Raw genomic sequence first — 52829 nt, forward strand, 5'->3', positions numbered from 1 at the left:
GATTCGCTGGCGCCGGAGAGCTCGATCGCCCGTCCCGGCCCCCAGGAGCGCTGGCCGATGGGCGGGAACTTCATCGCCGCGGCAAACGCCCTCGCATCCGCAAGACTGTTCACCATCGGCGCGATCACCGCCTCGGCGCCCATGTCGAGCGCCCGGCTCGCCATGTCGAAGCGGCCCACCGGCACGCGCACGATCGCCGGCCGGCCCGAAAGCGCGATGCCGCCGATGCACCGCTGCACGCTCTCCGTCGAATGGAAGCCGTGCTGCATGTCGAGCGTCACGGCATCGAAGCCGGAACGCCCGAGCATTTCGGAGATCATCGGATCGGTGAGGCCGGACCAGGCCGATACGAGCTTCTCGCCGGCCCGCAGCCGCTCCGCCAGCGTTGGCGCCGCTGCCATGGGAGGTCCGCCTAGCGGCTCGACTCGATCTGCTCGGCAGCTTCGATGAGAAGCCGGCGCATGGCGCCGCGGATCTCTTCCTCGGGAACGGGCACGCCCGCCGCGTCGAGGTCGCCCTTCACTTTGACGAAGACGTCGTTGTCGCCCGGCTCGGCGAAATCGGAACGCACGACCTCCTTGGCATAGGCCTCGGCCTCCTCGCCGCTCTTGCCGAGCTTTTCGGCCGCCCACATGCCGAGCAGCCGGTTGCGCCGCGCCATCGCCTTGAACTTCAGTTCCTCGTCATGCGCGAACTTGTTCTCGTAGGCGTTTTCACGATCATCGAATGTGGTCATCGCCGCTTCCCATCCCTGACCTTGTCTCAGTTGGCCGATGTGTTAGCCGCACAAAGGCGGCTCTGCAATGCGCCAGGCCACGCCTTTGCCACCGCTTTGCGGGCTCGCTGATAACATCTCGTTGTGCTGGTGTCCGCTTTCAGCTAGGTTCCGCGCGACCAAGGACGGTTCGCCGTTTCGGAGCCGAAGACCCGTCCCTAACTTCTCATCATCATGATTGTCAGACTAAATCCCATGAACCGTCGCCGTCGTATTTATGAAGGCAAGGCCAAGATCCTCTACGAGGGTCCCGAGCCTGGAACCCTGGTGCAGCACTTCAAGGACGACGCGACCGCGTTCAACAAGAAGAAGCACCAGATCGTTGACGGCAAGGGGGTGCTGAACAACCGCATCTCCGAGTACATCTTCAGCAATCTCAACGACATGGGCATCCCGACCCATTTCATCCGGCGGCTCAATATGCGCGAGCAGCTGATCCGCGAGGTGGAGATCATTCCGCTCGAGGTGGTGGTTCGGAACGTTGCCGCCGGCTCCCTGTCGGAGCGGCTCGGCATCGACGAGGGCACGCCCCTGCCCCGCTCCATCATCGAGTTCTATTACAAGAACGACGAGCTCGGCGATCCGATGGTCTCCGAGGAGCACATCACCGCCTTCGGCTGGGCGAATCCCCAGGAGATGGACGACATCATGTCGCTCGCGATTCGCGTGAACGACTTCCTGTGCGGCCTCTTCCTCGGCGTCGGCATCCGCCTCGTCGACTTCAAGATGGAATGCGGCCGTCTCTACGAGAACGACATGGTTCGGATCGTCGTCGCCGACGAGATCTCCCCCGATTCCTGCCGTCTGTGGGACATGACGTCCAACGAGAAGCTCGACAAGGACCGTTTCCGCCGCGACATGGGCGGCCTCCTGGAGGCCTATCAGGAAGTCGCGCGCCGTCTCGGTCTCCTCAATTCCAACGAGCGCGTCACCGGCACGGGGCCGGTTCTCGTTCAGTAGCGCTCGCTTCCGATAGCGGAAGCATATGTTGATCAAGCGGCGTGCGGGCTCGCCCCGCCGCCGCTTTTTTGCTTCAAGGGGCCCGATTGGATCGCCGGAGCCCAACAGCCCGGCCAGCCCGCCCGGAGACAAGACATGAAAGCCCGCATCTTCGTCACCCTGAAGGAAGGCGTCCTCGATCCGCAGGGCCAGGCGATCGAAGGGGCCCTTTCCGCCCTCGGCTTTTCCGGCGTCGGGGCCGTGCGCCAGGGCAAGGTCTTCGATGTGGAGCTTGAAGAGACCGGCGAGCCCGCCGAGGCACGGCTGAAGGCGATGTGCGAGACGCTGCTCGCCAACACCGTGATCGAGGATTACCGCATCGAGATGGGCTGATGGCCGGACTGCTCCCGGAATACGTGGCGCTCCTCGAAAAGCTGCCACCCCTTCTGGAGGAGCTGACGCGCCGCGAGTTGCGCCCGATCACGGACCGCGCTTCCTTTCCCACCGAGCCGGGCGTCTATGTCATCTTCGAGGATGGCATGCCGCTCTACACCGGCCGAACGCGGAACATCCGCCAGCGGATTTCCAATCACACGGCTGGCCGTCCCGAATCCTCGGCCTTTGCCTTTCGCCTGGCGCGCGAAGCGACAGGCAGGGTCAAGGCGACCTACAAGCCCACGGGATCACGCAAGGCCTTGATGGAGACGGAGGACTTTCGTGCTGCATTCGCCGAGGCCACCATGCGTGTACGCGCGATGTCGGCGAAATGCGTGGAAGTGCCCGACATCCTCATCCAGCATCTGTTCGAGGTCTACGCGGCGACCGCGCTGAAGACGCCCTACAACGACTTCGCGACCCACTAAGCCGCCGGCGCGCCACAGCAAGGCCAGAATGGGCTGAGATGGCTTGTGCGAGCGAGAATTTCGCCGATTCGCCATAGGCCGCCATGTCCTGCCTTAAGCTCTACGAGCCGCTGAACACGCTGAAGCCGGTCGCCGAGAACGTCTGGATCGTCGACGGTCCGGAAATCTCCATGCGCTACGTCGTCGGCTCCCTGCCCTTCACCACGCGCATGACGGTGTTGAGGCTTTCCGATGGCGGCCTCGTCCTGCATTCGCCGACGCCGCTGACGGAAAAGCTCGCCGCCGACATCTCGGCCCTCGGCGAAGTGCGCACCCTGCTCGCCCCCAACAAGCTGCATTACTGGTGGATCGGCGACTGGAAGGCGCGCTTTCCCGATGCCACGGCCTATGCCGCGCCGGGCGTCGGCGAGGCGGCGAAGAAGCGCTTTACAGGCTTCGAGGCGGAGATCACCACCGCCCCGCTCGAATGGGGCCGGGAGATCGCCTGCCTGCCGCTCGTCGGCGGCTTCATGACCGAGCTGGAGCTCTTCCATCGCCCGTCGAAGACGCTCGTCCTCACCGACACGATCGAGAACTTCGAGCCCGGGCGCGTCACCTGCAGCCATATGCGCTTTCTGATGCGCGTTGGCGGCGTCACCGACCCGGACGGCTCGATGCCGCGCGACCTCCGCTTTACCTTCATCGGGCGCAAGGAAGCGGCACGCATCGCGGCGAAAGAAATGCTGGCATGGTCGCCCGAGCGGGTTCTTCTCGCCCATGGCCGATGCTATCTGAAGAACGGAGAGGCCGAGCTTGCCCGCGCCCTCCGCTGGCTCATCTGACAGACCGGATTTCGATGCACGCAGCCATCATCCAGTTCCCCGGCACCAATCGCGAAAGCGATATGGCCGCCGCCCTTCGTCTGGCCACCGGCCGCGAGCCGAAGATGGTCTGGCACGCCGAGACGAGCCTGCCTTCCGGCATCGACCTCGTGGTCCTGCCCGGCGGCTTCTCCTATGGCGACTATCTGCGCGCCGGAGCCATCGCCGCCCATTCGCCGGTGATGCGCGAGGTGGCGAAGGCCGCCGAGGCGGGCACGCTGGTGCTGGGGGTATGCAACGGCTTTCAGGCGCTGTGCGAGGCAAACCTCCTGCCGGGCGCGCTGATGCGCAACGCCTCGCTGAAATTCGTCTGCCGGGAGGTGAAGCTGGAGGTCGTCTCGGCCGACACGCCCTTCACCCGCCTCTACGGCGAGGGCGAGGTCATCCGCACGCCCGTCGCCCATGCCGACGGCAACTATTTCGCCGATCAGGCAAGCCTCGACCGCCTCGAAGGCGAGAACCAGGTGATCTTCCGCTATGCCGAGGGCACCAGCCCGAACGGCTCGCAGCGCGACATCGCCGGCATCTGCAATGCCCGCCGCAACGTTCTGGGCATGATGCCGCATCCGGAGGATTTTACCGAGGAGGCGCATGGCTGCCTGGATGGTCTGCGCCTCTTCAAGGGCCTTGCCCAGGCGCTCGAGGTGGCCGCTTGAAGCGACGCTCACTCGCCGCCGCCGCGGCCGCCGCGCTCCTCGCTGCCTGCTCTTCAGGCGCGAAGGACTATCTCAGCTATTCCGCCGGCTCCGAGCCGCATGCCGTCGCCAGCCGCATCGCCGATGCGATGCGCCAGTGCTGGTTCGCCGGCGACGCGGCCTTTTCCGGCTTCATCTACGCGCCGGAGATCAATTCCTATTCCGGCCGGCCGCGCATCCTCATCCTGAGGAAGGGCGAGCCCGGCGGCCTGCCGCAGCTCGTCGTCGGCGCCGAGGCGGACGGGCGCGGCAGCGAGGTGAAGCTGTTCGGTCCCCTCCTCGCCACGGCCTCCGGCCCGCGCATCCGCGCCGATATCGCCCGCTGGTCGGCCGGCAATACGACCTGCGGCGCTTGATTCGATTTCCGAACAAGGCGCCGCAAGCGATTCGATTGATTCCGCTTTCTCCGTTTCGCTGATCCTCTCAATGAAGAACGATCAGTCCCAGAAGGGCCGGATTCCTTCCCGGTAGGCATCGGCGCGCGAGATGCCGATATCCTTCAGCTGCGAGTCGGACAGGGCCATCAGGGCACGCCGCGTGCGCCGGCGCTCCGCCATCTTCTCGATCCGCACGAGTACCGCCTGGAGCGTGAAGCGCCCGCGCAGGCGAGCGACGGGGGAGGACAGGCTGGCGTCGGAACGTATTGTATCTATTGAACCCATGATGCGACCCTCAATTGACCCTCAATTGATCGAGAAACACAAATATTGACTCCGTCAAAAGGTGCAATATAGATAATTGTCACCATGACAAGTTGGATCCCCGATCTCTCCTCCGGCTCCGGTCCGCTCTATGTGCGGCTCGCCGACCGGATCGAGCATGACATTGACGCCGGCCGGCTATCCGCCGGCACGCGTCTTCCGCCCCAGCGCAACCTCGCCTTCGACATCGGCGTCACCATCGGCACGGTAAGCCGCGCCTATGCGCTGGCGCGCGAGCGTGGCCTCGTCTCCGGCGAGGTGGGCCGCGGCACCTACATCCTTGCCGAGCGCCAGGCGGACGCGCAGGCAAGTCCGCCGCATCTGCGGGTCTCCTCCGGCCACGCCCCGGAACCGCGGGAAGGCGTCCTGCGCTTCGACACGACCGCCGCGCCGGAAATCGGCATCGGGCCGATCGTGGAGCGGCTGACCGTGGAGATCTGCCGCGAGCATCCGCAAGAGGTCGCGACCTATATCCGCTCCCTGCCGACGCACTGGCTGGAAGCCGGACAAAGATGGCTCGCGCGCAACGGCTGGGAGCCGGAGCCCCATGACGTCGTCCCCACGCTCGGCGTCCACGCCGCCATCATGTCGGTGATCGCCGCCGTCACAGCCACGGGCGACCGCATCCTCTTCGAGCCCCTCACCTATGCCTCGGTCGCCCGCAGCACGGCCCTTTTCGGCCGCCGCCCGACCGCCGTCGCGGCCGACAGCGAAGGGCCGCTGCCGGAGGATCTGGAGCGCGTCTGCGCCCAGCAGCACCCGAAACTTCTCTTCATCATGCCGGCGCCGCAGAACCCGACGCTGGCGATGATGGGCCGCCAGCGCCGTCACGACATTGCCGAGGTCGCGCGCCGCCATCAGCTCTTCATCATCGAGGATTCGATTTACGGGGTGATGGTCGAGGACGATCTTCCCACGATCGCATCGATGGTCCCCGAACTCGTCTTCCATGTCGGCGGCCTGTCGAAGGCCGTTTCGGCGGGGCTGCGCGGCGGCTGGGTCGCCTGCCCGCCGGGCTACGCCAGCCGCATCAATACGGCCCACAAGATGCTGACGGGGGGCAAGCCGTTCCTGACGGCGGAGACGGTCGCCCGCCTCGTCAATTCCGGCGCGGCCTTCGAGCTGATGCAGCGCACGCGCGCCGATGTCGCCGCCCGCGTCTCCCTTGCCCGAAAGACCTTCGAGGGCTGCGACGTGCAGCTTCACGACGCCGTGCCCTTCCTCTGGCTGAACCTGCCGGAACCCTGGCTCTCCGGCACCTTCAAGGCCGCGGCCGCGGCCGAGAACATCGCCATCGACGAGGAGGACGAGTTCAAGCCGGCCCGTTCCGACATCGCCTTCCACGGCGTGCGCCTCGGCATCACCACCGAGCCCAGCCGGGAGCTCGTCGGGGCAGGTTTTCGCACCCTTCGCCAGCTTCTCGACCAGGGCCCGGCGGCCTACGACAGCTACAATTGAGGCGCTTCGCCGGCCCGCCGCATGCATTGGGTGCCTGCAATGGCTGCGGGCGGGGGATTTCTGCCGCGAGGCGGTATGTCCGGAGCCCTTCTTTCGCTATGACGCGGGCTGCGGCGCGTCGCGCCGGACCTGAAGGCATATCCCGGGCATTTCCATGGAACGACCGAACGAGCTTCCGATCACCCCCGAGCTTGTCGCCGCGCACGGTCTGAAGCCGGACGAATACGAGCGCATCCTGAAGCTGATCGGCCGCGAGCCGAGCCTCACGGAGCTCGGCATCTTCTCGGCCATGTGGAACGAGCACTGTTCCTACAAGAGCTCGAAGAAGTGGCTGAAGACGCTGCCGACCACGGGTCCGCAGGTCGTCTGCGGCCCGGGCGAGAATGCCGGCGTCGTCGATATCGGCGATGGCCTCGTCGCCGTCTTCAAGATGGAGAGCCACAACCACCCCTCCTACATCGAGCCCTACCAGGGCGCGGCGACGGGCGTCGGCGGCATCCTGCGCGACGTCTTCACGATGGGCGCGCGCCCGGTGGCGGCGATGAACGCGCTGCGCTTCGGCGCGCCCGAGCATGAAAAGACCCGCCACGTCGTCTCCGGCGTCGTCGCCGGCGTCGGCGGCTACGGCAATTCCTTCGGCGTGCCGACCGTCGGCGGCGAGGTGAATTTTCATCCGCGCTACAACGGCAACTGCCTCGTCAACGCCTTCGCGCTCGGCATCGCGCGCGCCGACGCGATCTTCTATTCCAAGGCCGAGGGCGTCGGCCTGCCTGTCGTCTATCTCGGCGCCAAGACGGGCCGCGACGGCGTCGGCGGCGCCACCATGGCTTCCGCGGAATTCGGCGAAGAGACGCAGTCCAAGCGCCCGACCGTCCAGGTCGGCGACCCCTTCACCGAAAAGCGCCTGCTGGAAGCCTGCCTGGAACTGATGGCGACCGGCGCCGTCGTCGCGATCCAGGATATGGGCGCGGCCGGCCTCACCTGCTCGGCGGTGGAGATGGGCGCCAGGGGCGATCTCGGCATCGCCCTCGATCTCGACCTTGTGCCGGTGCGCGAGCGCGCCATGACGGCTTACGAGATGATGCTGTCGGAAAGCCAGGAGCGCATGCTGATGGTGCTCCGCCCCGACCGGCGCGAGGCCGCCGAGGCGGTCTTCCGCAAATGGGGCCTCGATTTCGCCGAGGTGGGCGTCACCACCGACGACCTTCGCTTCCGCGTCTCGCGCCATGGCGATGAAGTGGCGAACCTGCCGATCAAGGATCTGGGCGACGAGGCGCCGGAATACGACCGGCCCTGGGTGGCGCCAGAGCCCCCCGCCCCGCTCGACATGGAAAGCGTGCCGCAGCAGATCGACCTTGCCGAGGCTCTGGTGAAGCTCATCGGCTCGCCGGACCTATGCTCCAGGCGCTGGGTCTGGGAGCAGTACGATCACCTCGTGCAGGGCAACACCGTCGTGCGCCCCGGCGGCGATGCCGCCCTCATCCGCATCGACCGCGCCTTCAACCCCGCCGGCGACAAGGCGCTCGCCCTCTCCTCCGACGTGACGCCCCGCTACGTGGAGGCCGATCCCTTCGAGGGCGGCAAGCAGGCGGTCGCCGAGTGCTGGCGCAACATCACCGCCGTCGGCGCGACCCCGCTCGCCGTCACCGACAACCTCAATTTCGGCAATCCGGAAAAGCCGGAGATCATGGGCACCTTCGTCAAGGCGCTCGAAGGCATCGGCGAAGCCTGCCGCGCCCTCGCCTTCCCGATCGTCTCCGGCAATGTCTCGCTCTACAACGAGACCTCCGGCCAGGCGATCCTGCCGACCCCGGCGATCGCCGGCATCGGCCTGATGGCCGACTGGAAGAAGGCCGCCACCATCGCCTTCAAGGCCGAAGGCGAGGCGATCCTCCTCATCGGCGGCGACCCGAAGCAATGGGGCGCCCATCTCGGCCAGTCGGTCTATCTGCGCGAAATGTTTTCCCGCGAGGAAGGCGCGCCGCCGCCGGTCGACCTGCAGCGCGAGAAGCGCCACGGCAGCTTCGTGCGCGACCTCATCGCCGAAGGCCGCGTGAGCGCCTGCCACGACCTTTCCGACGGCGGCCTAGCCATAGCGCTCGCGGAGATGGCGATGGCGGGCGGCCTCGGTGCCGACATCGCGCCGCCGCCGGGCCGCGCCGATGCCGCGCTCTTCGGCGAGGATCAGGCGCGCTACGTGGTGACGGCCACGGTGGAGGACGCCGAGACGATCCTGCTGGAAGCCAAGGCCGCGGGAATTCCCGCCGCCCCGCTCGGCACGGTGGCCGGCACCAGCCTTGATTTCGACAAATGCGGCTCCGTCTCGCTGGAGGCCCTGAAGCAGGCGCACGAAGCCTGGTTTCCCGACTATATGGGCGCCGAATAGGCTGAAATGCCTCGGCTTATCCCAGAGGGCCGATTGACCTTTCCGGGGCGATTGCCCACATTCGCGCGATGCGGCAAGGGAGCTGATGGATGGCGATGCAGGCGGGCGAGATCGAGCGGCTGATACGCGAGGCCTTTCCCGATGCCAGGATCAGCATCCGCGATCTTGCCGGCGACGGGGACCATTTTGCCGCCGAGGTCGTCTCGGAGAGCTTTCGCGGGAAATCCCGCGTGCAGCAGCATCAAATGGTCTATGAGGCCCTGAAGGGAGACATGGGCGGCAAGCTGCATGCCCTTGCCCTTCAGACGTCCATCCCGGAATGAATTCGAACGCCATGCGGCACGCCCGCATGTGAGCGGAGGACGAGCGAAATGTCAGCCATCAACGAGTGGATAGACGGCCAGGTGAAGGGCAGCGACGTGGTGCTCTTCATGAAGGGCACCCCCACCTTTCCCCAGTGCGGCTTTTCCGGCCAGACCGTGCAGATCCTCGATTACCTGGGCGTTGCCTATCAGGGCATCAACGTCCTGGATTCCGACGAACTGCGCCAGGGCATCAAGGACTACGCCAACTGGCCGACCATCCCGCAGCTCTACGTCAAGGGAGAGTTCGTCGGCGGCGCCGACATCGTCCGCGAGATGTTCCAGGCCGGCGAGCTGCAGACGCTGCTTGAGGAAAAGGGCGTCGCCAAAGCGGCCTGACGCATCGCGAATGATTCATGGCCGGCAGCTCGCGGGCTGCCGGCGCAGGGCGCCGCCGCGCTTGCCGGGCAGATCGCCTTGCGCGCTCTGGCTTGATGCCGGCCCCGCCGCGCTCTAAGACCCCTTCTCCGGTTTCTTTCCAGTCCACCGATCCCGAACGGGCGAGCCTGTTCGCGGGAGGGGTTTTCCATGTCGTCGTCTGAACCTGCCGCACGCAAGGGCTCCCTGCCCTATGTCGAATTCGTCACGCTGGCCGCCTCCATGATGGCGCTCAACGCGCTGGCGATCGACATCATCCTGCCGGCGCTCGACGACATTGCCACCGGCCTGGACATCGTCGATCAGAACAGCCGCCAGTTCGTCGTCACCGCCTTCGTCATCGGCTTCGGCATCGCGCAGCTCGCCTTCGGCCCGCTTTCCGATCGCTTCGGCCGAAAGCCCATCCTTCTCGTCGGCCTCGTCATCTATGCCGTCGGCGGCACGGCGGCCGCCCTTGCCCAGGATTTCCAGTGGCTTCTGGCCTTCCGGATGATCCAGGGAATGGGTGCGGCGGCAACCCGCGTCGTCGCCATCTCCGTGGTGCGCGACGCCTTCGGCGGGCGCCAGATGGCCTCCATCATGTCGCTCGTCATGATGGTGTTCATGGCCGTGCCCATCATCGCGCCGACGCTCGGCCAGGGCATTCTCTTCGTCGCGAGCTGGCACTGGATCTTTCTGGCGACCGCGATCTTCGCCACCATCGTTTTCATCTGGGCCGGCCTGCGCCTGCCGGAAACGCTGGCGGATGAAAATCGCCGCCCGCTCAACGCCCGCAAGGTGATCGAGGCCTTCCGCATCGTCCTGACGAACCGTCAGGCCTTCGGCTACGCCTTTGCCACGGCGCTGATCTTCGGCGGCCTCTTTTCCTTCCTGAACTCCTCGCAGCAGATCTACGAGGAGATCTTCGGGCTCGGCGCCTGGTTCCCGATCGCCTTTTCCGGCAGCGCCGTTCTCATCGGGGGTGCGGCCTTCACCAATTCGCGCCTGGTCGGCCGTTTCGGCATGCGCCGTCTCTCCCACAGCGCCCTGATCGCCTTTTGCACGCTGAGCGCCCTCATGTCGCTCGCCTCGCTCCTATCGGACGGGCCTCTGCCTTTCTGGGCTTTCTTCGCGCTCGTCTCCGCGACCTTCTGCTGCTTCGGCTTCGTCGGCACGAACTTCAACGCCCTCGCCATGGAGCCGCTCGGCCATGTCGCGGGCACGGCCTCCTCGGTGCTGGGCTTCATGCAGACTTTCGGCGGCGGCTTCTTCGGCGGCATCGTCGGCTATCTCTATAACGGCACCATCCTGCCCTTCGCCTGCGGCCTCACGATCCTGTCGGTGCTGGCGATCTCCACCGTCCTCGTGGCCGAAGGGGGCGTTCTCTTCCGCCAGCGTCACACGCGGCCGAAATCGTAGAGTTCGGGATCATGAAGATGCGAGGGGCGCACGGTGGAGAGCGCCCTGAGCATGTTCGCCTTGGTGCCGGGCCGCTCGCGCTCCCAGTCTGAGATCAGCGCCTTGACGCGCGCCCGTTCCAGCCCGTCCTGCGAGCCGCAGAGATTGCAGGGGATGATCGGGAAGGCGAGCGCCTGCGCGAGCTTCTCAAGGTCGGCCTCGGCCGAGCGGATCAGCGGGCGCAGGACATCGAGGTCGCCCGCGTCGTTCCTGAGCTTCGGCGGCATGGACGACAGCCGCCCGCCGAAGAGCATGTTCATGACGAAGGTCTCCAGCGCATCCTCGCGATGATGGCCGAGGACGATGGCAGAGCACCCCTCCTCCCGCGCGATCCGGTAGAGATGGCCGCGCCTCAGCCGTGAGCAGAGCGCGCAGAGCGTATCGCCCGGCGCCGTCTTCTCCATCACCAGACGATAGGTGTCGCGGCGCTCGATCCGGTGCGGGATCGAATGGCGCGCGAAGAATGCCGGCAGGATCTCCTGCGGAAAGCCGGGCTGCGCCTGGTCGAGATTGCAGGCAAGGAGATCGACCGGCAAAAGCCCGCGCCACTGCAGGTCGAGAAGGACGGCGAGCAGCCCGTAGGAATCCTTGCCGCCCGACAGGCAGACGAGCCAGCGCGCGCCCGGCTCCACCATGTCGTAGGCGGAAAGCGTCTCGCGCACTTCCCTTAAGAGCCGCTTCCGCAGCTTCTTGAAGGACACGCTGGAGGGCGCGCCGGCAAAGAGGGGGTGGACGCCGCTCTCGGCCGGAGCCTCCGCCGTGGGGCTCTCTTCGTCGGTCGGTGCGGCTGCAAGGTCTTCCATGGCCAAGCAATGCCCGAGAGCCGCCCTCGCCTCAAGGCCGGGCTTCGCCCACAAACGAAAAGGGCCGCCCGAAGGCGGCCCTGAAATCCGTTTTGCGGTAAGATCCGCCTACTGGCGCGAGTAGAACTCGACCACCAGGTTCGGCTCCATCTGCACCGGATAGGGAACCTCCGAAAAGGCCGGGATCCGGGTCAGCGTCGCCGTCAGCTTGTTGTGGTCGGCGTCGACATAGTCCGGCACGTCGCGCTCGGCGAGATCGGTCGCTTCCAGCACCACGGCGAGCTGCTTGGAGCGGTTGCGCACTTCCACGACGTCGCCCGGCTTGCAGCGGTAGCTGGGAATGTTGACCTTCTGGCCGTTGACGCGGACATGGCCGTGATTGACGAACTGGCGGGCGGCGAAGACCGTCGGCACGAACTTCGCGCGATAGACGATGGCGTCGAGGCGCCGCTCCAGAAGGCCGATCAGGTTCTCCGAGGTGTCGCCCTTCAGGCGCGCGGCCTCGTCATAGATCTTGCGGAACTGCTTTTCGCGGATCTCGCCGTAATAGCCCTTCAGCTTCTGCTTGGCCCGCAGCTGCACGCCGAAGTCGGAAAGCTTCTGCTTGCGGCGCTGTCCATGCTGGCCCGGGCCGTATTCGCGCTTGTTGACAGGGCTCTTCGGGCGGCCCCACACATTCTCGCCCATGCGGCGATCGAGTTTGTACTTCGAATTCTGGCGCTTGCTCATGACGCGGTTGTCCTTACCGTTTCGTGTGTCGAAACGCGCCCTCCTCTGCCGCTCCGCCTGGAGCGACTGACAGGGGTTCGGCGAAGCGCTCGCCGAAATTCCGTCCCATCGATGAAATGGTTGGAAAAACCCCACGGGTGCGGGTCCCGCGCAACGCGTGCGCCGGGGCCGCCGCTGATCTATGGGTTTTCGCCCCCCCTGTCAAATCCCTGAGATCTCAAATGCCTGAAATCGAGGCGCGGCATTCATTGCCCCGTCATCCTCCCGTCAAGCGGGTGAAAAGGAACGCGGCTCATCTCTCCCGGCCCGCTTTGGGCGACCACAGGAAAGAGGCCCCCATGAACCGCAAGATGCTTCTTGCCGCGACCGCCGCGGCAGCGCTTCTCACCCATTCCGCCAGCGCCGAGGAAAAGGTGTTTCCGGCAAAGCTCGTAAGCCATGCCGTCCTGCCGGCCGCGACCTTCATCGCCCCGCCGAAGGATGCGCCGGCCTCGCTCGCCGTCTCGGCGAAGTTCACCGGCCCCGGCAATGCCCGCGCCGAGGAGCCCGGTTCCGTTCCGGGCAAGGACGGCATCCGCGAGACCGGCCTTTCCATGCCCTTCGACGGCCAGCCGGTGCAGGGCTTTTCCGGCATCAGGAAGATGGAAGACGGCACCTTCTGGTCGCTTTCCGACAACGGCTTCGGCGCCAAGATGAACTCCGCCGACGCCGCCCTGATGATCCATCATCTTTCCTTCGACTGGGACGCCAACAAGGTGGACCGGATGGAGACCGTCTTCCTCTCCGACCCGAACAGGGTCGCGCATTTCCCGATCGTCAACGAGGGCACCGAGAGCCGCTACCTGACGGGCGCGGATTTCGACGTGGAATCGATCCAGCCGGTCGAGGACGGCTTCTGGATCGGCGAGGAATTCGGCCCCTATCTGCTGAAGTTCAACAAGGAAGGCGAGCTTGAGAAGCTGGTCGCGACGAAGATCGGCGACATGGATGTGATGTCGCCGGACAATCCCTCCCTGCAGCTGCCGCGCCTTCCGACCGGCGAGATGCCCGCCTTCAACCTCAAGCGCTCCGGCGGTTACGAGGGCATGGCGAGTTCGCCCGACAAGTCGAAGCTTTACGCGCTTCTGGAAGGCCCCGTCTTCACGGACGGCAAGCCTGAGCAGGTGGACGGCCACGATGCGCTGCGCATCCTCGAGTTCGATGCGAAGAAGGGCGAATGGACGGGGCGCTCCTGGCTCTATCCGCTGGCCGAAGGCGGCGCCGCCATCGGCGACTACAACATGATCGACGCCACGACCGGCCTCGTCATCGAGCGCGACAACGGCGAGGGCACGGCCGCTTCGGCCTGCGCGAATCCGGACGAGCCCAAGGCCGACTGCTTTCCTTCCCCCTCGAAGGTGAAGCGCATCTACAAGATCGAGCTGACCGACGAGAATGAAGGCGGGCCGGTGCGCAAGATCGGCTACATCGACCTCCTGAAGATCGCCGACACCGAAGGCAAAAAGGTCCAGGGCGGCGGCGAGGGCTTCTACGACATGCCCTTCGTCACCATCGAGAATGTCGATGTCGTCGACGACACGCACATCGTCGTCGGCAACGACAACAACCTGCCCTTCTCGGCCGGCCGGGCGCTCGACAAGGCGGACGACAACGAATTCGTCCTCCTGGAGGTCGGCGATTTCCTGAAGGCCGAATAGTCCGGTGGGGCGCGGCGCATAGGCGGCGCCGCGCCTCTCCTCTGCCTCACGGTCGTCGTTGCCGGACGCGACCCGGCATGAGGCTCTGCCGCTAGCCCTCGCCGAAGCTGAGGCCGTGCCCGGAAAACAGCCTTTCCAGCGCATCGCCCGGTTCACCGCCCGAGGTGAGAAAGGCCCTACCCCCGCCGCTCGTCGCCGCCCGGCCCTCCAGCACGGAAGCGAGCCGCCGCGCGATCGCTGGCGCCGGATCGATGAAGCTGACCGGCCAGGGCGCGAGCTCGGCGAAAACCTCCTGAAGGAACGGATAATGCGTGCAGGCGAGCACGACGATGTCCGTGCGCCTTCCCTCGATCTCGGCAAAGCACGGCGCGATCTGTTCGGCGATCAGCGCCCGGTCGATCGCCTCGCCGCGCAGATGCCGTTCGGCGAGGCGGGCAAGGTCCGGCGCGCCGACGAGGCGCACATGGACGAGGCTGGCAAAGCGCCGGATCAGCTCGCGCGTATAGTCCCGCCGCATCGTGCCCGGTGTGGCGAGGACGGCGATGACGCCCGTCTCGGTCTCCGCCGCCGCCGGCTTGATCGCCGGCACCGTGGCGACGAAGGGGATATCGAAGCGCTCGCGCAGCGCCGGCAGCACCAGCGTGGAGGCCGTGTTGCAGGCGATCACCACCGCGGCCGGCCGCACATCGGCAATGAGGCGGCCCATCAATTCCACGATATGCGCCTTCAGGGCCCCCTCCTCCCAGTCGCCATAGGGAAAGGCGGCATCGTCGGCGACGTAGAGGAGCGAGGCGGAAGGCAGCTCGGCGCGGATGGCGCGCACGACGGAGAGCCCGCCGATGCCGGAATCGAAGACGAGGACCGGCCCCGCGTCAGCCGTCATCGCCCTCGTCCGGCCGCGCCTTGCGCCCCTGGAAGGCGGAAAGGACACCGCGCAGCGCGCGGATTTCCATTGTCGTGAAGCCCGGCCGCTGCAGGATGGCGCGCAGGTTGCGGATGAGGACCGGCTTCTTTTCCGGCGTCCTGAAATACCCGGTCGGCTCCAGGGCGCTCTCCAGATGCTCCATCAGCCCGACGAGTTCGGCCTTCGGCGCCGGCGTCGTATCGTTCACCGGAATGGCGAACCGGGTCGGCAGCTCGCCCTCCGCCAGCCCCGCCTGCAGCCATTCATAGCTCATCAGGAGAGCCGACTGCGCGATGTTGAGGGAGGCGAAACGCGGATTGACCGGGAAAGTGACGATGGCGTCGGCATAGCCGATCTCCTCGTTGGTGAGCCCCCAGCGCTCGCGCCCGAAGAGGATGCCGGCTGCCTGTCCCTCGCCCTGCCGGTTGCGGATTTCCCTGACCGCCTCGCGCGGCCCGAAGACGGCTTTGGGAATTTCGCGAGAGCGCGCCGTCGTCGCCAGAACGAAATTGAGGTCGCCGACGGCCGAAGCGAGATCGGAAAAAACACGCACTGCCTCGATGACGTGATCGGCGCTCGAGGCGGCCGCGCGCGCCTTCTCGTTCGGCCATCCGTCCCGCGGCGTGACGAGGCGAAGATCGGCAAGGCCGAAATTTGCCATAGCCCTTGCAACCATTCCGATATTTTCGCCGAGCTGCGGCTCCACGAGAACGATCGCGGGACCATTCTCGGCCGTCTCCGGCGCCCCCGCCCTCGCCTCGCCGGGCGTCCCGCTGGCGCTCACGAGGCCCTCCCCTGACCGAGGAAAGTGGCACGAAACCGCGCAGAACCGCGGAACTTTGTCGCCGAGCGCGGATTGACACCGCGAAGCGCCGCCCGGCGCGAACAATACGAGGGAATCATGCGGAACATCATCTATATCATCGGCCTCATCGTCGTCGTCGTGGCAGTCCTGTCGCTTCTCGGCCTCGCCTGAGTCACGCCGCTTGCCGCCCGGTGGCGGCAGGCGAAGAACACCCCGGAATCGGAACGCACCCCATGCGCAATATCATCTATCTCGTCGGCCTGGTGGTCGTCGTCGTCGTCATTTTGAAGCTCGCCGGCATCATCTGACCTTACGGTGCCCGCGGCCCGGCGGCCGTCCGCTTCGGGCAACATGCCGCATAGCTGCTACTTGACGCCCTCTGCCGTGTTTGCGCGGCAGGGGGCGTTTGCTATACGGCCCGAGACCCAAGTTGCGGATCGGCGCCTCGCGTCCTCGCCGCAAGCCGAAATGACGAGAAAGACAGGATAGTCCATGGCGAAGATCAAGGTGGCAAACCCCGTCGTCGAGCTCGACGGCGACGAGATGACCCGCATCATCTGGCATTACATCAAAGACAAGCTGATCCACCCCTATCTCGACATCGATCTTCGCTACTACGACCTCTCGATCGAGAACCGCGACGCCACCGACGATCAGGTGACCGTCGATGCGGCCGAGGCCATCAAGGAGCACGGTGTCGGCGTCAAATGCGCCACCATCACGCCCGACGAGGCGCGTGTGGAGGAGTTCGGCCTCAAGAAGATGTGGCGCTCGCCGAACGGCACCATCCGCAACATTCTCGGCGGCGTCGTCTTCCGCGAGCCGATCATCTGCTCCAACGTCCCGCGCCTCGTGCCGGGCTGGACCAAGCCGATCGTCATCGGCCGCCACGCTTTCGGCGACCAGTACAAGGCGACGGATTTCGTCGTGCCGGGCGCCGGCAAGCTGACCATGCGCTGGGAAGCCAAGGACGGCTCCGAGGTCAAGGAATACGAGGTCTTCGATTTTCCGGGCGGCGGCGTCGCCATGGGCATGTACAACCTCGACGGCTCGATCCGCGATTTCGCCCGCGCTTCCTTCAACTACGGCCTGATGCGCGGCTATTCGGTCTACCTCTCCACCAAGAACACCATCCTCAAGGCCTATGACGGACGCTTCAAGGATCTCTTCCAGGAGATCTACGAGGCCGAGTTCCAGAAAGAGTTCGAGGCCCGCCAGATCACCTACGAGCACCGCCTGATCGACGACATGGTCGCCGCGGCGATGAAATGGTCGGGCGGCTTCATCTGGGCGGCGAAGAACTACGACGGCGACGTGCAGTCCGACACCGTCGCCCAAGGCTTCGGCTCGCTTGGCCTGATGACCTCCGTGCTGATGACGCCGGACGGCAACACGGTCGAGGCGGAGGCCGCCCACGGCACCGTGACCCGCCATTTCCGCCTGCACCAGCAGGGCCGCGAGACCTCCACCAACTCAACGGCCTCCATCTTCGCCTGGAGCCGAGGCCTCGCCCACCGCGCCAAGCTGGACGACAACAAGGAACTGAAGCACTTCGCCGAGATGCTGGAAAAGACCGTGGTCAACACGATCGAATCGGGCGCCATGACGAAGGACCTCGCCCTGCTCGTCGGCCCGGATCAGCCCTGGCTCTCCACCACGGGCTTCCTCGACAAGATCGACGCCAACCTGCAGAAGGCGATGGGCTGAGGCCCGCGGCTTTTTCGAAGATCTGCAAAGGGCGGCCCGCGGGCCGCCCTTTTTCGTGAGGCTTGCGGCTCAGCCCTTGAGGGTGCTGCGGGAAACGATCCGCCGCCCCTCCGCATCGGGCAGGAAGGCGGCCAGGAAGCCGAGCGCCGGCAGGAAGGCGCAGACGCGATAGACGAATTCGATGCTGGTGAAGTCGGCGAGCGCGCCGACCAGGGCCGCCCCGATGCCGCCGAGGCCGAAGGCAAGGCCGAAGAACATGCCCGACACCATGCCGACCCGGCCGGGCATCAGTTCCTGCGCATAGACGACGATCGCCGAAAAGGCCGAGGAAAGAATGACGCCGATCACCACGCTGAGCGCGACCGTCGCCGTGAGCCCGACATAGGGGAGCACGAGGGTGAAGGGCAGCACGCCCGCGATCGAGCCCCAGATCACCGCCTTGCGCCCGATCCGGTCGCCGACCGGCCCACCGATCAGCGTTCCCGCCGCCACCGCCCCGAGGAAGATGAAGAGATAAAGCTGGGCGCTCGCCTGCGGCAGGGCGAAGCGGTCCATCAGATAGAAGACGTAGTAGCTGGTGAAGCTCGCCATGTAGAAGAACTTGGAGAGAATCAGGCCGAAGAGGACGAAAAGCGCCAGCCGCACCTGGCGCGGGCTGAGCGCGCTCGCCGCGTCCCTCGTCCGCGAGCCGCCGGTCCGCAGGCGTCCGTGGCGCTTGTACCAGCTGCCGAGCCCCGTCAGCACGGCGATGCCGCAAAGCGCCAGGAGACCGAACCAGGCAAGGCTCGCCTGCCCGCGCGGCAGCACGAAGAAGGCGACGAGAAGCGGGCCGAGCGACGAGCCGACATTGCCGCCGACCTGGAAGATCGACTGCGCCAGGCCATGCGCGCCTCCGGAGGCGAGACGCGCCAGGCGCGAGGATTCCGGGTGGAAGATCGACGAACCGATGCCCAGCAGCGCGCTGCCGATCAACAGCTGGCCGTAGCTGGAGGCATAGGCGAGCGCCATCAGGCCGAGAAGCGAGGCCGTCATGCCGAAGGGCAGCGAGAAGGGCTGCGGACGCTTGTCGGTGTAGAGGCCGACCATCGGCTGCAGGAGCGAGGCAGTCACCTGATAGGTGAGCGTCATCAGGCCGATCTGCGAGAAGCTGAGGCCGAAGCCGGACTTGAAGATCGGGTAGGAGGCGATCGCCAGCGACTGCAGGGTATCGTTCAGGAGGTGGCAGAGGCTCGCCGCGCCGAGAACCGCAAAGGCCGTGGTCTCGTTTCCGGAGCGCTGAATGCCCATCGTCGTCATGTATCGTCCTCGCCCGCTTCGGGAGGCATCTCAAAACCCGGATCGACGGCGGCCCGCCACCGCATTAGGGTCATCGTCTTACGAGATCGGGCCAGGAACGCCGCATGGCCGCAAAACATCCGCCGCTTCTTGCATTCCAGGACGACGTGCCCCGTCCCGTCGTGGCGCGCGGCAGGGCCTATCCCGACGGCTGGGTGGTTGCCGCCCACAATCATCGCCGTGGCCAGCTCCTCTGCGGCTCCAACGGCGTCGTTCAGCTCGTCACCGCCGATGGCACCTGGATGATGCCGCCGGAGCGCGGCATGTGGATCCCGCCGGGCATCGTGCACGAGGTCACCATGCTCGGCCCGGTGAAGATGCAGAGCCTTTATTTCGCGCCGGACGCGCTCGCCGGGATGCCCGCCCACATCCATGTCGTCGCCATCTCGCCCTTGATGCGCGTGCTTCTGGAGGAGGCGATCGCCCTTCCCCACGAATACGAGCTGGAGGGACGCGACGGCGCCCTCATGCGCCTTCTGGAACACGAGGTGCAGCGCCTGCCCCCGCTGCCGCTCTCGCTGCCCTTTCCGGCCCATGCCGCGCTCGCCCGGCTCTGCCGGGCCTTCGCGCTCAGCCCGACGCCGCACAGCTCCATCGACGACTGGAGCGGTGTGCTCAACCTGTCGCGCCGCACCTTCACGCGCCTCTTCCGGCGCGAAACGGGCCTCACCTTCGTCGCCTGGCGCCAGCAGGCCTGCCTGATGGCGGCCCTGCCCCGCCTTGCCGCCGGCGAAACGGTGACGAGCGTCGCGATCGATCTCGGCTACGACAATCCCGCCGCCTTCTCGACCATGTTCCGCAAGGCGCTAGGCGTCTCTCCCCGCGACTATCTCGAGCGCGATACTTAGGCCCCTGCGGGTCGGGGTGGCACCTGTCGCTTCGTTCGCCGCGGCTTCTGTCGCCATCGGTTCCTTCGCCCATCACATCCTTCTTTGTGCCAGCGCAAAGGGCGCCCTCCTTCCGCCGGATAGGCTCGCGCGAAAGAGCAGAGGCAGGGCCGATGGCACATATCGCAACAGGAACGGGCAAGACCGCAACGGGCGGGCACGGGGATGTGGCGCTTGCCAGCGCCGCGACGGAGGGCGCACCGCGGCCGGACCGGTCGGAACCGCGCCGCAGCCGCAACGCCGGTCGGACGGACCGCGACGGGCGCGGCCGCAGGCTCGGCGTTCCGCCCATCCTCTCCTACGGCTTCCGCCCCTTCTTCTTCGCCGGGGCCACCTACGCGGCGCTCGCCATCCCGGCCTGGCTCGCCGTCTTCCTCGGCTACTTCTCGCCCTCCGGTCCCTTTGCGGGCAGCGCCTGGCACGCACACGAGATGCTCTTCGGCTATCTCGGCGCCGTCGTCGCCGGCTTCATCCTGACGGCCGTGCCGAACTGGACGGGGCGCCTGCCGCTGAGCGGCGCGCCGCTCGCCGGCCTCGTCTTCCTCTGGCTGACCGGCCGGCTCGCCGCATCCTTCCTCGCCGATCCCCTCGCGGCCGCCCTGCTCGACCTCGCCTTTCCCGCCGCGCTCGCCGCCGCCGTCTGGCGCGAGGTCATCGCCGGCAGGAACATCAAGAACGCCCCGGTCGCGGCGATGCTCTCCCTCTTCGCCCTCGCCAATCTCCTGCATCACGGCGAGGCCGCCGGCCTGGTGCCCGACGGCTATGCGATCCGTCTTGCCCTCGCCGTCGCCGCCACGCTCATCGCCCTCATCGGCGGGCGGGTCACGCCGAGCTTCACGCGCAACTTCCTCGCCAGGAAGGGAGCGCCCCTGCCCGCGCCCTTTTCGCGCCTCGACGGCCTGGCGCTCGCCGCGACCGGCCTCTCGCTCCTCGCCTGGGTCCTCTTCCCGCTCACGACGGCAACCGGCGCCGCGCTCGCACTCGCGGGCCTCCTTCTCGGTCTGCGCCTGTCGCGCTGGAGGGGCGCGAGCGTCATGCGCGAGCCGATCGTCCTCGTCCTCCATGCCGGCTATCTCTGGCTCGCCGTCTCGCTCCTCCTCCTCGGCGTCTCGGTCCTTTCCGGGGGCGCGCTACCCGAAACGGCGGCGTTGCATGCCCTGACGGCCGGCGCGGTCGGCACGATGACGCTCGCGGTGATGACGCGGGCGAGCCTCGGCCATACCGGCCGCGCCATCGTTGCCGGCACCGCGACGCGCGCGATCTACCTTCTCGTCGGCGCTGGAGCGCTTCTTCGCCTCGCCGCGCCGCTCCTGCCCGCCCTCTACCTCACCCTCGTCGTGGCAGGCGGTCTCCTCTGGGCCGGCGCCTTCGCGCTCTTTGCCCTCCGCTATGGCCCGATCCTGTTTTCGTCGCGTCTCGGTAAGGGCACGATGACGGGCCCGCCCGCCCCTTGAGACGGCGGCGCCTCTTGTCCATGATCCGGCCCGAAATCGCTGAAAGAAAAGCAAAACCGGGCGGGAGACGAAGTGCCGGGCCTCGACAGATCGCTGATTGCCGGCCTTGACGCCTTCGAGGGACTGGGACCGCGCGAGCTCGACCATATCCTCGCCGGCGCAAGGTCCGCGCGCTATGCCAGGGACGCCGCCATCTTCGAGGAAGGGGCCGAGGCGACGACCTTCTTCTTTCTTCTCGACGGGCATGTCCGCGTCGTGCGCACCACGCCGGACGGCCAGCAGGTCATCGCCCGCTACATCGATGCGGGCGAACTCTTCGGCATCGCCGCCGCCATCGGCCGGAACACCTATCCGGCCAGCGCAATTGCCGCCGTCGATTGTGTGGCGCTCGTCTGGCCGACCGGCCTTTGGGCCGATCTTTCCAGCCGCTTCCCCATCTTTGCCGGCAACGCCCACAAGACCGTCGGCAAGCGGCTTCTGGAAACCCAGTCGCGCATGATGGAACTAGCCACACAGCAGGTCGAGCAGCGCGTCGCCCATGCGCTCCTGCGCCTCGTGCGCCAGTCCGGCCGCAAGGTGGAGGAAGGCATCGAGATCGACTTTCCGATCAGCCGCCAGGACATCGCCGAGATGACCGGCACGACGCTGCATACGGTGAGCCGCCTCTTGAGCGGCTGGGAAAGCGAGGGGCTGGTGCGCAGCGGTCGCCAGAAGGTGACGGTCACCGATCCGCACGGCCTGCTTCTGGTAGCCGACGGGCACCGGCGGAAGTAGGCGGGCATGCCGCGATCGCCTCGGCAAGGTCGGCGAGAACCGCCGCCGCCTCGTGGCCGTGCGCGGCACAGGCCTCGGCGATGGTGTGAAAGCCGCCGATCGGGCAGCCGATGCACAGCATCCGCCAGCGGATCATCACGGCGAGCGCCGCCGGATGGGCGCGCATCAGCGCGTCGACGGTCGTTTCCGGATCGGGCAGCGCGAGACTGCCGGGCCCGAGACTGCCGGCACCGAGACTTCCAGAACGTTGGGACACGGGGCGCCTTCTCCAACCTGCCGGCGGCAGAAGGCCCGCCGGATCGCTCTGGAGTATGGCGTCTTCCCGCCGGCCCTTCCTTGTGCCGGCGCAAAGAGCCGGCAACGCGCCCGAAGCTCAGGCGGCGAGCTCTTCCACCCGCGAGGTGATGGCGGCAAGCGCCGCCTCGGCGCGGCTGCCATCCGGTCCGCCCGCCTGCGCCATGTCGGGCCGGCCGCCGCCGCCCTTGCCGCCGAGAACCTCCGAGCCGAGACGCACGAGGTCGATGGCGTTGAACTTTTCGGTGAGGTCGGACGTCACGCCGACCGCCAGCCCCGCCTTGCCGTCGGCAACGCCGACGATGGCGACGATACCGGAGCCGAGCGTCTGCTTGCCCTCGTCGACGAGGCCGCGCAGATCCTTGAGCGCCACGCCCTCCACCATGCGGGCCATCACCTTGAAGGCGCCGATCTCCAGGACCGGCTCCGCGCCGCCCTTGCCGCCGCCCATGGCGAGCTGCTTTTTCGCCTCGGTGAGCTCGCGCTCCAGGCGCCGCCGCTCCTCCACGAGACCTTCCACGCGCTCCACCAGCTCCTCCGGACGCACCTTCAGCCGCCCGGCAAGCTCCTTCACGCGCCTGTCCTGCTCGGCGAGATAGCGCCGCGCAGCCTCTCCGGTCAGCGCTTCCAAGCGCCGCACGCCGGCCGCGACCGCGCTCTCGCCGACCACCTTCACGAGGCCGATCTCGCCGGTGGCCCGCACATGCGTGCCGCCGCAAAGTTCGACCGAATAGTCCCGCGTCTCGCCGTCCTCGCCGGGCTCGGAGCCCATCGAAACGACGCGCACCTCGTCGCCGTACTTCTCGCCGAAGAGCGCCATCGCCCCGGCCTTGATCGCCGCGTCGCGGTCCATCAGCCGCGTCGAAACCGGCGCATCCTGCAGGATGACGGCGTTCGCCCGGTCCTCCACGAGACGCACCTCGTCCTCGCCGACGGGCTTGGGATGGGAAAAGTCGAAGCGCAGCCGGTCGGGCGCGACCAGCGAGCCCTTCTGCGCCACATGCAGGCCGAGCGTGTCGCGCAGCGCCTTGTGCAACAGATGCGTTGCCGAATGATTGGCCCGCACGCTGGTGCGGCGGCCGCTGTCGACCTCCATGCGCACGGCCACGGAGGGCGAAAGGCTCCCCTCCACCATTTCGCCGAGATGGACGAAGAGCCCGTCGGCCTTCTTCTGCGTGTCGGAAACGCGGAAAACGCCCCCATCCTCCGAGCGGATGGTGCCGGTATCGCCGACCTGGCCGCCAGATTCGCCATAGAACGGCGTCTGGTTGACGATGACCGCGCCGCTCTCGCCGGCGGAGAGCGTTTCCGCCTTCTGCCCCTCGCGCACCAGCGCCAGCACCGCCGCCTCGGCGCTTTCCGTCGTATAGCCGAGGAACTCCGTTGCTCCGTGCTCTTCCTTGAGCGCCAGATAGACCTCCTCGGTCGCCGCCTCGCCCGAGCCCGCCCAACTCGCCCGCGCCTCTTCGCGCTGGCGCTCCATCGCGTCGGTGAAGCCGGCGAGATCCACGCCGATGCCGCGCGCTTTCAGCGCGTCCTGCGTCAGGTCGAGCGGAAAGCCATAGGTGTCGTAGAGCTTGAAGGCGGTCTCGCCGTCGAGCATGTCGCCCTGGTGGAGCGAGCCCGTCGCATCCTCCAGGAGCGACAGACCGCGCGACAGCGTGCGCTGGAAGCGGCTCTCCTCAAGCCGGATCGTCTCGGTGATCAGCGCCTCGGCGCGGATGAGCTCCGGATAGGCCTGCCCCATTTCGCGGATCAGCACGGGAACAAGGCCGTAGATCACCGGCTCGCTCGCGCCGAGAAGATGCGCATGCCGCATCGCCCGGCGCATGATGCGCCGAAGCACGTAGCCGCGCCCGTCATTGGAGGGCAGCACGCCGTCGGCAATGAGGAAACTCGTCGCGCGCAGATGGTCGGCGATCACCCGGTGGCTCGCCCGGTTCTGCGGCGTCGCCTTGGCGCGCGTGGCCCCCTCCACCGCCTCGATCAGATGCCGGAAAAGGTCGATGTCGTAATTATCGTGCACGCCCTGCAGCACGGCGGCGATGCGCTCCAGCCCCATGCCGGTATCGATCGAGGGCCGCGGCAGATCGTGGCGTTCGCCGCCGGCCACCTGCTCGAACTGCATGAAGACGAGATTCCAGATCTCGATGAACCGGTCGCCGTCCTCGTTGAAGGAGCCCGGAGGCCCGCCGGGAATGTCCGCCCCGTGGTCGTAGAAGATCTCCGAGCACGGCCCGCAAGGGCCCGTATCGCCCATCTGCCAGAAATTGTCGGACGTGCCGATGCGGATCACCTTGTCTTCCGCAAGCCCGGCGATCTTGCGCCAGAGCGAGAAGGCTTCCTCGTCCTCGGCATAGACGGTGACGAGGAGCCGCTCCTTGTCGAGGCCGAACTCCTCGGTGACGAGCTTCCAGGCAAGCTCGATCGCCATCTCCTTGAAATAGTCGCCGAAGGAGAAATTGCCGAGCATCTCGAAGAAGGTGTGATGCCGCGCCGTATAGCCGACATTGTCGAGATCGTTGTGCTTGCCGCCGGCGCGCACGCATTTCTGCGAGGTGACGGCGCGCGGCGAACTCGGCTTGGCCCGGCCGGTGAAATAGTCCTTGAAGGGGACCATGCCGGCATTGGTGAACATCAGCGTCGGATCGTTGCGCGGCACGAGCGGTCCGGAGGGCCGGATGGCATGCCCGTGCCGGCCGAAATACTCCAGAAACTGGGTTCTGATGTCGTTGACGCTGACCATGTCCGATACCGAAGGGAGAAACGGGAAAAAGGCGAGCGGTATCTAGACCGCCCGCCACTTGCCTGTCTAGGCGAGAGAACCGCCGCATGCGAGCGACGGAAATCAGCCTCCCGGCAACCCCATCGCCACCGTGCCGAAAGCCTCCCGGCCCTCTGCGGCAGTCCGGACGGCGCCGCCCGGCGCGGGCCCTTCAGCCCGCGTCTCAGGCGCGCAGGCTCTCGTCCTCGTCCTCGTCTGCCTCCGGCCCGGAATCGAGGAGCTCGGCGGCGATCAGGCCGGCATTCTGCCGGATGGCGCTCTCGATGGTGGCAGCCACGTCCTTGTTCTCTTTCAGGAAGGTCTTGGCGTTCTCACGCCCCTGGCCGAGCCTCTGGCTGTCGTAGGAGAACCAGGAGCCGGATTTCTCCACGATGCCGGCCTTGACCCCGAGATCGAGAAGTTCGCCGGTCTTGGAGATGCCCTCGCCGTACATGATGTCGAACTCCACCTCCTTGAAGGGAGGGGCGAGCTTGTTCTTCACCACCTTGACCCGGGTCTGGTTGCCGGTGACCTCGTCGCGATCCTTGATGGCGCCGATGCGGCGGATATCGAGGCGAACCGAGGCGTAGAACTTCAGCGCATTGCCGCCCGTCGTCGTCTCCGGCGAGCCGAACATGACGCCGATCTTCATGCGGATCTGGTTGATGAAGATCACCATCGTATGCGAGCGCGAGATGGAGGCGGTAAGCTTCCGGAGCGCCTGGCTCATCAGCCGCGCCTGCATGCCGGGAAGCGAATCGCCCATCTCGCCTTCCAGCTCCGCGCGCGGCGTCAGCGCCGCCACCGAATCGACGACGAGAACGTCGATGGCGCCGGAGCGCACCAGCGTGTCGGCGATCTCCAGCGCCTGCTCGCCCGCATCCGGCTGGGAGATGAGAAGGTCGTCGAGATTGACGCCGAGTTTGCGCGCATAGATCGGATCGAGCGCATGCTCGGCATCGATGAAGCCGCAGATGCCGCCCTTCTTCTGCGCTTCGGCGATGGTATGGAGCGCCAGCGTCGTCTTGCCGGAAGATTCCGGCCCGTAGATTTCCACGACGCGCCCACGCGGCAGGCCACCCACGCCGAGCGCGATGTCCAGCCCGAGTGAGCCCGTCGGGATGGTGGCGATCTCGACCACCTGCCCTTCCTGGCCGAGCCGCATGATCGAGCCCTTGCCGAAAGCGCGTTCAATCTGGCTGACGGCGGCGTCCAATGCCTTGGAACGATCCATCGATTCTTTGCCTCCTTCGACGACGCGCAGTGGATTCGCCATCGGACTATCCTCCAAAGTCGAGCGGAAAACCACCCGCCCCTCTGTCCTTTGCGTACCTATTTTGTTCTTGTCCGTCAACCTTAAATATTTTCGTTTTGTTCTCCTGCCGCCGGCCCCAGCCGGCAGGTCAGCCTGAGGCCAGAGAGAAGTCTCCGACGCCCTCTTCACCCACCGCCAGAAGCCCGGTGGCGACGTCGAAATAGGCCGCGTGGAGGGCAAGCTCTCCCGCCTCTTCGCGCCCCGCCACGAACGGGAAGGTTCTGAGGTTGTCGAGCGTCTGCAGGATCGAGGCCTGCTCCAGGCGCTCGAGATATTCCTCGGCCGGAATGCTGTGGCGCGCGGCGACCCGCTCGGTCGCCGGCGCGATCAGCGACATCCACTTGCCGATGAAGTCGCCCGGCGAAAGTGGCTGCTCCTGCTCGGCGAAGGCGCGAATGCCGCCGCAGCGCGCATGGCCGAGGACGACGATGTGCTTCACTTTGAGCGCCTGGACGGCGAACTCGATGGCCGAGGAAACACCGTGCTGGGAAGACGAGGGCGAATAGGGCGGCACCAGGTTGGCGACGTTGCGCACCACGAAGAGTTCGCCCGGGCTCGCATCGAAGATCACCTCCGGCGAGACGCGCGAATCGCAGCATCCGATCACCATGATCTCCGGGCTCTGGCCAATCTCGGCGAGCTCGCGGAAGCGGCTCTGCTCGGTGGGAAGCCGGCTGTCGCGAAAGGCGCGGTAGCCTTCCAGAAGCCGCTTCGGAAACGCCATCTTCGACAATCACTTAACTCCTGTCACACGAAGCCCGGCCGCCCGGCCTCAGCTCTCCAGCGCCTTCTTCACCGCCATCGCCAGATCCTTGAGCGAGAAGGGCTTGGGAAGGAAATGGAAGTTCTCCGTGTCCGGCAGGTGGCGCGCAAAGGCGTCCTCGGCATAGCCGGAAACGAAGATGATCTTCAGCTCCGGATTGGTGCGCCGAAGCTCCTTCAGAAGCGTCGGCCCGTCCATCTCCGGCATGACGACGTCGGAGACGACGAGGTCGATCGCCTCCCCGCTCTCGGCCATGATGTCGAGCGCCTCGCGGCCCGAAGCCGCTTCGTGCACCTGATAGCCGCGGGCCTTGAGCGCCCGCGCCGCGAAGGCGCGCACCGCCTCCTCGTCCTCCACCAGCAGGATGCCGGCGCTGCCGGTCAGATCCGTCGGCTCGGCCTTGGGCTTGGCCTCGGCCTCTTCCGCCGCCTCCGGCTCGTGGCGCGGCAACAGCACGGAGAAGGTCGAGCCCTTTCCCGGCGCGCTGTCGACGTAGATGAAGCCGCCGGTCTGCTTGACGATGCCATAGACCGTGGAAAGGCCGAGCCCCGTTCCCTTGCCGATGTCCTTGGTGGAGAAGAAGGGCTCGAACATCTTCTCCATCACCTCCGGCGACATGCCGGTTCCCGTGTCGGAGATCTTGATCAGCACATATTCGCCGGGTCGGAAGCCATCCTCGCGGAAATCGGCGCTCTCCGCCTCGCTCATATTGGAGGTCTTGATGGTCAGCTTGCCGCCGTCGGGCATGGCGTCGCGCGCATTGACCGCCAGATTGACGACGACCTGCTCCAGTTGGTTGACGTCCGCCTTCACCGGCCAGAGCCCCGGCTGATGCTCCACGGCCAGCTCCACCTTCTCGCCCAGCAGCCTGTCGAGCAGGTTGGCGATTTCCGAAAGCAGTTCGTCGAGCCGGATGACGCGCGGCTGCAGCGTCTGGCGCCGCGAGAAGGCGAGAAGCTGGCGCACCAGGTTCGCGGCCCTGTTGGCGTTCTGCTTGATGTTCATGATGTCCTGGAACGCCGGATCCGAGGGCCGGTGGTTCGACAGGAGAAGGTCGGAATAGCCGATGATGGCGGTCAGCACGTTGTTGAAATCGTGCGCGATGCCGCCGGCCAGCTGGCCGACGGCCTGCATCTTCTGGCTCTGCGCGAACTGCGCCTCCAGCGCGCGCTGCTCGGTCGTCTCCAGCGCATAGACGATGGCCGCGTCCTCGCCCGGCTCGCCTTCCAGGATCGGGCTGACGAAGAAGCGGGCGCTTCTTTCCTCGTTCTCGCCGAACTGCGCGTCGACGGGCGCGATGTCGCCGCGCCGGCTGATCGCGGCGTTGACGGCAGCGTTGAGCGGGGCCCGCCCGGAAGCGTCCACGACGCTGGCGAGTTCGATGCGCCGACCGGCATCGCTGCCGCGGAAGAGCTTCAGGAAGCGCGCATTGGAGAGGTTGATCATCCCCTCCCGGTCGACGGAAGCGATCGCCATCGGCGTGTTGTTGAAGAAGCGGATGAAGCGCCGCTCGGCCGCCTGCCCCGCATCGGCCTCGCCCGCCGTCACTTCCAGGACGAGCGTGCGCGAGGCGCCGAGCCTGCCGTCGGCGGAGACCGGCACTCGGTGCAGAAGGCGCACCGGCTTGCGCGTGCCGTTGGCGCGGGCGAGATCGACTTCGAGGACTTCCGTGCCCGTCTCTCCCCGGGCGCTCGCCGCCTCCAGCAGCGAAGCGCTCTCGCTGGTCAGGAAGTCGCTGATGTTGGAGCCGCCCGGCTCGAACTCGGCCAGGTCGATGCCGAGCCATTCGGCGAGCGTGGCGTTGAGATAGCGGATGCGCCCGTCCGGCTGCATGGAAAAGAAGCCGGCCGGCGCATGGTCGAGATAGTCGATCGCGTTCTGCAGCTCCTGGAAGATGTTCTCCTGGTGCTCGCGTTCGCGCGTGATGTCGGAGATCAGCCACAGGACGAGTTCGGGTTCGGCCGGGATCGGGTTCACCTTCACCCGGTACCACCGCGCCCCCTCGCTGCGCCCGCCGACGCCGCCCGGCATGCGAATCTCCTCGGCCGCCCGGCGCCCCTTCTCGGCCGCGCTCGCCAGCCGGTAGATCGCCTCCGAAGCGTCGGGACTCTCGGCGAAGAGCCGCTCGACCGAAGGCAGGTCAACATCGCCATCGCCGGCGAGTTTCAGATAGGCGGCGTTGCCGCGCAGCGGTCCGGCGGAGCGGTTGCAGATCACTGCGCCCTCCCCGATCGCCTCGAAGATTTCTTCGGAAAGCGCCGGCGCGCGCGAGGCGGCGGCTTTCGCGCGGGCAAAGCGGATGAAGCCGCCCGCGGCGAGGAAAAGGCACATGACGCCGACGGCCGAGAGCACGCCGAGACAGATGAGCACCACCGCCTCCGCCCATTGCGGCGGCACGAAAAGATAGGAGCCGGCGGCCGCCACGAGGCCGACCGACAGGACGATGATACGGCTCATGCTGTCGCGGCGGGCGCGTGCTTCCGCCCGTCTCGTCTGCTTGTCTTCTATCGGTTCGCTGGTCACGGCCATGAATGTCGAGATTAGCCGATTCGGATCGCGGCGCGGCGAGGCGCGAAGCGATGATTGCGCACGCTGCGCAACGCCGGGCAAAAGCCCCGCGCGCTGGCCCGCGCTCTGGTTTGAATTGACCGGATATTCACGCTATTCTCACCCGCCGGCCGCGTGGGTTGAGTGTAGCGTAATATAAGGAGGCGTCCATGCGCGGTTTTCCCGGGTTGTCGGAAGGCGGCCTGTCGTTTGCGATCGTCCTGGCGCTTCTCGTCGTCCTGGCGGTCTTCGTCGGATATGTGTGGCTCTCGCGGCGTTCGCCGTCGCGGGTGCGCGCCGCATCCGGCTCGCGCAACACCCGCCTCCAGGTCATGGAAATCCATACCGTCGACCAGAAGCGACGGCTTCTATTGGTGCGGCGCGACCAGGTCGAGCATCTCGTCATGATCGGCGGGCCGACGGATATCGTGGTGGAATCGCATATCGTCCGTGGCCGGCCGGGCCAGACGCAGCCGCCTCCGCGGCGGGTCGCGCCGATGCCGGCGGCTCCCGCTGCGCCCGCCGCGGCACAGGCGCCGATGCCGGCGCGTGCCGCCGCCTCCGTCCACGCGCTGGAGCCGCGTGAGGATCGCCGGGGTTCCGCGATGCATTCGGATGGCGAGCGCAAGGCGGCGACCGACACCAGCGCCTTCGCGCCTCTGCCCGCAGGGCCCTTCCCGCTCGAGAAGTCTCCCGCCGCGCCGGCCGTTTCCGGCATGGCGACGCCGGCCGCGAACCCGGCCAACCCTCCGAGCCCTTCCGAGCCGTCGCGCTTCGGCGAGCCCCCGCGCGCGCTGAAGACGCCGCAGGCGGAGGCGCAGCCCGCCGAAGAGCCGGCCGAGAGCGACTTTGCCGAAGAAGAGCCGTCCGAAAAGACGGCGGCAACGACACGAGAGCCCCTTCGCGACGTGCTCTCATCCGAAGCGGAGCCCCCCGCAGAGGCGACCGCCGACAAGCAGATTTCGGAAAGCCCTACCGGGGAAGATCAAGCCGAGGGCGCGCCGCGCGCCGAAGCAGCCGCCGGCGAAATTGCCGGGCGAACGGACGCTCCCGCGCGCGAGGAGAGCCCGCTCGAACGGGCCTTCGCCACCCGCTTCGCCGCCGAGATGGCGCAGAGGGAGCCACCGCAGACCGAATCCCCGAAGGCCGAATCCCCGAAGGCCGAAGCGCCCCCGCCTGAGAGCCCGAAGTCAGAAACCCCGCGGACGGAAACCTCCTGGGCGAACCCAGAGCCGTCCACCCCCGAGCCCGCGAACAGGTCCGCCGACCGCATGGCCGCCGAAGGCGCCTATGCCAGCGACGGCGCCCCGGATGCGCCCGAGGGCCCGGCTTCCGCCGAGACCGAAACCCGTGAGACGGAAGGCGGCGTCGGCCGCGTCCTCTCCGGCCTTTTCCGTCCGAAGCGCGAGACCCCAGCCGCGCCGGCCGAGGCGCCGGCGCGCGAGGTGGCCATTGCGCTGGAAAACCGTCCGGCCGGTCCTGCGAGCCTCGCCGCCGCGGCCAGGAGACAGCCGGAAAATGGCCCGGCGCCGGCAGAGGCAGAGCCGGCAGACGAAGAGCCGGCCGATCCAGCCCCCGTCACCGCCGCCAGGCCCGCCACCAGCTATTTCCTCTCCGCCCGCAAGGTGACCAAAGATTCGCTGCAGGACACCTCCGATCCGATCGGCGACTTGTCCCTGGAGGACGAGATCGGCGCCGCCATCGGCCTCGGTCGCCCCGCCCCCATCCAGGGGAAGGCGCCGGGCAAGGCGCCCGAAATTGCCGCGCCCGCTCCGGTCACTTTTGCCGGCGGCGCCGATCCGAGCGCCCTTTCCGTCCCCCCTGCCCTCAACGAGGACGGCCCGAAGGCCGACAGGACGGCCGGGCCTGCCGCCCGCCCGGAACCCTCCTTCGACGCGCCCGCCCCCACCGGGGAGGAGGATCACGGCACGCAGCAGGATGAGCCGCGCAAGGCGCTCGCCAGGATCGATACGGAGGAGAGCATCATCACTTTCGAGCCGAAGCGGCGCGATGTCGGCCATGACGAGGAAGACCTCGAGGACGAGATGACCCGCCTCCTCGGCGAGCTGACGGGCGACCTGAAGCGCCGCTAGCTCCCGGCCGCCGGGAGGGCTCCGGAACGGACGAAAAAAACGCCGCCGGTTGCCCGGCGGCGTTTGTGTTTGTCCTTCGCTGCCCAGACATCGCTGCCCGGATCTTGCGGGCAGACCGGGCTCAATCGTCCCGGTAGACCCGCTCGCGGCGCTCGTGCCGCTCCTGCGCCTCCACCGAGAGCGTCGCGATCGGCCGGGCGTCGAGACGCTTCAGGCTGATCGGCTCGCCCGTCTCTTCGCAGAAGCCGTAGCTTCCGTCCTCGATCCGCCGCAGCGCGGCGTCGATCTTGGAGATCAGCTTGCGCTGTCTGTCGCGGGCTCTGAGTTCGATTGAACGATCGGTTTCGGAGGAGGCCCGGTCTGCGAGATCCGGGTGATTCTGGTTTTCGCGTTGAAGCGCCTGCAGGGTATCCCGGCTTTCCGCCAGGATCTCTTGCTTCCACGCGAGCAGCTTGTTGCGGAAGTATTCCCGCTGGCGTTCATTCATGAACGGCTCGTCTTCGCTTGGCGAATAAAGGCTCTCGGCCACCAACTCCATCGGCGTCATCCCAGTGCCGCCCTCTCTTCTGCGGTTGCCCTATACGGGCACGCGGGCCGGCGCGCAAGCGCCGGATTATGAAGCTTTTGTTGTGTGGACGCAGCGGCCTATAGGGCTAACCTAGCGTTAAGGACAAGCGGTGCATTCTATACGAATGCGTAAGAGCGTTAACGGTCGCCCCCAGCCTTCCGCAGCTTTGGCGGCCATGATCGAGGCGGAAAAGCTGATCGTCGAGGCGATCGCACGCGAACGGGCGGCGCTGCGCGCCGGCCAGAAATTTGCCGCTGCGGCCTATCACACGCAGCTGCGCACCGCCGCCGGCATTTATCTCGCCTCGCTGAAAAACGCCCGCGACAGCCTGGCGTCCGCGACGGACCCGGATCGTCTGGCGGCGGACATGGAACGGCGGCGGCGCACCTTCGCCGATCTGCTGCGCGTGGAGCTTGCCGCCCTCGCCTCCTCCAGGATTCTCTACGCCGAGAGAATGCGCATGGCGGCCGAGCGGAAAGATGCCTCCATGCCCCCGCGCCCGGCCAATTCTCCCGCCGCCTTCAGGACGCGCGCCGCCTAGGCCGCCTCCAGATCCCGGCGGCCGATGGCCTCAAGCTCGAACGGCGTCGTCTGGTAGATCTCGTTGATCCAGTTGCCGAACAGAAGATGCGCATGGCTGCGCCAACCGTTCACCGGCGGCGCGGCCGGGTCGTCCCCCCGGAAATAGTTGGCCGGAAGCGGCCCCGCGCCGTCGCGCAGGTATTCCTGCCGCAGCGTGTCGGTGTCGTATTCCAGGTGGTTGAACATGTACAAGGCGCCGCGCGCGGGGTCGTTGACGAGGCAGAGCCCCGTCTCCTCGCTTTCGACCAGCACCGTGAGGCCGCGCCCTGCGAGATCCTCGCGCCGAACCTCCGTCCATCGCGACACGGGGATGGCGAAGTCGTCCGAGAAGCCGCGCAGATAGGGCGAGGCCGGATCGAGGCTGCGGTGCCGGAACACCCCGAAGGCCTTCTGCTCGAGCGCGTGCTTGGGCACGCCGTGGAAATGATAGAGGGCAGCCTGCGCCGCCCAGCAGATCATCAGGGAGCGATGCACATGCGTCTGCGTCCAGTCGAAGATCTGCCGCAGCTCGTCCCAGTAGTCCACGGCCTCGAAGGCAAGCCTCTCCACCGGCGCGCCGGTCACGACAAAGCCGTCGAAGCGCTCGCCGCACACGTCGCTCCACGGCCGGTAGAAGGCGGCCATGTGATCGGCCGAGGCGTTGCGCGCCACATGCTCGCTCATGCGCACCAGCGTCAGCTCGATCTGCAGCGGCGTCGCGCCGAGAAGCCGCGCCAGCTGCGCTTCCGTGTGGATCTTGTTCGGCATGAGGTTGAGCAGGCCGATCCTCAGGGGCCGGATGTCCTGGCGAACGGCATCGGCCTCGCTCATCACCACGAGCCCTTCCGCTTCGAGGATGCGGCGGGCGGGCAGATGGTCTGGAATCTTGATGGGCACTTCGCGTCGGTCCTTCGTGACAGGATCGACGCGGGTGGCTTCATCCGTTTGGTTGCCGGCTGGCCACATCCTCCTTGCGGAGCGCCACCTTGCCCGGATTGGCAGGTTGGCGTTGGGCGTCGACCCAACTCGTGATGCAGGCGCCTTCATAAGGGAGAGCGGCCGGCTCGGCAATCTCCGCCGGTGGCACGAAGGGTCGCGGCGGCGCGGCCGGGGCTCGTCTGGCGCGTTTATCCCTTGGGGGAAGCTTGTGCAGCGGGGTGAAACGCCCTAGCCCGCGCTCGCCGCCTCCTCCAGCCGCCGGTCCTCGCGCTGCATGCGCCAATAGAGAAACTGGGTCGCCGCCCGCCCGAAAATGTTCCGTCCGCCGATGGTGCGGTCGATGAAGGCCGGCAGGTACGGCTCGAACAGCCGGAACGTGTCGTCGCCCGCCGCGATCGCCGCGGCGATCAGGTTGCCGCCGGCGGCCGTCTGGGCTAGCCCGTGGCCGCCGAAGGCCGTCACGCCCCAGATGCCGGCATCGCGCCGGCCCGAAAGCAGGCCGATGATCGGCATCGCCGAGCGCTGGTAGCCCATGAGGCCGCCCCAGGCGTATTCCACCGCAAAATCGCCGAGCTGCGGGTAGATGGCCAGAATGTCTTTCTTCAGCATCGCCGCGAGTTCGGCCGGCTCCTCGCGCGCCGTGGTGATGCGCCCGCCCCAGAGGAGCCGGCGTTCCTCGCCCGTCCCGACGATGCGGTAATAGTCGCTCGCCCGGCGCGTATCGCCGATGCAGCCGGCGAAGTGGATCGCCGCGTCGAGCTTGTCGCCGAGCGGCGCGGAGGTCACGACATAGGTGGCGACGGGCAGCACCGCCCGCTCGATCGGCGGATAGACGCCCGATTGCGTCGCACTGCCGGCGAGCACGACATGGCGCGCCGAAACGGAGCCGCGCCCGCTTTGCACCCGCCAGCCGGAGCCTGACTTCTCAAGGCCCGTCGCGGCGCTCGCCTCGAACACCTGCGCCCCGCTCGCGGCCGCCGCTTCCGCCAGCGCGCGCGCATAGGCGAGCGGGTCGATATGGTAAGGTTCGGGGTCGTGAAGCGCGCCGAAATAGCGCTCCGTGCGCAACGTCTCGCGCACCGCCTCGCGCGGCCAGATCTGATAGGTCACGCCGTAATCGCGCTGCATGCGTTCGGCGCGCTCGGCAAGCTCGCGGTCGGCCTTGTGGCGCACCACCTTCAGCCAGCCGCGCCCGCCGATCACCTCCGGCATGCCGAACTCGGCGAGACGCTCCTGCACGAACCTGCCGCCGGCGCGCGACAGGGCGAAGAGCTTCTGCGCCGTCGGCAGGCCGAGCTTTTCCTCCACCTTGAAGATCGACTGCGCATAGCCCGGCGAGACGAAGCCGCCATTGCGGCCCGAGGCGCCCCAGCCGACGCGGTTCGCCTCCAGGAGCGCTACGCTCCGTCCCGCCCGCGCCAGCAGAAAGGCGGCGGTGAGGCCCGCGAGCCCGCCGCCGACGACAGCGGTTTCGACTTCGCATTCCCCCGCGAGCACGGGATAGACCCTGCCCTCGCCGGTGGCGGCGTAATAGCTCGGCGCATGCGGCTCGGCGGCCATTCGAACGGTCCTTTCTGCCTTGCTCGCCGCCCCTCTAGCCCTGCCGGCGGAAGTCCGCAAATGCACCATGTGCGACCAAGCGCGTCGGAGCGGCCGGCGAGACTGCGAGTTCGCCCTTCATTCGCCGGGCCGGCCTTGTTGTGGCCGGATTGCCGTGTCGCCTTTTCGCCTATCTAATGGATGAAAGGGGAGTTCCGACCACATGGCGAGAGCCCTCAGGGAAGGCATCGACACGCTCGAGCTCACCACCAAGGTGACGCTCGCCGTCCTGGCGCTCGCCTCCGGCGTCTACACCTATCTTGGCGTGCGCGGCCTCCTCGACGGGTCGGCGGCGATCGTCTTCTTCGGCGCCATCATCTATTCGGCCGCCGTTTCCGTCGGCATCTACGCCTTCTGGTCCTACCTGATGAAGTTCATGCCGCATGTGCGCGACCGGCGCGCCCAGCGCGGCCTGCTGGCGGCGATGCTGATCGGCTCGATCATGATCGTCGCCATGTCCTCGTGGCTGAATGCGGCCGCCCTCGCCGGCTCGGCGGCGCTGGAGCAGCATCTCGCCAACACGCTGGAAGGTTACGCGCAGGATCTCGACGGCGCCCACAACAATGCGCTCGCCGCCCAGTCGCTCCTGCCCGACATCCAGATGGCGTCCGATCGCTTTGCCCGCCTTGCCGACCAGGAGCGGGAATCGGGCGCCCTCACCGGCACCTCCGGCTCCGGCACCGTCGTCCAGCTCCTCAACCAGATGTCCGGGCAGCTACGCGGCCTCGGCGAGGAAGTGGCCGCCTCGCGCGAGCGGGTGAAAAGCCTCTTCGAGCAGGGCGGCGAGCACCTCGCCAATATGCGCCGCCTCGTCTCCGCCTCCGGCCCGATCGATCCGCGCGCCGATTCCTTTGCCGAAGAGGCCGTCTCGCTGGCCGGCGTCGTCGCCTCGCTGCAGCAGACTTCCATCGCCCCGGCGGTGAAGCGCGCCGCCGAGGATCTTTCCATGAGCTTCATCGCTCCGGTCGCCGACGGGGCCGACGCCGATCTCCGCCAGCGCCAGGACCTCGTCGTCGGCAACGTCGCCGAGGCGGTGAAGGCGCAATCGGCCGCCCTTTCGGCCGCCGCCGACGACATTCTGGCGCGCGAGCCGGTGCGCCCCGCCCGCTTCGTGCCGCTCTCCACGCCCGAGGCGGTGCTCCGTTACGCACGCGACTTCCTGCCCTCATGGGCGGGCGCCATCTCCATCGATCTGATGCCGGCCGTGCTCGTCCTCATCCTCGTCGCAGTGCACGGCGCCATCCGCCACCACGAGGATCCGGACATCGACGAGAACGCCATGACGGCCGGCGACATGCTGGCGGCGATGCGGCTTTACGAGCGCATGCGCGAGGCCGATCCCGTTCGCCGGGCCGAGGTCGCAAGAGAGGCCGGCGCGGAACCGGATGCGCCGGAGACACCGGCAGAGGAGCAGCGGCCGCCCGAGCCACACCCGAATGAGCCCTTACGGAGCGAGCCGCGCAACATCACGCCGCTGACGCCGAAAGGCCCGCACGGCCATGCCGCATCCTGAGGCGGAAGCGCTGCCGGGCGACGCGGCCGACGGCTATGGGCAAAGGCCGGGCCTGACGGCACGCCTCAAGGCCCTGCCCGAAGGCTCTATTCTCCGCCTCGCCTTTTACGGCCTCATCGGCCTGACCGTCATGATGGTCGGCTTCGACCTTTATGCGATCGTCGAGGAGCGCCGCACCGATCCCTTCGCCAGCCCTGCCCGCGCCCCCGTGACGATGTCGCGCCCGGCGCCCGGCGATCAGGTGCGGCCCTATTTGCCGATGACGCGGCCCGTCGCCCCCGGCGCCCGGGAAACGCCCTCCGGCGTACCCTACCCGCGCAAGAGTTTCCAGGAAGCCGAGCCGATGCGCTTCCAGCCGGTCGGCGAGGACAGGCTGCTCCTTCAAGGCACCATCGTTCCGGGCACGGCGGGCGAATTCGAACGCTACCTCGCCGATCATCCGCTGAAGGAAGGCGCCGAACTTCTCCTGCATTCGCCGGGCGGCTCCGTCGCCGACGCCATCGCCATGGCGCGCAAGACGCGCGAGCTTGGCCTCCACACCCGCGTCGCCGCCGACGGCTACTGCGCCTCCTCCTGCCCCCTCCTCTTCGCCGGCGGGGTGGAGCGCCATGCGGACGAGACGGCATGGATCGGCGTTCACCAGATCTATGCGCTCAAGGGTTCGCTCGGCACGCTGGCCGACGGCATGGACCAGGCCCAGCGCGTCTCGGCCGAGGCGCAGGAGCTTCTCGTCGATTTCGGCGTCGATCCGCGCGTCTGGATCCGGGCCATGCAGACGCCGAAGGACCGCCTCTACCTCTTCACGCCGGAAGAGCTTGCCGAATACGATCTCGTCACCGGCCCGAAGGAAGGCGACAAGAAAGAGCCGAAGGCCTCGTGAGCGCGTGTTCCGCGCGACATGAAGGCCGCGCGCGCGCAAGGTGCTTGCTCCCTTCTTTACCTTTCGTCTAAGCGGGATCGATGCCGACCCTCCTCCTCCTGCGCCATGCCAAGTCGGACTGGCACTCCGGTGCCAAGACCGATTTCGAGCGCCCGCTCAACGAGCGCGGACGCGAGGCGGCCCGCCTGATGGGCCGCTTCATGGCCGAGGCCGGCTATGAGCCCGATCTCGTCCTGTGCTCGCCCTCGCAGCGCACACGCGAGACGCTCGGCCTCGTCGGCGAGAGCATCCCGCTGCCCGTCGACCGCCGCTATGCGGACGCTCTCTACCAGGACGCCGACGACGACTACCTGAAGATCCTGCGCGCCGAAGGCGGCGGCTCGCTCTGCTGCCTCGTCATCGGTCACAACCCGATGATCTACGAGACGGCGCTCGCCCTTGCCGGCTCGGGCGACAAGGAGGAGCTGGCCCGCCTCAACGCCAAATATCCGAGCGGCACGCTGGCGGCCGTCGAATTCGACGGGAGCTGGAGCGATCTCTCCGGGGGCGGCGCCCGTCTCGAGCGCTATGTGAGGCCGGCCGACCTGGCGTCCTGAGGCCGCACTTTGCGCCAGCGCCTGCTTCTGCCCATATTGGGACGGAAACAAAGAATCGCGCCGCAATCCAGGCACCCCATTTGGCCTCCATCATCTCCCTTGCAGACGAAGCCCGGATCGCCTTCGACAACATCCTCGAAGGCGTCCTCGGCAATTCCTCGACGCTGCGGCTCGGCGTGACCGGCCTGTCGCGCGCCGGCAAGACCGTCTTCATCACCGCCCTCGTCCACAACCTCATCCATGGCGGGCGTCTGCCGCTCTTCGACGCCCATGCCTCCGGCCGTCTCGCCGGCGCCAGGCTGCAGCCGCAGCCCGACGATGCGGTGCCGCGCTTCGACTACGAGGCGCATGTGAAGAACCTCGTCGACAAGCGTGTCTGGCCGCGCTCCACCCGCCGCATCAGCGAGCTGCGCGTCACGCTCGAATACGAATCGGCGAGCGGCTGGAAACGCACCTTCGGCCCCGGCCGGCTCGACCTCGACATCGTCGACTATCCGGGCGAATGGCTGCTCGACCTCGCCCTCCTCGGAAAATCCTACGCCGAATGGTCGGCCGAGGCGGTCGCCATGTCGCGCGAGCCGCACCGCATGGGCCTTGCCGCCGAATGGCACGCCGCGCTGGCGCGCGTCGATCCCGGCGCCGAGGAGGACGAGACCACGGCGCGCGAGCTTGCCGCCGCCTTCACCGCCTATCTGCGGGCCGCCCGCGCCGACGAGCACGCCCTTTCCATGCTGCCGCCCGGCCGCTTCCTGATGCCCGGCGACCTGGAAGGCTCGCCCGCCCTCACCTTCTCCCCCCTCGATCTGGAGCCCGGCGCTGAGCCGGAGCCCGGCAGCCTCGCGGCGATGATGGCGCGGCGCTACGAGAGCTACCGCACGCATGTCGTCAAACCCTTCTTCCGCGAGCATTTCGCCCGCCTCGACCGGCAGATCGTCCTCGTCGACATGCTGGCGGCGCTGAATGCCGGCCCGGCCGCCCTGCGCGACCTCGAACAGGCGCTCGCCGACGTGCTCGCCTGCTTCCGCCCCGGCCGTTCCAACTGGCTGACCTCGATCCTGCAGCGGCGCATCGACAAGATCCTCTTCGCCGCCACCAAGGCCGACCACGTGCACCGTTCCGACCACGACAACCTCGCCGCCCTTCTCGCCCGCCTCACCGACAAGGCGGCCAAGCGTGCCTCCTTCGCCGGCGCGGAAGTGCGCGTCATGCCGCTGGCGGCGGTCCGTGCCACGCGCGAAGTCACCGTCACGCGCGACGGGCGCAGCCTTCCCGCCATCGCCGGCGTGCCGCTCGAAGGCGAGAAGGTCGCCGGCGAGGTCTATGACGGCGCGAGCGAAATCGCCCTTTTTCCCGGAGACTTGCCGGCCGATCCGGAATCGATCTTTGAACCGCCGCTCTTTGCCGGCCGCATGGCCGGCGCGGCCGAGGAGGTCGCCACGCAGGAGAGTCTGGCGCTCCGCTATCTGCGCTTCCGCCCGCCGAAAATCGAACGCACGGAGACCGGCATTAAGCTTTCCTTGCCGCATATCCGCTTGGATCAGGCCCTCGAATTCCTTGTCGGAGACCGGCTGCAATGAGCCCCGCCGCCGAAAGACGCGCGCCGGAAGCCTTCCGCCTCGACGAGCCGGGGGCCGCCGAGATCGAAGAGGACATCCTCGCCGATCTGGATCCGGTCGAGGAGGATGCCGAGCGCGCCGTCAGCACCATCGTGGAGCCGAAGAAACGCGGCATCCGCTGGGGCCGCATCGCCGCCGCGGGCGGCGGCGGGCTCCTCTCCCTCGCCGTCGGGATCGCCGTCGACGACCTCATCCGCAGCCTCTTTCAGCGCGCCGACTGGCTCGGCTGGCTCGGCCTCGGGCTTTTGGCGCTCTTCCTCACCGCGCTTCTGGCCATCGTCGGGCGCGAGCTCATCGCGCTTGCCCGTCTCAAGGCCGTCGCCCGGCTGCGCCTTGCCGCCGACGCGGCCTATGCCGCCAACGACCGCGAAAAGGCCCGCCGCGTCGCCCAGGATCTGGTGCGCCAGTACCAGGGCCGGCCCGACACGGCGCAGGGAAGGCGCCAGCTCAAGCAGAATCTCGGTGCCGTCATGGACGGCGCGGATCTCATTCGCCTTGCCGAGCGCGACCTCGTCCTGCCGCTCGACCGCCGCGCCAAGGCCGCGATCTCCAGCGCCGCCAGGCGGGTATCGGTCGTCACCGCGGTCAGCCCGCGCGCCCTGATCGACGTCGCCTACGTGCTCGTCGCCTGCCTCGGCCTCATCCGCAAGATCGCCACGATCTATGGCGGCCGGCCGGGCTTCTTCGGCCTCGTGCGCCTCACCGGCGCCGTCGTCAGCCACCTTGCCGTGACCGGCACCATCGCTATCGGGGACACCCTCCTCCAGCAGGTGGTCGGCCACGGCCTCGCCGCCCGGCTCTCCGCCCGTTTCGGCGAGGGCGTGGTCAACGGCCTGATGACGGCGCGGATCGGACTTTCCGCGCTCGATGTCTGCCGCCCGGTCCCCTTCGTTGCCCAGGCCCGCCCCCGGCTGAAGGACATCGCCGGCGATCTCGTCTCCTTCAGCACCGGCCGGCGGGACACTGTGACGCCGGCGACGCAAAATGGTGCTAGGGTTAACGAATGATTGGCATTTGACTCCTATCGTCTGAGCAGTTCCGGCCGTTGCCGCCGTCCTCTGGAGCCGCCCATGCGTCGTATCTTGCTTGCCGCCGCCCTGGCCATCACCGCGCCTGCCATCGTGCCTTCGAAGGCGGCGGCGGTCGATGACGACGCCGCCCTCTTCATGGAGCGCTTCGGCGGCGAATGGCGCGGCTCGGGACGTCTGCTCGTCGGTCCAGAAAGCGGCCTGCGCTTCCATTGCGCGCTCGCCGGAGACCCGTCCCGCAGCCAGATGGCCTTCGGCATGACGGGCCGCTGCTGGACCGGCTCGCTCTCCGCCCCGGTCTATGCCCGGCTCCGCTATAGCTCTGATCAGAAACAGTTTTTCGGCTCCTTCATGGATGGCGCCGAGGGTGACGGCGCCAATATCGTCGGCGAGCGCTCCGGCGAGGGCTTCATGCTGAAGCTCGTCCGCGGCGAATTGCAGGGCCGCCTTGCCGCCGAGCCGGCAGGGCCCGGCAAGATGACGGTGACGCTCTCGCTCTACGATCCGGGCTCCGGGCGCACGCTGCCCGTCGCGGCGATGGGCTTTGCCCGGCCCGATGCCGACGCCCTGCCGATCTACGACCCGACCGTCACGGGATCGATCGAGCGGACCGGCGAGCGCTAGGCGAGAGAGAACCCGGCCGCGTAAGCGGCGACGGTCGGAGGCGCCGATCCCCCCGACCGCCGTTTGTCTTTGCGGAATCTTCACGACCCTCTGTGAGGCTGGCGCGGACTCGCTCTGGAGATCCGATGCCGACCGCGCCTTCCGCGACCGTCTTTGACGAGCCTGGCCATTCGAGAGCCGCCCATGCCGCGAGCGCCGCCAGCCCGGCGCTGACGGGCGAGATCGTGCGTGGCGCGGCGGCCTTTGCCGCTCTCGCTGCCGAATGGGAGCGTCTGGCCGCGAGGGCGGCGAACGGCGTCTTCCAGACCCCCTCCTTCCTGTCGATCTGGGCACGGCACTTCACCGCCGACAAGCCCGAGCGCTTCTGGTGCGTGACCGTGCGCATGCGCGGCGAGCTCTGCCTCGTCTGGCCGATCGAGATCTGCCGCTGCGGGCCGATCCCGGTCCGCATCGCCTCCAATGCCGGCGCGCCGATCTCCCAGTACGACGAGATCCTGATCGCGCCGAAAGGCGATCCGCTCGCTCTCTTCGCCGCGGCGCTGGAAACGCTCCGGGCGGCCGGCGTCGATCTTCTCACCGTCGAGCGCGTGCGCGCCGATTCGGCCCTTGCCGCCGCCCTGCCCGCCTTCGCCCGCCGGCTCGGCGAGCCGGACGCCGCGCCCTTCACCGTCACCGATCCGGAAGGCCTCAAGGCCTTCCTCGCCTCCAGGAAGTCCAAGCTCCGCAAGGAGAGTAACCGCCGCCGCAACGCCCTTGCCGCCATCGGCGAGCTGGAGCTCGTGATGCCGGAAGATCCGGCGACCACACGCCTGTGGCTTGAGGAAACGCTGGAGTTGAAGCGCGACTGGCTGAAGGACAAGGGCATGGTGAGCCGCGCCTTCCTCGACCGGCGCACCCATGACTGTCTGGAGAGTTTCGCCGGCGAGCTCGGCGGGAGCGGCGGGGCGGTCCGGCTTCTGGCCCCGCGCCTCACGGTCGGCGGTCGTTTCGCCGCCCAGGAGATCGCCTTCCTGCACAACGGCGCCTACCACCTCTTCCTGCGCGCCTTCTCGCCGGAATTCGCCGCGCACGGCCCCGGCAACGTCCTGACGGAGATGGTGCTCGCCTGGTGCGCCGAAGAAGGCATCCTGCGTTACGACATGCTGCCCCCGCGCTTCCGCAACAAGCGCGAATGGCAGAGCGGCGAGGTCGAGGTCGCCGACTACGCCATGCCGTTGACGGCAACCGGCAGGCTCTATCAGGGCATCGTCGTCGACACGCTGAAACCGGCGATCCGCAACCTCTATTATGCCCTGCCGCAGGGCATGCGATCCTTCCTCGCCGGGCGCACGCTCCGCCTCTAGAGCGCGGCTCCGAAGCACATCTTCAAATTTCTATGCGCCGGGCATCGGCTCGTATAGGAAGACGCGCCATGCCGCGTCCGAGCCTTTCCATTTCCGCCGCCACCGGGTGGCGAACGCCCGCCATCATGCTGATGATCATGGCGGCCGCGATGCAGATCGCCTTCGCCAGTTGGTGGACGCTGATCAAGAACTTCGCGGTCGAAGGCATCGGCCTGACGGGCCGCGAGATCGGCTTTCAGGAATCGATCCGCGAAATCCCGGGCTTCCTGTCGTTCCTGGCGATCTACGTGCTCTTCGTCATGCGCGAGCAGACGCTGGCGCTGGTCTCTCTGGCGCTTCTGGGCATCGGCGTCGCCATAACCGGCTGGTTCCCGAGCGCCTGGGGCCTCTACGCCACGACGCTGCTGATGTCGCTCGGCTTCCACTACTACGAGACGATGAACCAGAGCCTTGCGCTGCAATGGTTGCCGCGCGCCGAGGCGCCCCGCATCATGGGCCGCATCCTCGCTGTCGCCGGCGTTGCCCAGCTCGTCGCCTACGGCCTCATCGCCATCGGATGGAAGACCTTCGAGCTCTCCTTCACCGCCGTCTTCATGATCGCCGGCGGCACGACGCTCGCCATCGTCCTCTTTCTCGTCTTCGCCTTTCCGGACTTCCGGGAAGAGACGCCGCAGCTGAAGAAGCTCGTCCTGCGCCGCCGCTACTGGCTCTACTACGCGCTGACCTTCCTCGCCGGCGCCCGCCGGCAGATCTTCACCGTCTTCGCCGGTCTGATGATGGTGCAGAAATTCGGCTACGAGGTCGGCGACATCGCCCTCCTCTTCCTGATCAACTGCGCTTTCAACATGCTCTTTGCGCCGAAGATCGGCGCCATGATCGTCCGCTTCGGCGAGCGCGCCGCGCTGACGGTGGAGTATATCGGCCTGATCGGCGTCTTCCTCGCTTACGCCTTCGTGGAAAATCCCTGGCTGGCGGCGAGCCTTTACGTTGTCGACCATGCCTTCTTCGCCATGGCGATCGCCCTCAAGACCTACTTCCAGAAGATCGCCGCGCCGGCCGATATCGCGCCCTCGGCGGGCGTCGCCTTCACCATCAACCACATCGCCGCCGTCGGCATTCCCGCTTCCTTCGGCTTCATCTGGCTGGTCTCGCCCTCGGCCGTCTTTCTCATCGGCGCGGCTATGGCGACCACATCGCTCATCCTCGTGCGGCTGATCCCGCGCCATCCCGATGAGGGGGTGGAAGTCGTCTGGAAATCCCGCCCGGGCCTGGCTCCAGCGGAGTAACTTCCCGCCTCGCCTACACTTTCTTTTTCGTCCGACAATTCTATCCGATATCCCGACGATTTCTTTCAGAAACCGCAGGCTCGCGCGTTAATCCTGTCGCTTTACCAACGTCCCGACAATTTTACGCAAGTCGTCCGATTGGCCGTAAACCTTTCGGTAATGATTGCGGGGGTCTGGACGATGAAACGGATATCTCTTGCTGTCGCGGCCGCTTTTCTGGTGGGGCCGGCATTGGCCGGCTTCATGGCCTGGCAGGACCACAGGCTGGAGACGAACTGCAAGGTGGCGATGGATGGCTGCCTGAAGAAGATGCGCGTCCGCGGGCTCCTGTGGGAGAGCCTCGGCATCGAGGCGCGCGCCGCGCGCTGGTACCGCCGCGGCATCGCCGAGCATGATCCGGCGGCAATGTTCCATCTGGCCGCCCTGAGGGAGGCGCAGGCCTGGGAGCGGCTCGAGATGAGCCCGCGCGACTGGATCCTGCGCCAGCGCAAAGGCTCGGCGATCTCCGGCGGTCTGAAAGAGAAGGTGCGCCGCGAGGGCGAGGAGGCGATCGCCTGGTATCGCCGTTCGGCGGAGGCGGGCTTCGCCCCGGCCATGAATAATATCGGCGAGGCCTATCTCGGCGGCTTCGGCGTCGTCGCGGACGAAGGCGAGGCCTATCGCTGGAAACTGAACGCGGCCAAGGCCGGCAACCCGGTCGGCGCCTTCTATCTCGCATTCGCCACCGGCGCTTCGGTGAAGGGGTCAGCCGGCGGGGACGACAGGCAGCGCTGGAGCGAGCTCAGGGCGACGGCGGCGGATGGGCGCGATCTCGCCGAGCCGACGCTGAGCCGCACGAAGAACATCGGTGCGCCGCTCTCCTGGCGCTCGCGCCAGGCTCTGCGCATGGCGGCCGAGAACGGCACCTCCGCCATGACGGCGATCGGCGCCGGCCTGCCGGCGCTGGCGCCCGCCTTCCTGCCGGGCCTCACCTCGGGGGAGCCGAATGCGGCCGACCGCAAGTTCGAGGGCATGGAGGTCGTTGGCGTCCTGCCGCCGGTCGCCAGGGCGCAATAAAAAAAGCCGGGCATTTGCCCGGCTTCGGATCGAAGAAGGGCCGGGCCGAACAGCTCCGGCCTTTCTCGTTTTCAGCGCGCCGCAACCTTGGCGCGGCGCGGCTGGCGCAGGCGGGAGAAGAAGCTGGCGACGGTCTCCACGTCGCGGCGCACGAGCTCCATCGGCGAAAGCCCGTCACGGATGCCCTCTGCATTGGCGAAGGCCGGATCGATCTCGAAGGACAGGCGCTGGCGCATTTCTCTCTCCCGTTTGCGGCAATGCCGCGTTCCATGGAGAGAGGTTTAGGGGGCGGCGCCTTCGCCCGATGTGCCCGATTGCACGCAGCGAAACGGGCCGCTCCGAAGAGGCGGCCCGTCGCTGATCGGCTATGCCCGGTTGCGGCTCAGATGACGCCGAGCTTCTTCTGCAGCTTCGAGGAGGAGGTCGTGTACTGGAAGACGATGCGCTCGTTCGGGGCGACATGGTGCTTGGCCGCCTGCGCCATCAGCGCGGCCTCGTGGAAGCCGGAGAGGATGAGCTTCAGCTTGCCCGGATAGGTGTTGATGTCGCCGATGGCGAAGATGCCCGGCTCGGACGACTGGAACTTCGCCGTATCGACCGGGATCAGGTTCTCATCGAGGTTGAGCCCCCATTCGGCGACGGGGCCGAGCTTCATGGTGAGCCCGAAGAACGGCAGCATGCGCGTGCAGGGGATTTCGATCTCCCCCTCCGGCGTCTTCAGCGTCGCCGCCTCCAGCTGGCCGTTCGAGCCCTTCAGCCCCGTCACCTGTCCCTGCTGGAAGACGAGCTCGTTCTTTTCCTGCAGCGCGAACATCTTGTTGACGGAGTCCGGCGCGGCGCGGAACTCCGGCCGGCGATGCACCAGCGTCATCGACTTCGCCAGCGGCTGCAGGTTGAGCGTCCAGTCGAGCGCCGAATCGCCGCCGCCGACGACGAGCAGCTCGTGGTCTCGGAAATCCTCCATCCGGCGCACCGAATAGAAGACCGAAGTGCCCTCGTATTCCTCGATGCCCGGGATCGGCGGGCGCTTCGGCTGGAAGGAGCCGCCGCCCGCGGCGATCACCAGAACCTTGCACTTGAAGGTCGTGCCGGCGTCGGTGCGCACGCGGAAGCCTTCTTCGCCGAGGCGCTCCAACTCCGTCACCATCTCGCCGAAATGGAATTCCGGGTTGAAGGGAGCGATCTGCTCCATGAGCTTGTCGACGAGGCCCTGGGCAGAGATCTCCGGCCAGCCGGGAATGTCGTAGATCGGCTTTTCCGGATAGAGTTCGGCGCACTGCCCGCCCGGCCGGTCGAGGATGTCGACCAGATGGCATTTGAGGTCCAGAAGGCCGAGTTCGAAAACGGCGAACAGCCCGACCGGTCCGGCGCCGATGATGACGACGTCGGTCTCGAAAAGCGGCTCAGTCATGCTTGACGCTCCGGAATGGTGACGAGGAGCCCGTCGAGCTCGTCACGTACTCTGATCTGGCAGGACAGTCGCGACGTCGGGCGCACGTCGTAGGCGAAGTCGAGCATGTCCTCTTCCATCGGCTCCGGCGAGCCGGTGCGTTCGAACCAATCCTCGTCGACATAGACGTGGCAGGTGGCGCAGGCGCAGGCGCCGCCGCATTCGGCCTCGATACCGGAAAGTCCCTCTTTCAGGGCCGCTTCCATGACAGTCGAGCCGTTTTCGGCCTCCACCTCGTGGCGGGTGCCGTCCTGAGCGATGAAGGTAATCTTGGGCATGTCCGATCCGTGTTGCGAGGCACGGGTTTAGGCACGCTCCCGGCTATGTCAAGCATGGCTCTGGCGCAACGCGCCTAAGTCGCAGTCAACGGCCCAAAAGATGGGCGATGACCTCCTCCACGGCCATGCCGAGGTCGCTGAGGTCGCCCTCCGGCCTCGCCGCTTCCGCCTGCGCGTCGCTCGCGGCGAGGGCGAGACGCTCTGCCCCGACATTGCGGGCAAGTCCTTTCAGCGCATGCACCCGCTCGGCCCGCTTTACCGGATCCTTCGCCTCGTGCACCTGGCGCAGCAGCCTTTCCGCCTCGGCGACGAAGAGCGAAAGAATCTCGCGCTGCAACTCTGCGTCGCCCATGGTCTGGCGCGCCAGATGGGCTTCGTTGAGGATGAGTGCTTTCCCGTCTGCCGACATCACCCGCCCGCCCCTCGCCGCTTCGCGTCATCCCGCCAAAAGGCGGCCATGCCTTCCCAATACGGCGCACGCTTGTTGTTTCAGATTGAGACGCGCTCGCAGCCCATTCATATTATTCGCAATTCGCCCCGGCCGAAAATGCGCACGAAGCAATTGCCGCTTCTCACAGCGTTACAGAAATATTAGGATACCACAGCCAGTTTGAATGGGGAGGACGCAGCCGCCCTTGCGCGGCGCGGCTGCGTATGAAGTATCGGGCGGCGGCGATCCGATGTGATCGAGGTGTAAGGTAGGGGCGCCTGACGAATGAACCCCGCATTCGTCGTCCTCGCTTGTCGGCCACAAAAAGGCCGGCACGGCATCCGTTATAGTCGTTGCGTACGGACCGGAGCGTAGTGTCATGGGTAAAATTCCGAAGGCTGAATCGACCGAGGCGGCGCTGTCTGCCGTGGAGGAGGCTCTGCGCATCGATTTCGGGGCGGCCACGCGCGGCTCGGCATCGAACGCAGCCTCCGGCGCCAGCGCGCCCGCCAGGAAGGTGACGCCGGCTCCCGCAACCAGGCAGAGCCAGCCGCAGCCGAACGGGCGCGACAGGAAGGCCGAGCCCGAGCGCCCGCGCAACGGCGACCGCAAGGCCCGCCGCGCCGCCAACGACGATGTCCGCTCCATCGGCAACCTTCTCTATGCCCTGCAGCGCCGTCCCTCCTACGCTCCCTTCTGGACCGCCTTCCTCCTCTCCGCCGTCTGGGGCGGCCTCGGCGCGGCCTTCGGCCTTGGCCTGTGGCGCGGCGAGATCACCTCCATCCGCTCGATGGACCAGCTCAGCCAGGCGCCGCATCTCGTGGCGCTGGCCGTCGCCATCGTCGTGCCGGTCCTGCTCTTCTGGGTCATGGCGCTGATGATCTGGCGCTCGCAGGAAATGCGCATCGTCTCGCGCACCATGACGGAAGTGGCCCTGCGCCTCGCCGAGCCGGAGAACATCGCCAAGGAATCGATCGTCACCGTCGGCCAGGCCATCCGCCGCGAAGTCGCCTCCATGGGCGACGGCATCGAGCGCGCCCTTGCCCGCGCCAGCGAGCTGGAAGTCCTCGTGCAGAACGAGGTCGCCTCGCTGGAGCGCTCCTATACCGACAACGAGATGCGCATCCGCCGGCTGATCGACGAGCTCGTCTCCGAGCGCGAGGCGATCCTGCAGAACGCCGACCGCATCAAGGCGGCGATGGGCGGCGCCCACGAGACGCTGACCTCCGATCTCGCCAAGACCAGCGACCAGATCCTGTCCACCGCCGACGAGGCGGCCCGGCGCATCGCCGACCTCCTCTCCGAGCGCACCAGCTCCGTCACCATCGATCTCGGCGAGGCCGGCGAGAAGCTCGTCTCGGCCCTGTCGGACCGTACCGACAACCTCATCGAGCGCCTCGACCAGACCAGCGAGCGCCTGACGAGCGCGCTCGATTATCGCTCCGGCGATCTCGTCGACAACCTCAACCGCAGCCATACGCAGGCGGCCGAGAGCTTCACCGAGCGCGGCAACGAGCTCCTGGAGCGTATCCGCGACGCACAGGACCGCCTCAACCACACGCTCACCGAGCGCTCCTCCTCGCTGCTGGAAAACCTCGGCAGCTCCGCCCAGCGCATCGAGAACGCCATCATCGTCGAAGGCCCTGCCCTCGCCGATCGCATCGCCACCCAGAGCACCGACATCGCCGGCCGGCTCACCGGCACGGCCGAGGAGCTTTCGGAACGCTTCGCCACCCAGGGCGAGGAATTCACCCGCCGCGTCACCGGCAGCTCCGAGCAGCTCTCCGCGCGCCTTTCCGTGCATGGCGAGGAATACGCCCGCCGCATCACCGATGCCGGCGAAGACATTTCCGGGCGTCTTTCCTCCAATGGCGAGGAATATTCCCGGCGCATCACCGCGGCCGCGGATGACCTGTCCGAGCGCATTTCCGCGCGCGGCGAGGATATCGCCGTCCGCCTGACCGCCAGCGCTGACGACGTCTCCGACCGGCTTGCCTCGCGCAGCGAGGAATTCGCCGAGCGCATCACCTCCTCCACCGGCGATGCCTCCGACCGCCTCTTGTCCCGCGGCGAGGAATTTGCCGAGCGCATCGTCTCGACGGCCGGCGACGCTTCCGACCGGCTGCGCGAGCGCGGCGAGGAGATCGCCGAGGCGATCACCGCGAAGTCGGAAGAATCCGGCAACCGCATCGAGCGCGCCACCGATATCGTCACCAACGTGCTCGACACCCGCGCGCGCAAGGTCATCGAACAACTCGGCGAGAGCGGCCGCTCCGTCACCACGGCGATGCACGAGGAGATCGCGGTCGTCACCGAGCGTCTCAACGAGGCGGAGAAGAACTTCTCCTCCACCGGCGAGCGCTTCACCCTCAGCCTCGACGATCAGGTCGGGCGCGTGGAGGCGAGCTTCGGCGAGAGCGCGAAGCGCGTCTCCGATCTCTTTGGCGAGCGCAGCGAGGCTCTCGGCGAGCTCATCGACAGCCGCATCTCCGACATGGGCGCGACGCTCGACGGCCGCCTCGGCGGCTTCGATACGCGCATCAGGGAGAGCGCCGAGAACGTCGCCATCCGCCTGGCCAGTTCCGCCGAGACCATCGAGAGCGCCGTCTCCAGCCGCCTGTCGGGCTTTGAGACGCGCGTCACCGCCCGCATTGGCGAGGTCACCGAGCAGTTCGGCACCCGCGCCGAAGGCCTGACGGAGACGCTCGACGACCGTCTCGGCCGCATCAACACGGCGCTCGACACCCGCGCCCGCCAGATCAGCGAGACGCTGATTGCCCGCACCCGCGAGATCTCGGCCGCCTTCGCCGACGGCCAGAATGAGATGTCGACGAGCCTGGAAGGCCGCCTCAGCGAGCTCGGCGAGACCCTCACCTCCAAGACCCAGGAGCTGACGGAATCGATCGCCGGACGCATGATCGAGGTGAACCATGGCTTCGGCGAGCGGCTGATCTCCGTCGAGCACAGCTTCTCCACCCGCGCCAACGCCCTGCAGACAGCCCTCGACACGACGAGCGACGCGCTCAACGACAAGACCGAGGCGCTCAATTCCATGCTGGCGGCCCGCCAGAACGAGCTCGCCTCGCTCATCGACAGCCGCTCCTCCACCCTCATGGACGCGATAGAGACCCGCGGTCGCTTCGTCATCGAGGGCATGGAAACCCAGGGCCAGCAGTTCCTGGAAAACGTCAGCGGCCAGACCCAGTCGCTGGTGGAAGGCCTCGACAGCCGCGCTCGCGACATCACCGAAGGCCTCGACCAGCGGAGCACCGGTCTCATCGGCGCTCTCGACGAGCATCGCCAGAACCTCTTCTCCGAGTTCGACCAGCGTCGTTCCGGCATTGCTGGCGATTTCGACCGGCGGCGCACGGGGCTCATCGGCGATCTCGACGAGCACCGCCAGAGCCTCTTCTCCGAGCTCGACGAGCGTCGTTCCGGCTTCACCGGCGACTTCGACGAGCGGCGCGCGGGCCTCATCGGCGATCTCGACGAGCAGCGCCAGAGCCTCTTCTCCGAGCTCGACGAGCGTCGTTCCGGCTTCACCGGCGACTTCGACGAGCGGCGCACGGGCCTCGTCGGCGATCTCGACGAGCACCGCCGGAGCCTCTTCTCCGAGCTCGACCGTCAGCGTCAGGACCTGTTCGAGGGCTGGGACGAGCGCAGCCGCACCACGGCCGATACGATCCGCGCCACGAGCGAGGACTCCATCGGCCGGCTGGACGAGAGCGCCCATGCGCTCCTCTCCACGCTCAACACCCATTCCCACAACATCGTGGAAGCCGTTACCGGCACGAACGACCGCTTCCGCAGCGACATCAACGAACTGCTCGGGCGGCTCGAGGAGACCAACCAGCAGCTCGGCTCGGTTCTCGCCTCCTCCGGCGAGCAGCTTTCCACCATGGAAAGCAACCTGGCGCATCAGGCCGACAGTCTCCGCAACGCCCTGGAAGCGGCGGCGGGCGAGACCTCGACCTCGACCTCCATCCTGTCCGACCAGATCAAGACGCTGCGCGACGTCTCCACCCATGTCCTGCGCGACATCACGGCGATTGCCACGCAGTTCGACAACCAGTCGGACTCCCTCGCCCAGGCGGCCCGCCAGCTCGACGAGGCGAACCGCACGATGGAAGGCGCCGTCAGCGGCGGCAGCGAGGCGCTGGAAGCGATCGCGGCCGGTCTGACGAACCAGGCGACGTCGGTGGAGGAGCAGCTGACGCGCCTCACCGGCATGCTCTCCGACACGCTCGGATCCGCCGAGGAGCGCATCAACTCCGTCGCCGACGCGCTTTCGGCCCGCGCCTCCTTCTCCGCCCGCTCCGCCACGGAAGAGCTGGAAGAGAGCCTCGGCTCGGCCGAGGAGCGCATCGCGGCGATCACCCAGTCCCTGTCGTCCCGCACCTGGGAATCCACCCGCGGCGCGACCGAGGAGCTGGAGGCGAGCCTTGCCGCCGCCGAGGAGCGCATTGCTCAGGTCGCCGGCTCGCTGACCAGCCGCACCGCCGATTCGGCCCGTGCGGCGACCGAGGAGCTCGCCCAGAGCCTCAACGCGGCCGAGGAGCGCATCACGCAGATCGCCGAGACCCTGTCCTCCCGCACCTCGCAGTCGGCCCATAGCGCCGCCGAGGAGCTGGAAGGCACCCTCAGCGCCGCCGAGGAGCGCGTCGCCCAGATCGCCCAGGCGCTCGGACGCCGTGCCGAGGAGGCCGCGCGCTCTGCGATCAGCCAGTTCGAGACGATGCGCCTTGCCGCCATCGCCGAGGGACAGCGTGCCGTCGAAAGCGTCGAACAGGCCCGCGCCGAGTTGATGGAGCGTCTGAGTTCCGTTTCCTCCGGGTCCGACGAGAAGGTGCGCGAGGCCAATGCGCGCCTGATGGCCGAGATCACGGAGGCCGTGGAAGGCGCCACCGAGCGCTTCTCCGCCACCGCCGAGAAGATGCGCCATGCCGCCCGCGACATGCAGCGCGAGTTGCAGGAGGCCCGCCAGGATCTGGAAAAGGGTGTGCGTGAAATGCCCGAGGAGGCGCGCCACGCTTCCGAATCGATGCGCCGCGCCATCACCGAGCAGATCGAGGCGATCTCCGCCCTCACCGACATCGTCTCGCGCCGCGAGGCGACGACGGGCGGCTTCGCCGCAAGGAGCGCGCCGGCGCAGCGCGAGGTGGCCGTTGAGCCGCGCCGTGCCGCGGCGGTCCAGGAGCAGCCGGCACCGGTCGAGCGCACGCTGCCGCGCGCCGCGAACCTTGAGACCCCAGCTCAAGCGCCGGCCCAGCCGGAGCCCCGTGCCCGCGAGATCGAGCGCGCACCGGCCCCGGCCCGCACCTCCGGCCAGTCCCAGCC

48 protein-coding genes and 1 riboswitch (1 of these 49 cut by a window edge) are annotated in these 52829 nt (G+C 67.5%); of the genes, 28 read left to right on the forward strand and 20 right to left on the reverse strand.

Features of this window, described 5'->3' with window-relative positions; translation table 11 throughout:
- Together CLD20_RS15655 and CLD20_RS15660 are read right to left on the reverse strand one after the other, a co-directional pair.
- Positions 1-401 carry the 5' portion of an HpcH/HpaI aldolase/citrate lyase family protein gene (locus CLD20_RS15655; protein ID WP_224407592.1) on the reverse strand. 373 nt of this gene lie to the left of the window's left edge, so the window shows 401 of its 774 coding nt (coding positions 1-401); the start codon lies at positions 399-401; its stop codon lies beyond the left edge, outside the window.
- A gap of 11 nt (positions 402-412) precedes the next feature.
- Positions 413-736 (reverse strand): DUF1476 domain-containing protein, encoded by a 324-nt coding sequence (locus tag CLD20_RS15660; protein WP_224407593.1) that lies wholly within the window; start codon positions 734-736, stop codon positions 413-415.
- A 234-nt stretch (positions 737-970) separates the two neighbouring features.
- On the opposite strand from CLD20_RS15660, the gene purC reads away from it, so the two are divergent.
- The 6 genes from purC (at position 971) to CLD20_RS15690 (ending at position 4488) form a co-directional block, all read left to right on the forward strand.
- Positions 971-1735 (forward strand): phosphoribosylaminoimidazolesuccinocarboxamide synthase, encoded by a 765-nt coding sequence (purC, locus tag CLD20_RS15665; RefSeq protein ID WP_224407594.1) that lies wholly within the window; start codon positions 971-973, stop codon positions 1733-1735.
- Between the two features lie 135 nt (positions 1736-1870).
- On the forward strand, positions 1871-2107 hold the full coding sequence (gene purS / locus CLD20_RS15670) for a phosphoribosylformylglycinamidine synthase subunit PurS (protein WP_224407595.1): 237 nt from the start codon (positions 1871-1873) through the stop codon (positions 2105-2107).
- Positions 2107-2577 (forward strand): GIY-YIG nuclease family protein, encoded by a 471-nt coding sequence (locus CLD20_RS15675; protein WP_224407596.1) that lies wholly within the window; start codon positions 2107-2109, stop codon positions 2575-2577. The genes purS and CLD20_RS15675 overlap by 1 nt, the downstream gene beginning before the upstream one ends.
- Before the next feature lie 83 nt (positions 2578-2660).
- A complete protein-coding gene (locus CLD20_RS15680) occupies positions 2661-3398 on the forward strand; it encodes a DUF4336 domain-containing protein (RefSeq protein WP_224407597.1) in 738 nt (245 codons plus the stop codon).
- A gap of 14 nt (positions 3399-3412) precedes the next feature.
- A complete protein-coding gene (gene purQ, locus CLD20_RS15685; protein WP_224407598.1) occupies positions 3413-4093 on the forward strand; it encodes a phosphoribosylformylglycinamidine synthase subunit PurQ in 681 nt (226 codons plus the stop codon).
- Positions 4090-4488, forward strand: a complete 399-nt coding sequence (locus tag CLD20_RS15690) for a hypothetical protein (protein WP_224407599.1) — start codon at positions 4090-4092, stop codon at positions 4486-4488. Before purQ ends, CLD20_RS15690 begins: the two co-directional genes overlap by 4 nt.
- Positions 4489-4569: 81 nt before the next feature.
- Here CLD20_RS15690 and CLD20_RS15695 read toward each other — a convergent pair whose 3' ends face one another.
- Positions 4570-4794, reverse strand: a complete 225-nt coding sequence (locus tag CLD20_RS15695) for a DUF1127 domain-containing protein (RefSeq protein WP_224407600.1) — start codon at positions 4792-4794, stop codon at positions 4570-4572.
- Positions 4795-4878: 84 nt separating this feature from the next.
- Between CLD20_RS15695 and CLD20_RS15700 the strand changes: the two genes are divergently transcribed.
- The 5 genes from CLD20_RS15700 (at position 4879) to CLD20_RS15720 (ending at position 10815) form a co-directional block, all read left to right on the forward strand.
- A complete protein-coding gene (locus CLD20_RS15700; protein ID WP_224407601.1) occupies positions 4879-6291 on the forward strand; it encodes a PLP-dependent aminotransferase family protein in 1413 nt (470 codons plus the stop codon).
- Positions 6292-6445: 154 nt separating this feature from the next.
- Positions 6446-8677 carry a phosphoribosylformylglycinamidine synthase subunit PurL gene (gene purL, locus CLD20_RS15705; RefSeq protein ID WP_224407602.1) on the forward strand — a complete coding sequence of 744 codons (2232 nt, stop codon included), beginning with the start codon at positions 6446-6448 and terminating at the stop codon, positions 8675-8677.
- Positions 8678-8766: 89 nt separating this feature from the next.
- The gene (locus tag CLD20_RS15710) at positions 8767-9000 is read left to right on the forward strand and encodes a BolA/IbaG family iron-sulfur metabolism protein (protein WP_224407603.1); all 234 of its coding nucleotides are present in this window, start codon (positions 8767-8769) and stop codon (positions 8998-9000) included.
- Between the two features lie 48 nt (positions 9001-9048).
- The gene (gene grxD / locus CLD20_RS15715) at positions 9049-9378 is read left to right on the forward strand and encodes a Grx4 family monothiol glutaredoxin (RefSeq protein WP_224407604.1); all 330 of its coding nucleotides are present in this window, start codon (positions 9049-9051) and stop codon (positions 9376-9378) included.
- A gap of 189 nt (positions 9379-9567) precedes the next feature.
- Positions 9568-10815 (forward strand): multidrug effflux MFS transporter, encoded by a 1248-nt coding sequence (locus CLD20_RS15720; protein WP_224407605.1) that lies wholly within the window; start codon positions 9568-9570, stop codon positions 10813-10815.
- Here CLD20_RS15720 and ttcA read toward each other — a convergent pair.
- Together ttcA and rpsD are read right to left on the reverse strand one after the other, a co-directional pair.
- Positions 10794-11657 (reverse strand): tRNA 2-thiocytidine(32) synthetase TtcA, encoded by an 864-nt coding sequence (ttcA, locus tag CLD20_RS15725; RefSeq protein WP_224407606.1) that lies wholly within the window; start codon positions 11655-11657, stop codon positions 10794-10796. The genes CLD20_RS15720 and ttcA overlap by 22 nt on opposite strands.
- Positions 11658-11765: 108 nt before the next feature.
- Positions 11766-12386: a 30S ribosomal protein S4 gene (gene rpsD / locus CLD20_RS15730; RefSeq protein ID WP_224407607.1), complete on the reverse strand. Its 621-nt coding sequence runs from the start codon at positions 12384-12386 to the stop codon at positions 11766-11768.
- 338 nt (positions 12387-12724) lie between these two features.
- On the opposite strand from rpsD, the gene CLD20_RS15735 reads away from it, so the two are divergent.
- Positions 12725-14083, forward strand: a complete 1359-nt coding sequence (locus tag CLD20_RS15735; RefSeq protein WP_224407608.1) for an esterase-like activity of phytase family protein — start codon at positions 12725-12727, stop codon at positions 14081-14083.
- 91 nt (positions 14084-14174) lie between these two features.
- Here the strand turns inward: CLD20_RS15735 and murI are convergent, their stop codons facing one another.
- Complete coding sequence (murI, locus tag CLD20_RS15740) at positions 14175-14966, reverse strand: glutamate racemase (protein WP_224407609.1); 792 nt, start codon at positions 14964-14966, stop codon at positions 14175-14177.
- Positions 14956-15771: an RNA methyltransferase gene (locus tag CLD20_RS15745; RefSeq protein ID WP_224407610.1), complete on the reverse strand. Its 816-nt coding sequence runs from the start codon at positions 15769-15771 to the stop codon at positions 14956-14958. The genes murI and CLD20_RS15745 overlap by 11 nt, the downstream gene beginning before the upstream one ends.
- A 513-nt stretch (positions 15772-16284) precedes the next feature.
- Here CLD20_RS15745 and CLD20_RS15750 point away from each other — a divergent pair.
- Positions 16285-17499: an NADP-dependent isocitrate dehydrogenase gene (locus CLD20_RS15750; protein ID WP_224407611.1), complete on the forward strand. Its 1215-nt coding sequence runs from the start codon at positions 16285-16287 to the stop codon at positions 17497-17499.
- 69 nt (positions 17500-17568) lie between these two features.
- Here the strand turns inward: CLD20_RS15750 and CLD20_RS15755 are convergent, their stop codons facing one another.
- Positions 17569-18795: an MFS transporter gene (locus CLD20_RS15755; RefSeq protein WP_224407612.1), complete on the reverse strand. Its 1227-nt coding sequence runs from the start codon at positions 18793-18795 to the stop codon at positions 17569-17571.
- A 104-nt stretch (positions 18796-18899) separates the two neighbouring features.
- Between CLD20_RS15755 and CLD20_RS15760 the strand changes: the two genes are divergently transcribed.
- From CLD20_RS15760 to CLD20_RS15770, 3 genes are all read left to right on the forward strand, one after another.
- Entirely contained in the window at positions 18900-19682 is a 783-nt protein-coding gene (locus CLD20_RS15760) for a helix-turn-helix domain-containing protein (RefSeq protein WP_224407613.1), read from the forward strand.
- A gap of 152 nt (positions 19683-19834) precedes the next feature.
- The gene (locus tag CLD20_RS15765) at positions 19835-21175 is read left to right on the forward strand and encodes an NnrS family protein (RefSeq protein ID WP_224407614.1); all 1341 of its coding nucleotides are present in this window, start codon (positions 19835-19837) and stop codon (positions 21173-21175) included.
- A 72-nt stretch (positions 21176-21247) separates the two neighbouring features.
- Positions 21248-21949 carry a Crp/Fnr family transcriptional regulator gene (locus CLD20_RS15770; protein ID WP_224407615.1) on the forward strand — a complete coding sequence of 234 codons (702 nt, stop codon included), beginning with the start codon at positions 21248-21250 and terminating at the stop codon, positions 21947-21949.
- Here CLD20_RS15770 and CLD20_RS15775 read toward each other — a convergent pair.
- The 5 genes from CLD20_RS15775 to cckA all read right to left on the reverse strand — a co-directional run bounded on the left by CLD20_RS15775 (position 21897) and on the right by cckA (position 29614).
- Complete coding sequence (locus CLD20_RS15775) at positions 21897-22205, reverse strand: DUF1858 domain-containing protein (protein ID WP_224407616.1); 309 nt, start codon at positions 22203-22205, stop codon at positions 21897-21899. The two genes, CLD20_RS15770 and CLD20_RS15775, sit on opposite strands and share 53 nt — an antisense overlap.
- Positions 22206-22322: 117 nt before the next feature.
- The gene (gene alaS / locus CLD20_RS15780; protein ID WP_224407617.1) at positions 22323-24989 is read right to left on the reverse strand and encodes an alanine--tRNA ligase; all 2667 of its coding nucleotides are present in this window, start codon (positions 24987-24989) and stop codon (positions 22323-22325) included.
- Positions 24990-25191: 202 nt separating this feature from the next.
- Positions 25192-26283: a recombinase RecA gene (recA, locus tag CLD20_RS15785; protein WP_224407618.1), complete on the reverse strand. Its 1092-nt coding sequence runs from the start codon at positions 26281-26283 to the stop codon at positions 25192-25194.
- Between the two features lie 127 nt (positions 26284-26410).
- Entirely contained in the window at positions 26411-27046 is a 636-nt protein-coding gene (locus CLD20_RS15790; RefSeq protein ID WP_224407643.1) for a carbonic anhydrase, read from the reverse strand.
- Between the two features lie 48 nt (positions 27047-27094).
- Positions 27095-29614 (reverse strand): cell cycle histidine kinase CckA, encoded by a 2520-nt coding sequence (gene cckA, locus CLD20_RS15795; RefSeq protein ID WP_370636913.1) that lies wholly within the window; start codon positions 29612-29614, stop codon positions 27095-27097.
- Between the two features lie 188 nt (positions 29615-29802).
- Between cckA and CLD20_RS15800 the strand changes: the two genes are divergently transcribed.
- Positions 29803-31725 (forward strand): flagellar biosynthetic protein FliO, encoded by a 1923-nt coding sequence (locus CLD20_RS15800; RefSeq protein WP_224407620.1) that lies wholly within the window; start codon positions 29803-29805, stop codon positions 31723-31725.
- 121 nt (positions 31726-31846) lie between these two features.
- Here CLD20_RS15800 and dksA read toward each other — a convergent pair whose 3' ends face one another.
- A complete protein-coding gene (gene dksA, locus CLD20_RS15805) occupies positions 31847-32263 on the reverse strand; it encodes an RNA polymerase-binding protein DksA (protein ID WP_224407644.1) in 417 nt (138 codons plus the stop codon).
- A gap of 154 nt (positions 32264-32417) precedes the next feature.
- Between dksA and CLD20_RS15810 the strand changes: the two genes are divergently transcribed.
- Positions 32418-32834 (forward strand): hypothetical protein, encoded by a 417-nt coding sequence (locus CLD20_RS15810; protein WP_224407621.1) that lies wholly within the window; start codon positions 32418-32420, stop codon positions 32832-32834.
- Here CLD20_RS15810 and metA read toward each other — a convergent pair.
- Together metA and CLD20_RS15820 are read right to left on the reverse strand one after the other, a co-directional pair.
- Positions 32831-33751 carry a homoserine O-succinyltransferase gene (metA, locus tag CLD20_RS15815; RefSeq protein ID WP_224407622.1) on the reverse strand — a complete coding sequence of 307 codons (921 nt, stop codon included), beginning with the start codon at positions 33749-33751 and terminating at the stop codon, positions 32831-32833. The two genes, CLD20_RS15810 and metA, sit on opposite strands and share 4 nt — an antisense overlap.
- A 38-nt stretch (positions 33752-33789) precedes the next feature.
- Positions 33790-33894, reverse strand: a riboswitch (SAM-I-IV-variant riboswitch).
- 127 nt (positions 33895-34021) lie between these two features.
- Positions 34022-35353 carry an FAD-binding oxidoreductase gene (locus CLD20_RS15820; RefSeq protein ID WP_224407623.1) on the reverse strand — a complete coding sequence of 444 codons (1332 nt, stop codon included), beginning with the start codon at positions 35351-35353 and terminating at the stop codon, positions 34022-34024.
- Between the two features lie 202 nt (positions 35354-35555).
- Between CLD20_RS15820 and CLD20_RS15825 the strand changes: the two genes are divergently transcribed.
- The 9 genes from CLD20_RS15825 (at position 35556) to CLD20_RS15865 (ending at position 45334) form a co-directional block, all read left to right on the forward strand.
- Entirely contained in the window at positions 35556-36905 is a 1350-nt protein-coding gene (locus tag CLD20_RS15825; RefSeq protein ID WP_224407624.1) for a hypothetical protein, read from the forward strand.
- Complete coding sequence (locus tag CLD20_RS15830) at positions 36892-37785, forward strand: hypothetical protein (RefSeq protein WP_224407625.1); 894 nt, start codon at positions 36892-36894, stop codon at positions 37783-37785. The genes CLD20_RS15825 and CLD20_RS15830 overlap by 14 nt, the downstream gene beginning before the upstream one ends.
- Positions 37786-37865: 80 nt before the next feature.
- Positions 37866-38381 (forward strand): histidine phosphatase family protein, encoded by a 516-nt coding sequence (locus CLD20_RS15835; RefSeq protein ID WP_224407626.1) that lies wholly within the window; start codon positions 37866-37868, stop codon positions 38379-38381.
- Positions 38382-38461: 80 nt separating this feature from the next.
- On the forward strand, positions 38462-39958 hold the full coding sequence (locus tag CLD20_RS15840; protein WP_224407627.1) for a YcjX family protein: 1497 nt from the start codon (positions 38462-38464) through the stop codon (positions 39956-39958).
- Positions 39955-41004, forward strand: a complete 1050-nt coding sequence (locus tag CLD20_RS15845; RefSeq protein WP_224407628.1) for a YcjF family protein — start codon at positions 39955-39957, stop codon at positions 41002-41004. Before CLD20_RS15840 ends, CLD20_RS15845 begins: the two co-directional genes overlap by 4 nt.
- A gap of 63 nt (positions 41005-41067) precedes the next feature.
- Positions 41068-41649, forward strand: a complete 582-nt coding sequence (locus tag CLD20_RS15850) for a hypothetical protein (RefSeq protein ID WP_224407629.1) — start codon at positions 41068-41070, stop codon at positions 41647-41649.
- Positions 41650-41774: 125 nt separating this feature from the next.
- Complete coding sequence (locus tag CLD20_RS15855) at positions 41775-42992, forward strand: GNAT family N-acetyltransferase (protein ID WP_224407630.1); 1218 nt, start codon at positions 41775-41777, stop codon at positions 42990-42992.
- 68 nt (positions 42993-43060) lie between these two features.
- Positions 43061-44278, forward strand: a complete 1218-nt coding sequence (locus CLD20_RS15860; RefSeq protein ID WP_224407631.1) for an MFS transporter — start codon at positions 43061-43063, stop codon at positions 44276-44278.
- Between the two features lie 180 nt (positions 44279-44458).
- Complete coding sequence (locus tag CLD20_RS15865; protein ID WP_224407632.1) at positions 44459-45334, forward strand: tetratricopeptide repeat protein; 876 nt, start codon at positions 44459-44461, stop codon at positions 45332-45334.
- A gap of 71 nt (positions 45335-45405) precedes the next feature.
- Here the strand turns inward: CLD20_RS15865 and CLD20_RS15870 are convergent, their stop codons facing one another.
- The 4 genes from CLD20_RS15870 to CLD20_RS15885 form a co-directional block, all read right to left on the reverse strand.
- Positions 45406-45570 (reverse strand): hypothetical protein, encoded by a 165-nt coding sequence (locus CLD20_RS15870; protein WP_224407633.1) that lies wholly within the window; start codon positions 45568-45570, stop codon positions 45406-45408.
- 146 nt (positions 45571-45716) lie between these two features.
- Positions 45717-46745 carry an NAD(P)/FAD-dependent oxidoreductase gene (locus tag CLD20_RS15875; RefSeq protein WP_224407634.1) on the reverse strand — a complete coding sequence of 343 codons (1029 nt, stop codon included), beginning with the start codon at positions 46743-46745 and terminating at the stop codon, positions 45717-45719.
- On the reverse strand, positions 46742-47062 hold the full coding sequence (locus tag CLD20_RS15880) for a 2Fe-2S iron-sulfur cluster-binding protein (protein ID WP_224407635.1): 321 nt from the start codon (positions 47060-47062) through the stop codon (positions 46742-46744). Before CLD20_RS15880 ends, CLD20_RS15875 begins: the two co-directional genes overlap by 4 nt.
- 85 nt (positions 47063-47147) lie before the next feature.
- Positions 47148-47471, reverse strand: coding sequence for an Hpt domain-containing protein (locus tag CLD20_RS15885; RefSeq protein WP_224407636.1), 324 nt, complete (start codon positions 47469-47471; stop codon positions 47148-47150).
- 400 nt (positions 47472-47871) lie between these two features.
- Between CLD20_RS15885 and CLD20_RS15890 the strand changes: the two genes are divergently transcribed.
- Positions 47872-52829: hypothetical protein (locus CLD20_RS15890; RefSeq protein ID WP_224407637.1), on the forward strand; the 4958-nt coding region annotated here is incomplete at its 3' end.

Origin of the sequence: Afifella sp. IM 167 (genome assembly GCF_020144925.1) — a bacterium.
Classification (GTDB): Bacteria; Pseudomonadota; Alphaproteobacteria; order Rhizobiales; family Afifellaceae; genus Afifella.

Coding starts and splice junctions, on each gene's coding strand:
- CLD20_RS15880 (WP_224407635.1), bottom strand. CDS start 47,062: ATGCCCAAGATTACCTTCATCGCTCAGGACGGCACCCGCCACGAGGTG.
- CLD20_RS15790 (WP_224407643.1), bottom strand. CDS start 27,046: ATGGCGTTTCCGAAGCGGCTTCTGGAAGGCTACCGCGCCTTTCGCGAC.
- purS (WP_224407595.1), top strand. CDS start 1,871: ATGAAAGCCCGCATCTTCGTCACCCTGAAGGAAGGCGTCCTCGATCCG.
- purQ (WP_224407598.1), top strand. CDS start 3,413: ATGCACGCAGCCATCATCCAGTTCCCCGGCACCAATCGCGAAAGCGAT.
- dksA (WP_224407644.1), bottom strand. CDS start 32,263: ATGGAGTTGGTGGCCGAGAGCCTTTATTCGCCAAGCGAAGACGAGCCG.
- CLD20_RS15820 (WP_224407623.1), bottom strand. CDS start 35,353: ATGGCCGCCGAGCCGCATGCGCCGAGCTATTACGCCGCCACCGGCGAG.
- CLD20_RS15680 (WP_224407597.1), top strand. CDS start 2,661: ATGTCCTGCCTTAAGCTCTACGAGCCGCTGAACACGCTGAAGCCGGTC.
- CLD20_RS15825 (WP_224407624.1), top strand. CDS start 35,556: ATGGCGAGAGCCCTCAGGGAAGGCATCGACACGCTCGAGCTCACCACC.
- CLD20_RS15875 (WP_224407634.1), bottom strand. CDS start 46,745: ATGACTGAGCCGCTTTTCGAGACCGACGTCGTCATCATCGGCGCCGGA.
- rpsD (WP_224407607.1), bottom strand. CDS start 12,386: ATGAGCAAGCGCCAGAATTCGAAGTACAAACTCGATCGCCGCATGGGC.
- CLD20_RS15720 (WP_224407605.1), top strand. CDS start 9,568: ATGTCGTCGTCTGAACCTGCCGCACGCAAGGGCTCCCTGCCCTATGTC.
- purC (WP_224407594.1), top strand. CDS start 971: ATGAACCGTCGCCGTCGTATTTATGAAGGCAAGGCCAAGATCCTCTAC.
- CLD20_RS15870 (WP_224407633.1), bottom strand. CDS start 45,570: ATGCGCCAGCGCCTGTCCTTCGAGATCGATCCGGCCTTCGCCAATGCA.
- recA (WP_224407618.1), bottom strand. CDS start 26,283: ATGGCGAATCCACTGCGCGTCGTCGAAGGAGGCAAAGAATCGATGGAT.
- CLD20_RS15865 (WP_224407632.1), top strand. CDS start 44,459: ATGAAACGGATATCTCTTGCTGTCGCGGCCGCTTTTCTGGTGGGGCCG.
- purL (WP_224407602.1), top strand. CDS start 6,446: ATGGAACGACCGAACGAGCTTCCGATCACCCCCGAGCTTGTCGCCGCG.
- CLD20_RS15860 (WP_224407631.1), top strand. CDS start 43,061: ATGCCGCGTCCGAGCCTTTCCATTTCCGCCGCCACCGGGTGGCGAACG.
- alaS (WP_224407617.1), bottom strand. CDS start 24,989: ATGGTCAGCGTCAACGACATCAGAACCCAGTTTCTGGAGTATTTCGGC.
- CLD20_RS15855 (WP_224407630.1), top strand. CDS start 41,775: ATGCCGACCGCGCCTTCCGCGACCGTCTTTGACGAGCCTGGCCATTCG.
- CLD20_RS15765 (WP_224407614.1), top strand. CDS start 19,835: ATGGCACATATCGCAACAGGAACGGGCAAGACCGCAACGGGCGGGCAC.
- CLD20_RS15660 (WP_224407593.1), bottom strand. CDS start 736: ATGACCACATTCGATGATCGTGAAAACGCCTACGAGAACAAGTTCGCG.
- CLD20_RS15800 (WP_224407620.1), top strand. CDS start 29,803: ATGCGCGGTTTTCCCGGGTTGTCGGAAGGCGGCCTGTCGTTTGCGATC.
- CLD20_RS15845 (WP_224407628.1), top strand. CDS start 39,955: ATGAGCCCCGCCGCCGAAAGACGCGCGCCGGAAGCCTTCCGCCTCGAC.
- CLD20_RS15675 (WP_224407596.1), top strand. CDS start 2,107: ATGGCCGGACTGCTCCCGGAATACGTGGCGCTCCTCGAAAAGCTGCCA.
- cckA (WP_370636913.1), bottom strand. CDS start 29,614: ATGGCCGTGACCAGCGAACCGATAGAAGACAAGCAGACGAGACGGGCG.
- CLD20_RS15760 (WP_224407613.1), top strand. CDS start 18,900: ATGGCCGCAAAACATCCGCCGCTTCTTGCATTCCAGGACGACGTGCCC.
- grxD (WP_224407604.1), top strand. CDS start 9,049: ATGTCAGCCATCAACGAGTGGATAGACGGCCAGGTGAAGGGCAGCGAC.
- murI (WP_224407609.1), bottom strand. CDS start 14,966: ATGACGGCTGACGCGGGGCCGGTCCTCGTCTTCGATTCCGGCATCGGC.
- CLD20_RS15755 (WP_224407612.1), bottom strand. CDS start 18,795: ATGACGACGATGGGCATTCAGCGCTCCGGAAACGAGACCACGGCCTTT.
- CLD20_RS15695 (WP_224407600.1), bottom strand. CDS start 4,794: ATGGGTTCAATAGATACAATACGTTCCGACGCCAGCCTGTCCTCCCCC.
- CLD20_RS15735 (WP_224407608.1), top strand. CDS start 12,725: ATGAACCGCAAGATGCTTCTTGCCGCGACCGCCGCGGCAGCGCTTCTC.
- CLD20_RS15700 (WP_224407601.1), top strand. CDS start 4,879: ATGACAAGTTGGATCCCCGATCTCTCCTCCGGCTCCGGTCCGCTCTAT.
- CLD20_RS15710 (WP_224407603.1), top strand. CDS start 8,767: ATGGCGATGCAGGCGGGCGAGATCGAGCGGCTGATACGCGAGGCCTTT.
- CLD20_RS15750 (WP_224407611.1), top strand. CDS start 16,285: ATGGCGAAGATCAAGGTGGCAAACCCCGTCGTCGAGCTCGACGGCGAC.
- CLD20_RS15885 (WP_224407636.1), bottom strand. CDS start 47,471: ATGTCGGCAGACGGGAAAGCACTCATCCTCAACGAAGCCCATCTGGCG.
- CLD20_RS15830 (WP_224407625.1), top strand. CDS start 36,892: ATGCCGCATCCTGAGGCGGAAGCGCTGCCGGGCGACGCGGCCGACGGC.
- ttcA (WP_224407606.1), bottom strand. CDS start 11,657: ATGGAAGACCTTGCAGCCGCACCGACCGACGAAGAGAGCCCCACGGCG.
- CLD20_RS15850 (WP_224407629.1), top strand. CDS start 41,068: ATGCGTCGTATCTTGCTTGCCGCCGCCCTGGCCATCACCGCGCCTGCC.
- CLD20_RS15835 (WP_224407626.1), top strand. CDS start 37,866: ATGCCGACCCTCCTCCTCCTGCGCCATGCCAAGTCGGACTGGCACTCC.
- CLD20_RS15810 (WP_224407621.1), top strand. CDS start 32,418: ATGCGTAAGAGCGTTAACGGTCGCCCCCAGCCTTCCGCAGCTTTGGCG.